The sequence below is a fragment of the Streptomyces sp. NPDC002306 genome, assembly GCF_053593435.1.
The window spans coordinates 227,984-285,654 of record NZ_JBSFCK010000005.1 but is presented as its reverse complement, the minus strand read 5'-3'; the positions used below and the strand labels follow the sequence as shown (position 1 = coordinate 285,654).

49 protein-coding genes and 1 pseudogene (1 of these 50 cut by a window edge) are annotated in these 57,671 nt (G+C 70.8%); 23 read left to right on the top strand and 27 right to left on the bottom strand.

From position 1 onward, the window contains the following. The 3 genes from ACWCQK_RS13285 to ACWCQK_RS13275 form a co-directional block, all read right to left on the bottom strand. On the bottom strand, positions 1 to 301 hold the 5' portion of the coding sequence (locus ACWCQK_RS13285; RefSeq protein ID WP_451155107.1) for an amidohydrolase family protein. It extends 806 nt beyond the left edge of the window; only the first 301 of its 1,107 coding nucleotides appear in the window; its start codon is at positions 299 to 301; the stop codon falls past the left edge of the window. A gap of 123 nt (positions 302 to 424) precedes the next feature. Then, entirely contained in the window at positions 425 to 781 is a 357-nt protein-coding gene (locus tag ACWCQK_RS13280) for a hypothetical protein (RefSeq protein ID WP_451155105.1), read from the bottom strand. Positions 782 to 876: 95 nt separating this feature from the next. Further along, a complete protein-coding gene (locus ACWCQK_RS13275) occupies positions 877 to 1,863 on the bottom strand; it encodes a heme o synthase (RefSeq protein WP_451155353.1) in 987 nt (328 codons plus the stop codon). A 412-nt stretch (positions 1,864 to 2,275) separates the two neighbouring features. Here ACWCQK_RS13275 and tkt point away from each other — a divergent pair, with 412 nt between their 5' ends. The 5 genes from tkt to pgl are packed head-to-tail and all read left to right on the top strand — an operon-like array spanning position 2,276 to position 8,886. Beyond that, positions 2,276 to 4,363 carry a transketolase gene (gene tkt, locus ACWCQK_RS13270; protein WP_451155103.1) on the top strand — a complete coding sequence of 696 codons (2,088 nt, stop codon included), beginning with the start codon at positions 2,276 to 2,278 and terminating at the stop codon, positions 4,361 to 4,363. 33 nt (positions 4,364 to 4,396) lie between these two features. After that, the gene (tal, locus tag ACWCQK_RS13265; RefSeq protein ID WP_451155101.1) at positions 4,397 to 5,515 is read left to right on the top strand and encodes a transaldolase; all 1,119 of its coding nucleotides are present in this window, start codon (positions 4,397 to 4,399) and stop codon (positions 5,513 to 5,515) included. A 13-nt stretch (positions 5,516 to 5,528) separates the two neighbouring features. Continuing rightward, positions 5,529 to 7,058, top strand: coding sequence for a glucose-6-phosphate dehydrogenase (gene zwf / locus ACWCQK_RS13260; protein WP_451155099.1), 1,530 nt, complete (start codon positions 5,529 to 5,531; stop codon positions 7,056 to 7,058). Then, the gene (opcA, locus tag ACWCQK_RS13255) at positions 7,055 to 8,107 is read left to right on the top strand and encodes a glucose-6-phosphate dehydrogenase assembly protein OpcA (RefSeq protein WP_451155097.1); all 1,053 of its coding nucleotides are present in this window, start codon (positions 7,055 to 7,057) and stop codon (positions 8,105 to 8,107) included. Before zwf ends, opcA begins: the two co-directional genes overlap by 4 nt. Further along, positions 8,104 to 8,886: a 6-phosphogluconolactonase gene (pgl, locus tag ACWCQK_RS13250; RefSeq protein WP_451155095.1), complete on the top strand. Its 783-nt coding sequence runs from the start codon at positions 8,104 to 8,106 to the stop codon at positions 8,884 to 8,886. Before opcA ends, pgl begins: the two co-directional genes overlap by 4 nt. 209 nt (positions 8,887 to 9,095) lie before the next feature. Here the strand turns inward: pgl and pgi are convergent, their stop codons facing one another. The 12 genes and pseudogenes from pgi to ACWCQK_RS13190 form a co-directional block, all read right to left on the bottom strand. Next, positions 9,096 to 10,751, bottom strand: a complete 1,656-nt coding sequence (pgi, locus tag ACWCQK_RS13245) for a glucose-6-phosphate isomerase (protein WP_451155093.1) — start codon at positions 10,749 to 10,751, stop codon at positions 9,096 to 9,098. 214 nt (positions 10,752 to 10,965) lie between these two features. After that, entirely contained in the window at positions 10,966 to 11,253 is a 288-nt protein-coding gene (locus ACWCQK_RS13240; protein ID WP_004002138.1) for an RNA polymerase-binding protein RbpA, read from the bottom strand. 268 nt (positions 11,254 to 11,521) lie between these two features. Further along, positions 11,522 to 11,758 (bottom strand): preprotein translocase subunit SecG, encoded by a 237-nt coding sequence (gene secG, locus ACWCQK_RS13235; protein ID WP_385783625.1) that lies wholly within the window; start codon positions 11,756 to 11,758, stop codon positions 11,522 to 11,524. A gap of 135 nt (positions 11,759 to 11,893) precedes the next feature. Next, entirely contained in the window at positions 11,894 to 12,670 is a 777-nt protein-coding gene (tpiA, locus tag ACWCQK_RS13230) for a triose-phosphate isomerase (protein WP_451155090.1), read from the bottom strand. A 6-nt stretch (positions 12,671 to 12,676) separates the two neighbouring features. Further along, positions 12,677 to 13,888 carry a phosphoglycerate kinase gene (locus ACWCQK_RS13225; protein WP_451155088.1) on the bottom strand — a complete coding sequence of 404 codons (1,212 nt, stop codon included), beginning with the start codon at positions 13,886 to 13,888 and terminating at the stop codon, positions 12,677 to 12,679. Between the two features lie 124 nt (positions 13,889 to 14,012). Continuing rightward, on the bottom strand, positions 14,013 to 15,023 hold the full coding sequence (gene gap / locus ACWCQK_RS13220; protein WP_451155086.1) for a type I glyceraldehyde-3-phosphate dehydrogenase: 1,011 nt from the start codon (positions 15,021 to 15,023) through the stop codon (positions 14,013 to 14,015). A gap of 190 nt (positions 15,024 to 15,213) precedes the next feature. Then, a complete protein-coding gene (locus ACWCQK_RS13215; RefSeq protein ID WP_451155084.1) occupies positions 15,214 to 18,171 on the bottom strand; it encodes a M14 family zinc carboxypeptidase in 2,958 nt (985 codons plus the stop codon). A 149-nt stretch (positions 18,172 to 18,320) separates the two neighbouring features. Further along, positions 18,321 to 19,310: a DNA-binding protein WhiA gene (gene whiA, locus ACWCQK_RS13210; RefSeq protein ID WP_351142255.1), complete on the bottom strand. Its 990-nt coding sequence runs from the start codon at positions 19,308 to 19,310 to the stop codon at positions 18,321 to 18,323. After that, complete coding sequence (locus tag ACWCQK_RS13205) at positions 19,301 to 20,368, bottom strand: gluconeogenesis factor YvcK family protein (RefSeq protein WP_451155081.1); 1,068 nt, start codon at positions 20,366 to 20,368, stop codon at positions 19,301 to 19,303. Before ACWCQK_RS13205 ends, whiA begins: the two co-directional genes overlap by 10 nt. Further along, positions 20,365 to 21,474, bottom strand: a complete 1,110-nt coding sequence (gene rapZ, locus ACWCQK_RS13200; RefSeq protein ID WP_451155079.1) for an RNase adapter RapZ — start codon at positions 21,472 to 21,474, stop codon at positions 20,365 to 20,367. Before rapZ ends, ACWCQK_RS13205 begins: the two co-directional genes overlap by 4 nt. Continuing rightward, positions 21,471 to 23,684, bottom strand: a complete 2,214-nt coding sequence (gene uvrC, locus ACWCQK_RS13195; protein ID WP_451155078.1) for an excinuclease ABC subunit UvrC — start codon at positions 23,682 to 23,684, stop codon at positions 21,471 to 21,473. Before uvrC ends, rapZ begins: the two co-directional genes overlap by 4 nt. Before the next feature lie 69 nt (positions 23,685 to 23,753). Further along, positions 23,754 to 24,134, bottom strand: a pseudogene (locus tag ACWCQK_RS13190) (LuxR C-terminal-related transcriptional regulator); the annotation flags it as partial. A gap of 382 nt (positions 24,135 to 24,516) precedes the next feature. On the opposite strand from ACWCQK_RS13190, the gene ACWCQK_RS13185 reads away from it, so the two are divergent. Next, a complete protein-coding gene (locus ACWCQK_RS13185; RefSeq protein WP_451155076.1) occupies positions 24,517 to 25,476 on the top strand; it encodes a hypothetical protein in 960 nt (319 codons plus the stop codon). Positions 25,477 to 25,506: 30 nt separating this feature from the next. Here ACWCQK_RS13185 and ACWCQK_RS13180 read toward each other — a convergent pair whose 3' ends face one another. Then, positions 25,507 to 25,926, bottom strand: a complete 420-nt coding sequence (locus ACWCQK_RS13180; protein ID WP_451155074.1) for a Rieske (2Fe-2S) protein — start codon at positions 25,924 to 25,926, stop codon at positions 25,507 to 25,509. A 316-nt stretch (positions 25,927 to 26,242) separates the two neighbouring features. On the opposite strand from ACWCQK_RS13180, the gene ACWCQK_RS13175 reads away from it, so the two are divergent. Further along, entirely contained in the window at positions 26,243 to 27,382 is a 1,140-nt protein-coding gene (locus tag ACWCQK_RS13175) for a LacI family DNA-binding transcriptional regulator (protein WP_451155072.1), read from the top strand. Then, on the top strand, positions 27,379 to 28,290 hold the full coding sequence (locus ACWCQK_RS13170) for a carbohydrate kinase family protein (protein ID WP_451155070.1): 912 nt from the start codon (positions 27,379 to 27,381) through the stop codon (positions 28,288 to 28,290). Before ACWCQK_RS13175 ends, ACWCQK_RS13170 begins: the two co-directional genes overlap by 4 nt. Positions 28,291 to 28,374: 84 nt before the next feature. On the opposite strand, the gene uvrA is transcribed toward ACWCQK_RS13170, so the two are convergent. Continuing rightward, positions 28,375 to 31,413: an excinuclease ABC subunit UvrA gene (uvrA, locus tag ACWCQK_RS13165; RefSeq protein ID WP_451155068.1), complete on the bottom strand. Its 3,039-nt coding sequence runs from the start codon at positions 31,411 to 31,413 to the stop codon at positions 28,375 to 28,377. A 222-nt stretch (positions 31,414 to 31,635) separates the two neighbouring features. Between uvrA and ACWCQK_RS13160 the strand changes: the two genes are divergently transcribed. The 6 genes from ACWCQK_RS13160 to ACWCQK_RS13135 all read left to right on the top strand — a co-directional run bounded on the left by ACWCQK_RS13160 (position 31,636) and on the right by ACWCQK_RS13135 (position 36,333). Beyond that, positions 31,636 to 32,322 (top strand): maleylpyruvate isomerase family mycothiol-dependent enzyme, encoded by a 687-nt coding sequence (locus tag ACWCQK_RS13160; RefSeq protein ID WP_451155066.1) that lies wholly within the window; start codon positions 31,636 to 31,638, stop codon positions 32,320 to 32,322. 100 nt (positions 32,323 to 32,422) lie between these two features. Continuing rightward, the gene (locus ACWCQK_RS13155; protein WP_451155064.1) at positions 32,423 to 33,076 is read left to right on the top strand and encodes an MBL fold metallo-hydrolase; all 654 of its coding nucleotides are present in this window, start codon (positions 32,423 to 32,425) and stop codon (positions 33,074 to 33,076) included. Positions 33,077 to 33,166: 90 nt separating this feature from the next. After that, positions 33,167 to 33,325, top strand: coding sequence for a hypothetical protein (locus ACWCQK_RS13150; RefSeq protein ID WP_451155062.1), 159 nt, complete (start codon positions 33,167 to 33,169; stop codon positions 33,323 to 33,325). 445 nt (positions 33,326 to 33,770) lie between these two features. Then, entirely contained in the window at positions 33,771 to 34,655 is an 885-nt protein-coding gene (locus ACWCQK_RS13145) for an ABC transporter substrate-binding protein (protein WP_451155060.1), read from the top strand. Further along, positions 34,652 to 35,584, top strand: a complete 933-nt coding sequence (locus tag ACWCQK_RS13140) for an amino acid ABC transporter permease (RefSeq protein ID WP_451155058.1) — start codon at positions 34,652 to 34,654, stop codon at positions 35,582 to 35,584. Before ACWCQK_RS13145 ends, ACWCQK_RS13140 begins: the two co-directional genes overlap by 4 nt. A 20-nt stretch (positions 35,585 to 35,604) precedes the next feature. Continuing rightward, on the top strand, positions 35,605 to 36,333 hold the full coding sequence (locus ACWCQK_RS13135) for an amino acid ABC transporter ATP-binding protein (RefSeq protein ID WP_451155352.1): 729 nt from the start codon (positions 35,605 to 35,607) through the stop codon (positions 36,331 to 36,333). A gap of 7 nt (positions 36,334 to 36,340) precedes the next feature. On the opposite strand, the gene aroQ is transcribed toward ACWCQK_RS13135, so the two are convergent. Then, entirely contained in the window at positions 36,341 to 36,814 is a 474-nt protein-coding gene (gene aroQ, locus ACWCQK_RS13130; RefSeq protein ID WP_451155056.1) for a type II 3-dehydroquinate dehydratase, read from the bottom strand. A 147-nt stretch (positions 36,815 to 36,961) separates the two neighbouring features. Between aroQ and ACWCQK_RS13125 the strand changes: the two genes are divergently transcribed. Beyond that, the gene (locus ACWCQK_RS13125) at positions 36,962 to 38,260 is read left to right on the top strand and encodes an MFS transporter (protein WP_451155054.1); all 1,299 of its coding nucleotides are present in this window, start codon (positions 36,962 to 36,964) and stop codon (positions 38,258 to 38,260) included. A gap of 99 nt (positions 38,261 to 38,359) precedes the next feature. Here ACWCQK_RS13125 and ACWCQK_RS13120 read toward each other — a convergent pair whose 3' ends face one another. The 7 genes from ACWCQK_RS13120 to ACWCQK_RS13090 form a co-directional block, all read right to left on the bottom strand. Continuing rightward, a complete protein-coding gene (locus ACWCQK_RS13120; RefSeq protein WP_451155052.1) occupies positions 38,360 to 39,460 on the bottom strand; it encodes a calcium:proton antiporter in 1,101 nt (366 codons plus the stop codon). An 80-nt stretch (positions 39,461 to 39,540) separates the two neighbouring features. After that, on the bottom strand, positions 39,541 to 39,840 hold the full coding sequence (locus ACWCQK_RS13115) for a hypothetical protein (protein WP_451155050.1): 300 nt from the start codon (positions 39,838 to 39,840) through the stop codon (positions 39,541 to 39,543). A 128-nt stretch (positions 39,841 to 39,968) separates the two neighbouring features. Beyond that, positions 39,969 to 40,970 (bottom strand): TerC family protein, encoded by a 1,002-nt coding sequence (locus tag ACWCQK_RS13110; RefSeq protein ID WP_451155048.1) that lies wholly within the window; start codon positions 40,968 to 40,970, stop codon positions 39,969 to 39,971. A 287-nt stretch (positions 40,971 to 41,257) separates the two neighbouring features. Beyond that, on the bottom strand, positions 41,258 to 43,315 hold the full coding sequence (locus ACWCQK_RS13105; RefSeq protein ID WP_451155046.1) for a TerD family protein: 2,058 nt from the start codon (positions 43,313 to 43,315) through the stop codon (positions 41,258 to 41,260). Positions 43,316 to 43,371: 56 nt separating this feature from the next. Beyond that, entirely contained in the window at positions 43,372 to 43,950 is a 579-nt protein-coding gene (locus ACWCQK_RS13100; protein ID WP_385783563.1) for a TerD family protein, read from the bottom strand. A 156-nt stretch (positions 43,951 to 44,106) separates the two neighbouring features. After that, a complete protein-coding gene (uvrB, locus tag ACWCQK_RS13095; protein WP_451155044.1) occupies positions 44,107 to 46,257 on the bottom strand; it encodes an excinuclease ABC subunit UvrB in 2,151 nt (716 codons plus the stop codon). Positions 46,258 to 46,297: 40 nt separating this feature from the next. Then, positions 46,298 to 47,164 (bottom strand): MHYT domain-containing protein, encoded by an 867-nt coding sequence (locus tag ACWCQK_RS13090; RefSeq protein ID WP_451155042.1) that lies wholly within the window; start codon positions 47,162 to 47,164, stop codon positions 46,298 to 46,300. 281 nt (positions 47,165 to 47,445) lie between these two features. Here ACWCQK_RS13090 and ACWCQK_RS13085 point away from each other — a divergent pair, with 281 nt between their 5' ends. From ACWCQK_RS13085 to ACWCQK_RS13070, 4 genes are all read left to right on the top strand, one after another. Then, on the top strand, positions 47,446 to 48,318 hold the full coding sequence (locus ACWCQK_RS13085; RefSeq protein ID WP_451155040.1) for a glycerophosphodiester phosphodiesterase: 873 nt from the start codon (positions 47,446 to 47,448) through the stop codon (positions 48,316 to 48,318). Between the two features lie 94 nt (positions 48,319 to 48,412). Further along, positions 48,413 to 48,967 (top strand): methylated-DNA--[protein]-cysteine S-methyltransferase, encoded by a 555-nt coding sequence (locus ACWCQK_RS13080; RefSeq protein WP_451155038.1) that lies wholly within the window; start codon positions 48,413 to 48,415, stop codon positions 48,965 to 48,967. Positions 48,968 to 49,120: 153 nt separating this feature from the next. Then, positions 49,121 to 50,029, top strand: a complete 909-nt coding sequence (locus ACWCQK_RS13075) for a pseudouridine-5'-phosphate glycosidase (protein ID WP_451155036.1) — start codon at positions 49,121 to 49,123, stop codon at positions 50,027 to 50,029. Then, positions 50,014 to 50,940, top strand: a complete 927-nt coding sequence (locus tag ACWCQK_RS13070) for a carbohydrate kinase family protein (protein ID WP_451155034.1) — start codon at positions 50,014 to 50,016, stop codon at positions 50,938 to 50,940. The genes ACWCQK_RS13075 and ACWCQK_RS13070 overlap by 16 nt, the downstream gene beginning before the upstream one ends. Before the next feature lie 247 nt (positions 50,941 to 51,187). Here ACWCQK_RS13070 and ACWCQK_RS13065 read toward each other — a convergent pair whose 3' ends face one another. Beyond that, positions 51,188 to 51,982, bottom strand: coding sequence for a methyltransferase domain-containing protein (locus tag ACWCQK_RS13065; RefSeq protein ID WP_451155032.1), 795 nt, complete (start codon positions 51,980 to 51,982; stop codon positions 51,188 to 51,190). A 338-nt stretch (positions 51,983 to 52,320) separates the two neighbouring features. Here ACWCQK_RS13065 and ACWCQK_RS13060 point away from each other — a divergent pair, with 338 nt between their 5' ends. Further along, a complete protein-coding gene (locus ACWCQK_RS13060) occupies positions 52,321 to 53,448 on the top strand; it encodes a magnesium and cobalt transport protein CorA (RefSeq protein WP_451155030.1) in 1,128 nt (375 codons plus the stop codon). A 127-nt stretch (positions 53,449 to 53,575) separates the two neighbouring features. On the opposite strand, the gene ACWCQK_RS13055 is transcribed toward ACWCQK_RS13060, so the two are convergent. Beyond that, the gene (locus ACWCQK_RS13055; RefSeq protein WP_451155028.1) at positions 53,576 to 54,223 is read right to left on the bottom strand and encodes a uridine kinase; all 648 of its coding nucleotides are present in this window, start codon (positions 54,221 to 54,223) and stop codon (positions 53,576 to 53,578) included. A gap of 133 nt (positions 54,224 to 54,356) precedes the next feature. Here ACWCQK_RS13055 and ACWCQK_RS13050 point away from each other — a divergent pair, with 133 nt between their 5' ends. The 3 genes from ACWCQK_RS13050 (at position 54,357) to ACWCQK_RS13040 (ending at position 57,581) form a co-directional block, all read left to right on the top strand. Next, a complete protein-coding gene (locus ACWCQK_RS13050; RefSeq protein WP_451155026.1) occupies positions 54,357 to 55,055 on the top strand; it encodes a DUF2293 domain-containing protein in 699 nt (232 codons plus the stop codon). A gap of 280 nt (positions 55,056 to 55,335) precedes the next feature. After that, positions 55,336 to 55,815 carry an anthrone oxygenase family protein gene (locus tag ACWCQK_RS13045; RefSeq protein WP_451155024.1) on the top strand — a complete coding sequence of 160 codons (480 nt, stop codon included), beginning with the start codon at positions 55,336 to 55,338 and terminating at the stop codon, positions 55,813 to 55,815. A gap of 278 nt (positions 55,816 to 56,093) precedes the next feature. Beyond that, positions 56,094 to 57,581 carry a glutamate synthase subunit beta gene (locus tag ACWCQK_RS13040; protein ID WP_451155022.1) on the top strand — a complete coding sequence of 496 codons (1,488 nt, stop codon included), beginning with the start codon at positions 56,094 to 56,096 and terminating at the stop codon, positions 57,579 to 57,581. Positions 57,582 to 57,671 lie beyond the last annotated feature (90 nt).

Below are 57,671 nucleotides of genomic sequence, written 5' to 3'. Positions count from 1 at the left end.
GCCCGGTGTCGACCAGGTAGGTCGTGATGCCGCTGCCGCGCAGCAGCCGGCGGCCGGCCTCCAGCACGCCGAGTTCACGGCGCCGGGCCAGATAGCGGGCGGGCGGGCAGTGCGGTTCCAGTCCGAGCAGCGGGGGGCACCAGCGGCGTACGGCGAACCCGGTCTGGGTGTCGAAGAGGGTGGTGCCCGGCGCGGGCGGGCCCTCGGTGCGGGCCAGCTGGGCCTCGAAGGTGCCGAGGCCCAGCTCCGTTCTCAGTACGCCGTGGCAGTACTGGTCCACGAGGGACGGCGTTTCGATCATCCGGACTCCCCGCGACTGGACCGTGTCCCGGGACCGTGTCCGCCACGGCCCCTACGGTCCTAACGGGTGAACCGGGCATCAGGTGTTGCTCCGGCACACCCCGTGCGAAACGCCCGCCGGCCGTCAGCCGTTGCTCGGGCCGCCGATCTGGATCCCGGCCATCCGGGTCCACTCGTACGGTCCGGTCCTCACCTTGGCCGCGAACTCGCCGTCGAACGCCTCGTGGACGGTGATCCCGGACTTCTCCACGGCCTGCTCGGCCACCGCGTAGGAGGGCGCCACCAGGTCGCCCCAGCCGCCGTCCTCGCCGACGAGCACGATCCGGGCGCCCCGCTCACCGATGTACGCGACCTGGCCCTCGGCCCCGCCGTGCTCCTTGGCGAAGGCGCTGATCCGCTGGGCGAGCTTGGCCGCGGTGCGCTCGGCCTTCGCCGCCGCCTTGGCGTCGGTGCCCTCGTCAACCTGCTTGGTTTCTGCCATGGCCAGGATGCTACCGACGAGTAGATCAATCGGCGACGGGCGGGGTGCGTGGCCTTGACCACGCACCCCGCCCGTGCGGGAAACCAGCGACGCGTCTAGCGCAGGAAGGGGTCCACCGCGACCGCGACGAAGAGGATCGACACATAGGTGATCGACCAGTGGAACAGCCGCATCTCCTTGAGCTTGCCGCCCGTCACCTCGGCCTTCGCCCGGTTCTGGAGCCCGTGCGCCTCCCAGAGCCAGAAGCCGCCGGCCACCAGCGCGACCGCCGTGTAGAACCAGCCCGTGTAGCCCAGAGGAGTGAGCAGCAGCGAGACGACGACCATCACCCAGCTGTAGATGACGATCTGCCGCGCGACCACCTTGTTGGAGGCGATGACCGGGAGCATCGGCACGCCCACGCGCGCGTAGTCCTCCTTGACCTTCATGGACAGCGGCCAGTAGTGCGGCGGCGTCCAGAAGAACATGACGAGGAAGAGGATGACCGGCGCCCACGACAGGGAGTTCGTGACGGACGACCAGCCGATGAGGACCGGCAGGCATCCGGCGATGCCGCCCCACACGATGTTCTGCGACGTGCGCCGCTTGAGGATCATCGTGTAGACGATCACGTAGAAGAGGAGCGCTCCGAGCGACAGCCAGGCCGACAGCCAGTTGACGGTGAGGCCGAACAGCGCAGTGGAGACCACCGCGAGGGTGATGCCGAAGGCCAGGCACTCGGCCGGACTGACCATGCCGGTGACCAGTGGACGCTGCGAGGTGCGGTCCATCAGGGCGTCGATGTCGCGGTCGATGTACATGTTGAGCGCGTTGGCGCCGCCCGCGGACAGGAAGCCGCCGAGGCACGTCAGCAGCACCAGCTTGAGGTCGGGTACACCCTGCTGCGCCAGGAACATCACCGGAACGGTGGTGATCAGCAGCAGCTCGATGATCCGAGGCTTGGTCAACGCCACGAACGCCTTGACACGGGCCCCGAACGGCCGGTGGCTCGGGTTCTGGCTCGTCCCGGGCTCCCCCATCGCCCGAATGGCATGGGCGGTGCCCCCACCCGCTGGACGGGATTCGACGGCCGTCACGCACACCCCTGACAGAGACATCCCAGCAGGCCTCTCCCGTGTGAAGTCCGGGTAAAGGCCCGCGCGTACCACGCCACTCTAGACGTTGCCCAGACCCGGACATTCGCGGGGGTGGGGTCGTGTTGGCGCACATGCTCCGACGTGCGTACAAGGGTCCGATCGAGCGCTCGTCCGACGTGCGTACCGAAGCTCGATTGAGCAGTCAGATGAGCAGCTCCGTATTCAGTTGCCGAATGCGATTCGGACCAGTCGGGAGGCGGATCTCCGGGAGTCCCGGCAGTCTGGAATGACTCGAAAAAATGCACGTTCTTACGGGGGTAGGCTCGACAACGCCGGTGGGCGCCCAGTGCACCGGCAGCCGGTGGGCGCGCGCCCAGAACACCGGTATTCGACATGTGGAGAGGAGCCCTGACCCAGGGTGAGCACCAAGCCGACCACCACAGACCTCGAGTGGACCGAGTTGGACCAGCGGGCCGTCGACACCGCCCGCGTCCTGGCCGCCGATGCCGTACAGAAGGTCGGAAACGGCCATCCGGGTACGGCGATGAGCCTGGCTCCTGCCGCGTACACCCTCTTCCAGAAGGTGATGCGGCACGACCCCGCCGACCCCGAGTGGGTCGGGCGCGACCGCTTCGTGCTGTCCGCCGGCCACTCGTCCCTGACCCTCTACACGCAGCTCTACCTGGCCGGGTTCGGCCTGGAGCTGGACGACCTGAAGTCCTTCCGCACCTGGGGCTCCAAGACCCCGGGTCACCCCGAGTACGGGCACACCAGGGGTGTGGAGACGACGACCGGCCCGCTGGGCCAGGGTGTCGCCAACGCGGTGGGCATGGCGATGGCCGCCCGCTACGAGCGCGGTCTGTTCGACCCGGACGCCCCCCAGGGCGAGTCCCCCTTCGACCACTTCATCTACGCCATCGCCGGTGACGGCTGCCTCCAGGAGGGCATCTCCGCGGAGGCGTCCTCGATGGCCGGCCACCAGCGGCTCGGCAACCTGGTCCTGCTGTGGGACGACAACCACATCTCGATCGAGGGCGACACCGAGACGGCCGTCTCCGAGGACACCGTCAAGCGGTACGAGGCCTACGGCTGGCATGTGCAGCGGATCGCCCCGAAGCCGGACGGCGACCTCGACCCGCACGCCATCTACAACGCGATCGAGGCGGCCAAGAAGGTCACCGACCGGCCGTCGTTCATCGCGATGCGCTCGATCATCGCCTGGCCGGCCCCGAACGCGCAGAACACCGAGGCCGCCCACGGCTCGGCGCTCGGCGACGACGAGGTCGCGGCCACCAAGCGGGTCCTCGGCTTCGACCCCGAGAAGTCCTTCGAGGTCTCCGACGAGGTCCTCGACCACACCCGCGAGGCGCTGGAGCGCGGCCGCCAGGCCAAGGCGGAGTGGGAGAAGTCCTTCCAGGAGTGGCGCAACGGCGACGCGGCGCGCGTGGCCGAGTTCGACCGCATCAGCCAGGGGCAGCTGCCCACCGGCTGGGAAGAGAAGATCCCGGTCTTCGAGGCGGGCAAGGGCATCGCCACCCGCGCCGCGTCCGGCAAGGTCCTCCAGGCGCTCGGCGCCGTCATCCCCGAGCTGTGGGGCGGCTCCGCCGACCTGGCCGGCTCGAACAACACCACGATCGACAAGGACAGTTCGTTCCTGCCGGCGGACAATCCGCTGCCGGAGGCCGACCCGTACGGCCGTACGATCCACTTCGGTATCCGCGAGCACTCCATGGCCGCGGAGATGAACGGCATCACGCTGCACGGCAACACCCGTGTCTACGGCGGCACCTTCCTGGTGTTCTCCGACTACATGCGCAACTCCGTGCGTCTGTCGGCCCTGATGCACCTGCCGGTGACGTACGTGTGGACGCACGACTCCATCGGCCTCGGCGAGGACGGCCCCACGCACCAGCCGGTCGAGCACCTGGCCGCGCTGCGCGCCATCCCCGGCCTGAACGTGGTCCGTCCGGGTGACGCCAACGAGACCGCCATCGCCTGGCGCGAGATCCAGAAGCGCTGGACGAAGGAGTTCGGCAAGGGCGCCCCGCACGGTCTGGCGCTGACCCGCCAGGGTGTGCCGACGTACGAGCCGAACGAGAACGCGGCCAAGGGCGGCTACGTGCTGTTCGAGGCCGAGGGCGGCGAGCCCCAGGTCGTCCTGATCGCCACCGGTTCCGAGGTGCACGTCGCCGTCGAGGCGCGCGAGCGGCTCCAGGCCGACGGGGTGCCGACCCGGGTCGTCTCCATGCCGTGCGTGGAATGGTTCGAGGAGCAGGACCAGGGGTACCGGCACAGCGTCCTGCCGCCGTCCGTGAAGGCGCGGGTCGCGGTGGAGGCCGGTGTCGGTCTCACCTGGCACAAGTACGTGGGCGACGCCGGTCGCATCGTGTCGCTGGAGCACTTCGGTGCGTCCGCCGACGCCAAGGTCCTCTTCCGCGAGTTCGGCTTCACCGCCGAGAACGTGGCCGCGAAGGCGCGGGAATCCCTCGCCGACGCCCAGCGCTGACGCTCAATTCGACACGTAGGAGATGCATTTTCCATGACAGACGCACTGAAGCGCCTCTCCGATGAGGGCGTCGCGATCTGGCTGGACGACCTGTCGCGCAAGCGGATCACGTCCGGCAACCTCGCCGAGCTGATCGACCAGCAGCACGTCGTCGGCGTCACCACCAACCCGTCGATCTTCCAGAAGGCGATCAGCAGCGGCGACGGTTACGAGCAGCAGCTCGCCGACCTCGCCGCCCGCAAGGTCACCGTCGAAGAGGCCATCCGGATGATCACGACGGCGGACGTCCGCGACGCCGCCGACATCCTGCGCCCGGTCTTCGACGCCACCGCGGGCCAGGACGGCCGGGTCTCGATCGAGGTCGACCCGCGCCTGGCGCACAACACCGCGGCGACCATCGCCGAGGCCAAGCAGCTGGCCTGGCTCGTGGACCGTCCCAACACGCTCATCAAGATCCCGGCCACCAAGGCGGGCCTCCCGGCGATCACCGAGGTCATCGGCCTCGGTATCAGCGTCAACGTCACGCTGATCTTCTCGCTGGAGCGCTACCGCGAGGTCATGGACGCGTACCTGTCCGGCCTGGAGAAGGCCAAGGACCGCGGCCTGGACCTGTCGAAGATCCAGTCGGTGGCGTCCTTCTTCGTGTCCCGCGTGGACACGGAGATCGACAAGCAGCTCGACGCCCTGGGCACCGACGCGGCCAAGGCCGCCCGCGGCAAGGCGGGCGTCGCCAACGCCCGGCTCGCCTACCAGGCGTACGAGGAGGTCTTCTCCTCGGCCCGCTGGCTGGCCCTCGACAAGGCGCGGGCGAACAAGCAGCGCCCGCTGTGGGCCTCGACGGGTGTCAAGGACCCGGCGTACAAGGACACCCTGTACGTCGTGGAGCTGGTGGCGCCGAACACGGTGAACACCATGCCGGAGGCCACGCTGGAGGCCACCGAGGACCACGGCGAGGTCCGTGGCGACACGGTCGCCGGTACGTACGAGCAGGCCCGCGCCGAGCTCGACGCCGTCGAGAAGCTGGGCATCTCGTACGACGACGTGGTCCAGCTGCTGGAGGACGAGGGCGTCGACAAGTTCGAGACGTCCTGGAACGACCTGCTCAAGTCGACCGAGGCGGAGCTCACGCGCCTCGCCCCTTCGGAGGGCTGACACGTTGGCCCCCGTGTCCGGTTCCGGAGCGAACCCGCTGCGTGACCCCGCCGACCGACGGCTCCCGCGTATCGCGGGGCCGTCGGGCCTGGTCATCTTCGGCGTCACCGGCGACCTGTCGCGCAAGAAGCTGATGCCCGCCGTCTACGACCTCGCCAACCGCGGGCTGCTGCCGCCGGGCTTCTCGCTCGTCGGCTTCGCGCGCCGCGAGTGGCAGCACGAGGACTTCGCCGCCGAGGTCCACGACGCCGTCAAGGAGCACGCCCGGACGCCGTTCCGTGAGGAGGTCTGGCAGCAGCTCATCCAGGGGATGCGCTTCGTCCAGGGCACCTTCGACGACGACGACGCCTTCGAGCGGCTGCGCGGCACGATCGAGGAGCTCGACAAGGCGCAGGGGACGGGCGGCAACTTCGCCTTCTACCTCTCCGTGCCGCCGCGCTCCTTCCCGGTGGTCATCCAGCAGCTGAAGAAGCACGGCCTCGCCGACCAGACGGGCGGCTCCTGGCGGCGCGCGGTCATCGAGAAGCCGTTCGGCCACGACCTGAAGTCGGCCGAGGACCTCAACAAGGTCGTGCACGAGGTCTTCGGCTCGGACCAGGTCTTCCGCATCGACCACTACCTGGGCAAGGAGACCGTCCAGAACATCCTGGCGCTGCGGTTCGCCAACACGATGTTCGAGCCGATCTGGAACCGGTCCTTCGTGGACCACGTGCAGATCACCATGGCCGAGGACATCGGCATCGGCGGCCGGGCCGGCTACTACGACGGCATCGGCGCCGCCCGTGACGTCATCCAGAACCACCTTCTCCAGCTCCTGGCCCTGACGGCCATGGAGGAGCCCGCCTCCTTCGACGCGGACGCGCTGGCCGCGGAGAAGACCAAGGTCCTCGGCGCGGTGAGGCTGCCCAGGGACCTGGGCAAGGACACCGTGCGCGGCCAGTACGCGGCCGGCTGGCAGGGCGGCGAGAAGGTCATCGGCTACCTCCAGGAAGACGGTATCGACGCCCAGTCGAAGACCGACACCTATGCCGCGATCAAGGTGGGCATCGACAACCGCCGCTGGGCGGGCGTGCCCTTCTACCTGCGGACCGGCAAGCGCCTGGGCCGCCGCGTCACGGAGATCGCGGTCGTCTTCCAGCGGGCGCCGCACTCCCCCTTCGACACGACGGCCACCGAGGAACTGGGCCAGAACGCGATCGTGATCCGCGTCCAGCCCGACGAGGGCGTCACCGTGCGCTTCGGTTCCAAGGTGCCGGGCACGTCGATGGAGATCCGGGACGTGTCCATGGACTTCGCCTACGGCGAGTCGTTCACGGAGTCCAGCCCGGAGGCGTACGAGCGGCTCATCCTGGACGTCCTGCTCGGCGACTCCAACCTCTTCCCGCGCACCGAGGAGGTCGAGCTCTCCTGGGAGATCCTCGACCCGATCGAGCGGTACTGGGACAAGCACGGCAAGCCGGCCCAGTACCCGGCCGGCACGTGGGGTCCCGTCGAGGCGGACCAGATGCTCGAGCGAGACGGACGGAGCTGGCGCCGGCCATGAAAATAGACCTGACGGACTCCACCGCCAGCAAGATCAACAAGGCGCTGGTCAAGGGCCGCCGCGCCATCGGCACCCCCGCCGTCGGCATGGTGCTCACCCTCGTCATCGTCACCGACGAGGAGAACGCCTACGACGCCCTGAAGGCCGCCAACGACGCGTCGCGCGAGCACCCCTCGCGCACGCTCGTGGTCATCAGGCGGGTCTCCCGCTCGCCCCGCGACCGTACGAAGTCCCGCCTCGACGCCGAGGTGCGGGTGGGCGCGGACGCGGGCACCGGCGAGACGGTCGTCCTGCGTCTGTACGGCGAGGTCGCCGACCACGCCCAGTCGGTGGTGCTGCCGCTGCTGCTGCCGGACGCCCCCGTGGTGGTCTGGTGGCCGGTGAACGCGCCCCTGGACCCGGCGAACGACCCGCTGGGCGCCCTCGCCCAGCGCCGGGTCACCGACACCTACGCCGCCGAGCAGCCGGTGCGGGAGCTGTCGGCCCGCGCCGACACCTACGCGCCCGGCGACACGGACCTGTCGTGGACCCGCATCACGCCCTGGCGTTCGATGCTGGCCGCGGCCCTGGACCAGGTCGTCTGCGAGGTCAAGGCGGTCGAAGTGGAGGGCGAGGAGTTCAACCCGAGCTGCGAGCTGCTCGCCATGTGGCTCGCGGACCGGCTGGACGTCCCGGTCAAGCGCTCGCTGTCGTCGGGCCCCGGCCTGACGGCGGTCCGTATGGACACCGACCACGGCACGATCGCCCTCGACCGCGCGGACGGCTCTCTCGCCACGCTGTCGATCGGCGGCCAGCCGGACCGCGCGGTGGCGCTCAAGCGGCGGGAGACCGCCGAGCTGATCGCGGAGGAGCTGCGCCGGCTCGACCCGGACGACACGTACGCCTCGGCGCTGCGGTTCGGCGTGGACCGGCTGAACGAGTCGTCGCAGGCCACGCCGGAAGCGGCACCGCAAGCGGCGGCGGAGAAGCCCGTAGCCGCTCCCGCCCCCAAGGCGGCCACCCCCGGTAGGGCCCCGGTTCCGGCCCCGCCGAAGAAGGCGGCGAAGTGAACACTCCCCAGCTGGTCGTGCACCACGACAAGGAACTGATGGCACAGGCCGCCGCGGCCCGTCTCATCACGAAGATCGTGGACGCGCAGGCCTCCCGGGGTTCGGCGTCCGTGGTCCTCACGGGCGGCCGCAACGGCAACGGGCTGCTGGCCGCGCTGGCGGCCCAGCCGGCCCGGGACGCCATCGACTGGGGCCATCTCGACCTGTGGTGGGGCGACGAGCGGTTCCTGCCCGAGGGCGACCCCGAGCGCAATGTCACGCAGGCCCGTGAGGCGCTGCTGGACTCCGTGCCGCTGGACCCGAAGCGCGTGCACGCCATGCCCGCGTCGGACGGTCCGCACGGCTCGGACGTGGAAGCGGCGGCGGCCGCCTACGCGGAGGAGCTGGCCCGCGCGGCCGGCCCCGAGAACCACGGCGCGGTGCCGACCTTCGACGTCCTGATGCTGGGCGTCGGCCCGGACACCCATGTGGCGTCGCTCTTCCCGGAGCTGCCCGCCGTACGGGAGACCGAGCGCACGGTGGTCGGCGTGCACGGCGCGCCCAAGCCCCCGCCGACCCGGGTCACCCTCACCCTCCCGGCGATCCGGGCGGCCCGTGAGGTGTGGCTGCTGGCGGCCGGCGAGGACAAGGCGAACGCCGCGGCGATCGCCCTGTCGGGCGCGGGCGAGATCCAGGCCCCGGCGGCCGGCGCGTACGGCCGGCAGCGCACCCTGTGGCTGCTGGACTCGGCGGCGGCCTCCCAGCTGCCGCGCTCCTTGTACCCGCCGGCGTCACCCTGACGGCGGATTCGGTGCCTGGGGACCCGTACGGTCGACGACCGTACGGGTCCCGTCCGTTGTAGGGGTTCCGGTCGTTGTACGAGGTCCGGCCGCTGTAAGGGTTCCGCGCGGACGGGGCGCCGGGCACGGGTTTCATGGCTTCATGGACCGGCCGGGAGCGCACGGGAAGCGGACGGCCCGGGGCCGCCCGCTTCCCGTCACCGCACTGCTCAGTTCCGGCCGCGGAGCTCCCGGTACGTGGCGACCAGGGACTGGGTGGACGCGTCCAGGCCGGGCACGTCCGCGCCCTCGGTCAGGGCCGGTTCGATCCGCTTGGCCAGGACCTTGCCCAGCTCCACGCCCCACTGGTCGAAGGAGTCGATGTTCCACACGGCGCCCTGGACGAACACCTTGTGCTCGTAGAGCGCGATCAGCTGGCCGAGGACCGACGGAGTCAGTTCGCGCGCCAGGATCGTGGTGGTGGGGTGGTCGCCCCGGAACGTCTTGTGCGCGACCAGTTCCTCGGGCACGCCCTCCGCCCGTACCTCTTCGGGCGTCTTGCCGAAGGCCAACGCCTGCGTCTGGGCGAAGAAGTTGGCCATCAGCAGGTCGTGCTGCGCCTTGAGTCCGTCGCTCAGCTCGGCGACCGGCTCGGCGAAGCCGATGAAGTCCGCCGGGATGAGCTTCGTGCCCTGGTGGATCAACTGGTAGTACGCGTGCTGCCCGTTGGTGCCGGGCGTGCCCCACACCACCGGCCCGGTCTGCCACTCGACCTTTCGTCCCTCACGGTCGACGGACTTGCCGTTGGACTCCATGTCCAGCTGCTGGAGGTACGCCGTGAACTTGGAGAGGTAATGCGAGTAGGGCAGCACCGCGTGCGACTGGGCGTCGTGGAAGTTGCCGTACCAGATGCCCAGCAGGCCGAGCAGCAGCGGTGCGTTGGCCTCGGCGGGCGCGGTGCGGAAGTGCTCGTCGACGAGGTGGAAGCCGTCTAGCATCTCGCGGAACCGGTCCGGGCCGATGGCGATCATCAGCGACAGGCCGATCGCCGAGTCGTACGAGTAGCGGCCGCCGACCCAGTCCCAGAACTCGAACATGTTGGCCGTGTCGATGCCGAAGCCGGACACCTTCTCGGCGTTGGTCGACAGCGCCACGAAGTGCTTGGCGACGGCCTCCGGACCGGCGTCCAGGCCGCTCAGCAGCCAGTCGCGGGCCGAGGTGGCGTTGCTGATGGTCTCGATGGTGGTGAACGTCTTCGACGCGATGACGAACAGCGTCTCCGCCGGGTCGAGGTCACGGGTGGCCTCGTGCAGGTCGGCGCCGTCCACGTTGGAGACGAAGCGGACGGTCAGCTCGCGGTCGGTGCAGGCGCGCAGCACCTCGTACGCCATCGCCGGGCCGAGGTCGGAGCCGCCGATGCCGACGTTCACGACGTTCTTGATGCGCTTGCCGGTGTGGCCGGTCCACTCGCCCGAGCGGACCCGGTCCGCGAAGGCGCTCATCTTGTCGAGGACCGCGTGCACGGCGGGCACCACGTTCTCGCCGTCGACCTCGACGACCGCGCCGCGCGGGGCGCGCAGCGCGGTGTGCAGCACCGCCCGGTCCTCGGTCGTGTTGATCTTCTCGCCGCGGAACATGGCGTCCCGCAGTCCGGACACGTCGGTGGCGGCGGCCAGCTCACGCAGCAGCCGCAGCGTCTCGTCGTTGACGAGGTGCTTGGAGTAGTCGATGTACAGGTCGCCGACCTGGAGCGTGTATCCGCTGCCCCGGCCGGGATCGGCGGCGAACAGATCCCGCAGACCCGTGTCGGCGAGCTCCTCGCGGTGCTTGGCCAGAGCGGTCCACTCGGGCGTCTGGTTGAGCCTGGTACGGCCGTCTGCGTTCATATCCGACTTCAGCCTTCTTTCCTGCCTGTCCCTGCTGCGTACCTTGCCCCGCTGCCGCTCCCAACCTAATTGATCAATCGAGCGGCGGCGCAACTACAGGTACGTCCGGCTGACGCGTTGGTGTCAGCCAGGTGATGGAACAGGACGGAGAAGGCATCAGGTCCGGGCGGACACCTCGCGATGTCCGGCCGGAGCCCGGGTCCTTGGACCAGTCCTAGATCTCGCCGCGCAGCTTGGCGAGCGCCTCGGCGAGGATCGCCTCGCCGTCCGCGTCGCTGCGGCGCTCGCGCACGTAGGCGAGGTGCGTCTTGTAGGGCTCGGTGCGCGGGGGGTCCGGGGGGTTGTCCCGGTCCTGGCCGGCCGGGAAGCCGCAGCGCGGGCAGTCCCAGGTATCGGGCACCTGTGCGTCGCTGGCGAAGCTGGGCTGCGTCTCATGCCCGTTGGAGCACCAGAAGGAGATGCGCAGCCGCGGCGCTGACTCGCCGCGCTCGGCCTCGCCCATCGGCCCCGCCCCGACCCGGCTTCCTCGGATCGCGTTGCCACTTGCCACGGTGTAACTCCCTGCGTGATGGTGCCGCGAAGCGAGTCGGCGTTTCGCTTCGCTGCGAGCGCCTCAGTCTACGTAAGGCCCAACGCGCGTCCAGTGCTTGGAGTTACAGCCCCCGTACCTAGACGCAAGCCCCATGATAGGCCGCGCTCAGCTGCGCGTACCGAACATGGGGCCTTACGCGCGAAATGTGCTCGCGCGCGCTTCGTCGGTCAGCTGTCGATCAGCTGTTGCCCTTCATCAGGATGCCGAGCACGATGATCGACGCGAACCACAGCACACCCAGGACCACGGTGATGCGGTCGAGGTTGCGCTCGGCGACCGAGGAGCCGCCGACGGACGACTGCATGCCGCCACCGAACATGTCGGAGAGGCCGCCGCCCTTCCCCTTGTGCATCAGCACGAGCAGCATCAGCAGCAGGCTGAAGACGATCAGGGCGATCGAGAACCCCAAAACCACGGCTGGACCAACTTCCTCGGAACTGGACGGACGAGTGGGGCCGGACTCGGAAGGAGTCCGGCCCCAGCAAGGGTACGACGGATCGCCGCTACCGCATACTCACTGATCGACCCGCTGGTCGACCGGCCGGTCGGCTCACTGGTCGCGGAAGCGGACGATCTTGACGAACTCGTCCACGTCCAGCGAGGCACCGCCGACCAGGGCGCCGTCGATGTCCGCCTTCGCCATGATCTCGGCCACGTTGCCCGACTTCACGGAGCCGCCGTACTGGATGCGGACCTTGTCGGCCAGCTCCTGCGTGTACAGCTCGGCGATCTTGCCTCGGATCGCCGCGCAGACCTCCTGGGCGTCGTCGGCGCCGCAGACCTTGCCGGTGCCGATGGCCCAGACGGGCTCGTAGGCGATCACGACGGACTCGGCCTGCTCGGCCGTGAGGTCCTTCAGACCGCCCTCGACCTGCGCGAGGGTGTGGGAGACGTGGTCGCCCGCCTCGCGGACGTCCAGCTCCTCCCCGACACACAGGATCGGGGTCAGGCCGTGCTTGAAGGCCGTCTTGGCCTTGGCGTTCACGACCTCGTCGGTCTCGTTGTGGTACTGGCGGCGCTCGGAGTGGCCGATGACCACGTACGTGCACTTCAGCTTGGCCAGCATCGCGCCCGAGATCTCGCCGGTGTAGGCACCGGAGTCGTGCGCCGAGAGGTCCTGGGCGCCGTAGTTGATCCTCAGCTTGTCGCCGTCGACCAGCGTCTGCACGGAGCGCAGGTCGGTGAAGGGCGGCAGGACGGTGACCTCGACGGCGTCGTAGTCCTTGTCGGCCAGGGCGAAGGCGAGCTTCTGGACGTGGGCGATGGCCTCGAGGTGGTTGAGGTTCATCTTCCAGTTGCCCGCCATCAGCGGCGTGCGAGTGGTCATACGGGGTCAGTCCTCCAGTGCGGCGAGGCCGGGGAGCGTCTTGCCCTCGAGGTATTCGAGGGAGGCGCCGCCACCGGTCGAGATGTGGCCGAATGCCGACTCGTCGAAACCCAGGATGCGGACGGCCGCGGCGGAGTCGCCACCGCCGACGACCGTGAAGGCCGGGGAGTCGATGAGGGCCTGGGCGACCGCCTTGGTGCCCTCGGCGTAGTCGGGGTGCTCGAAGACGCCCATGGGGCCGTTCCAGAAGACGGTGGCCGCGTCGGCGAGCTTCGAGGCGTACAGCTTGCGGGTCTGCGGACCGATGTCCAGACCCTCCTGGTCGGCCGGGATGGCGTCCGCGGCGACGGTGGTGGGGTGGGCCGGGGCCTTCGTCTTCAGGTCCGGGAACTCCGAGGAGACGAGGACGTCGACCGGCAGCACGAGCTCGACGCCGTTCTTCTCCGCGCGCTCGATGTACTCCTTGACGGCCGGGACCTGGTCCTCCTGGAGGAGGGAGATGCCGACCTCGTGGCCCTGCGCCTTGAGGAAGGTGTAGGCCATGCCACCACCGATGAGCAGCCGGTCGGCCTTGTCGAGCAACTGGTCGATGACGGCGAGCTTGTCGGAGACCTTGGCGCCGCCGAGGGCGACGACGTACGGGCGCTCGACGTCGTCGGTGAGCTTCTGGAGGACGGCGACCTCGTCGGCGATGAGGTAGCCGGCGTAGTGCGGCAGGCGCGCCGGGAGGTCGTACACGGAGGCGTGCTTGCGGTGCACCGCGCCGAAGCCGTCGCCGACGTAGACGTCGGCCAGGGCGGCGAGCCGGTCGGCGAACTCGCCGCGCTCGGTGTCGTCCTTGGCGGTCTCGCCGGGGTTGAAGCGGAGGTTCTCGATGACCGCGACCTGGCCGGGCTGGAGGCCGTCGACCGCGTCGTGGGCGGCGGGGCCGACCGTGTCCTGGGCGAACGCGACCGGCGCGCCCAGGAGTTCGGCGAGCCGCTCGGCGACGGCGAGCAGCGAGAAGGCCGGGTCCGGGGCACCCTTGGGGCGGCCCAGGTGCGAGGCGACGACCACCTTGGCGCCCGCGTCGGCGAGGGCCTTGACGGTGGGCAGGACGGCCCGGATACGGCCGTCGTCGGTGATGAGGCCGTCGGCCATCGGCACGTTGAGGTCGGCGCGGACGAAGACCCGCTTGCCGTCCACTCCGGCGGCGAGGAGTTCGTCGATCGTCTTCATGAAGGGGACTCCCGGGAGGGCTCGTGATCGAAAGTGGGCTGATCTGCACGCGAGTCAGGGCTCGGACAGCGCGTCCTTGCGCTGCCCGAGCCCTGTGCTCACACCGAGGTGCCTGTTTCGGCGATCAGAGCTGGTCGCCGACGAAGACCGTCAGGTCGACGAGGCGGTTGGAGTAGCCCCACTCGTTGTCGTACCAGCCGAGGATCTTCACCGAGTTGCCCTCCTGGACCATGGTCAGGGAGGAGTCGAAGGTGCAGGAGGCCGGGTCGCCGACGATGTCCGAGGAGACGATCGGGTCCTCGGTGTACGCCAGGTAGCCCTTGAGGTCGCCGTCCTCGGAGGCCTTCTTGAACGCGGCGTTGACCTCGTCCTTGGTGACCTCGCGCTGGAGCGTCACGACCAGGTCGGTGGCCGAGCCGGTCGGGACCGGGACGCGCATCGCGATGCCGTCCAGCTTGCCCTTGAGCTGCGGGAGGACCAGAGCGGTGGCCTTCGCGGCACCCGTCGTGGTCGGGATGATGTTCTCGGCGGCGGCGCGGGCGCGGCGCAGGTCCGAGTGCGGGAAGTCCAGGATGCGCTGGTCGTTGGTGTACGCGTGGACCGTCGTCATCAGGCCCTTGACGATGCCGAAGTTCTCGTCGAGAACCTTGGCCATCGGCGCCACACAGTTGGTGGTGCAGGAGGCGTTGGAGATGACGTGGTGCTTGGCCGCGTCGTACTTGTCCTGGTTGACGCCCATCACGATGGTGATGTCCTCGTCCTTGGCCGGAGCCGAGATGAGGACCTTCTTGGCGCCGCCGGCGATGTGCTTCTCGGCGTCGGCCTTCTTCGTGAAGATGCCCGTCGACTCGATGACGATGTCGACGCCCAGCTCGCCCCACGGGATGTCCGCGGGGTTGCGCTCGGACAGGACCTTGATGGTGTGGCCGTCGACCGTGATGGTGTCGGCGGTGTGCGTCACCTCGGCCTTGAGACGGCCCAGAATGGTGTCGTACTTCAGCAGGTGAGCAGTGGTCGCGGTGTCACCCAGGTCGTTGACAGCCACGATCTCGATGTCAGCACCCTGCTCCAGCAGCGCGCGGAAGTAGTTACGACCGATGCGGCCAAAGCCGTTGATGCCTACGCGGATCGTCACGAACCGATCTCCTCGTTGGTACGCCGGTTTCGACACCGGCGATCTGTATGGGATGTCCCCGACCGCCTACGACCCTACCCCCCTGAGGCCCCCGGAGTGACATTGAGATGCCCCATACACGGCGAGGCGGTCCGTACCCACCAGTAGGGGTACGGACCACCCGCTCCGATCATGCAATCGTCACCCGGTGTTACCCGGCGAGTGCCCTGAGCGCCTTGCCGATCAGGGCCGTGCGGTCGGCCGCCGCGGTGACGTGTTCCAGGCCGAAGCCCAGCAGCACCGTGTCGTCCGTGGTGACCGCTCCATAGGTACGGAACAACACACCGGTGCGCGCCCAGTCCTTGAGGACGGCCGGGCTGCCCGCGGGCGGTCCGCCGACCCGCCAGACACCCAGGGACGTCTCGAAGCCCTCGGTCCCGGTGGCCGTACCGCCGACGACGAGAGAGGCCTCGTCGGCGAGGACGCCGTGGCCGCCGCTGCCCGGGTCGGTGACGTAACTGATCGACACCTCGACGGACTTGCCGGCGTACGCGCTCAGGTCGAAGTTCACCTGCTGCCAGCCGTCGGAGGAGCCGGTGAGGGCGTTCCAGGAGCCGCTGGTGCCGGTCGCGGTGCAGTCGCCCGCCGCCAGCGTCAGGTAGTGCCGCAGCCAGGGGTGCTCACCGATGTAGAAGCCGGCTCCGCACTCCGCCGGTACCCCGGTGGAGGTGGCGCCGCCCGCCTCGGGGAGCGTCGTCCAGTCCTCGGCGCCCACGGTGTGCGCCTCGATCAGGGCGTTGTCGTAGCCCGGTTCGGTGTCCCACAGCAGCCGGCTGCTCAGGGTGGGCCGGTCGGCCGCGGTGACCCCGGTGAGGTCGATGGTCCGCGTGAGCCGCTTGTAGGCGTCGTCGGTGTGCACCGCGGCGGCCATGGAGGAGCCCGCGTACGGCCCGTACGGGTTGACGGTGCCGACGAACTGGCCCGCGCCCGCGCTCGCGAACTGCGGGTAGGTCGCGGGGGACAACTCGTCCGAGGTGACGCCGTAGGTGCCCGCCCGGTCCAGCGGGTTGCCGGTCGCGGGGCCGAGCGCGCCGCCGGCGCCGGTCAGGTCGCCGGAGCCGGTGAAGCCGGTGGCGCCGGGGGTCGACGTGCGCGAGTAGGCGCCCAGGTAGTACTGGCTGAAGTCGTTCGACGGGGTCCCGTCGCCGAGGTCGACGCTGCCGCCGGCCAGTTCGCCCGCCTCGATCAGCTTGCCGCCCTCGTTGAGGTAGGCACGCAGCTGGAGCTGGGTGGGGTTGCCCGGGGTCTTCGCGCCCGTGTAGTGCACGACCGTCCGGAAGTGGTCCAGCACGCCGAGCGCGTCGGGCGCGCCCTGGGTGGCGACGTCCCAGACGAGCGCCTTGCGGCCGTTGGCCTTCAGCGCGTCCACGTACGTCTGCGCCTGCGTGGCGGCCGCGCCCTCCTCGGCGACGACGAGCGTGTCGGCCTTGGCCCGCTCGGCCACGGTGTACGTGAAGTGCCCGCTGGAGACCTTCTTGCCGCTCTTCGTCTCGCCGGTGAACCACACCTCGACCCGGTCGCCCGGTGCGCCGTCCCGGACCTTGGCCCGGTACTCGTCGAAGTGGAGGTTGTCCTCACCGCCGTAGGTCTCGCCGCCCCTCCAGGGCCTGAGCGCCTGGTCGCGCGTACGGCCGCCGTTGACGCGGTACTTGAGCTCCTTGTCGCGGATCGCCTTGCGGACGACGACGGAGACCTCCTGGTCGGCCCCTCGCGAGTACGACGTCGGGAACGCGGCCGGGGTGAAGTCGGCGGCGTTCAGGCCGACCGAGGACGACGGCTGGTCGGGGTGCGCGGCGCTCTCGGCGACGGAGAGCGCGAACGGGACGTTCTTGGCGAACTCCTGCTGGATCAGCTTCTCGTCGTCCGGGAAGTTGAAGCCCGACTGGCAGTCGGAGGCGTTCCACGCGTCGGCCGGGTCGAGGTTCGACACGGTCTGGCAGGTCGACATCTCGGGGGTGAACATCGACGTGCCGTTGACGTTGCCGGCGTGACCGTCCGCCTCGCCGTTGGTGGTGTACAGCTCCGAGGCGACCTGCGGGTGGTAGCCGGGGATCGCGGAGTTGTCGGGGGTGCCGGCGAGCGCCTTGTAGAGGACGTCGTCCGGGGTCGGCGTGGCCACCTGCCAGCCGACGCCGTAGAGGATGAGTTCGGCGGCGGAGTGGTAGTTGATGCCGTACGTGAAGTCGATGCGCTTCTCGAACGCGTCCAGTGCCCTGGTCTCGGGCTCGGAGGCCGGGGCCGCGCCGCGGTAGGTCTCGCTGGTCGGGTTGGGGGACGAACCCTCGTCGTCGTAGCCCCACTTGTAGGCGAAGTTGCGGTTGAGGTCGACGCCGTCGCCGGTGCTGATGACGCCGTCGCCGTTGACGTCCCGCAGGTTCTTGCGCCACAGGCGGTTGTCGGTGCTCCGGAAGGTGTAGTCGTAGCCGTCGGGGTTGGCCGACAGGACGAACCACAGCTCGGTGGAGTCGACGATCTTCTTGACCCGCCGGTCGGTCTTGTAGTTGTCCACGTAGTAGTGGAGCAGCCGCCTGGTCATCTCCGGCGTGATCCACTCGCGCGCGTGCTGGTTGGACATGTACAGCACGGAGGGCTTGGAGCCGTCCTTGGACTTCTTGGCGTCCTTGGTCAGCTTGACCGCGAGGATGTCCTGACCCCCGACCGTCTTGCCGATGGAGACGACCTTGGTGAGACCGGGGTTCTCCTGACCGGTCCTGACGATCTCCTCCTTCAGGCCGCCGCTGCCGCTGTACGGGCGGAACACGCCCTCGGCCGCGGCCTCGACGCGGTTCTCGGCCTTGGCCGAGAGGGTGTGCTCGGTGAGGTCGACGCCCTGCTTCTCCAGCTTCTTCGCCTGGTCACCGGTGAGATAGACCTCGACGTCGGTCGTGCCCGTGTCGGGTGCCTGCTCGCCGAGTTCGTGACCGTCCTGTCCGGCGGCCAGCAACAGCGGTATCTGTTGCTTGGTCACTTCGGCGCGGTAGACCTTGACTTCGTCCGGGCCGGACTTCGCCGCCGGACCCGCGGTCCGTGCCTGGGCGATGGGTGCGATGCTCGCTCCGCTGATCAGGAGCGCGCCGACAGCGAGGATCGATCTCGCTCTGTGTCTCATGAACCCCCCTAGCAGTGGTCCGCCACTACGGCGAACACATGCCAGGCTCATGACAGTTCATGATCGAGTCAAGGGTGCGCCAAAGAAGGATAAACGCTGACGCCTACACCCAAGTGGGGGTAGGCGTCAGCGCGTTGGGCGTTCGCGGGTCAGCCGACGAGGTTGTCGGCCAGCTCCTCGGAGATGTTGGCCTCGGTGCCCGGGATGCCGAGGTCGGAGGCCCGCTTGTCGGCCATCGCGAGCAGCCGGCGGATCCGTCCGGCGACCGCGTCCTTGGTCAGCGGCGGGTCGGCGAGCGCGCCGAGCTCCTCCAGCGAGGCCTGCTTGTGCTCCATCCGCAGCCGGCCGGCGGCCGCGAGGTGCTCGGGCACCTCGTCGGCGAGGATCTCCAGCGCGCGCTGCACGCGGGCGCCGGCGGCGACGGCCGCGCGGGCCGAGCGGCGCAGGTTGGCGTCGTCGAAGTTGGCGAGCCGGTTCGCCGTGGCACGCACCTCGCGGCGCATCCGGCGCTCCTCCCAGGCCAGCACGGACTCGTGCGCGCCGAGGCGGGTGAGCAGCGCGCCGATCGCGTCGCCGTCCCGGACGACGACCCGGTCCACCCCGCGGACCTCGCGGGCCTTCGCCGCGATGGACAGCCGGCGGGCCGCGCCGACCAGCGCGAGCGCGGCCTCGGGGCCCGGGCAGGTCACCTCCAGGGAGGAGGAGCGGCCGGGCTCGGTCAGCGAGCCGTGCGCCAGGAACGCGCCGCGCCAGGCCGCCTCCGCGTCACAGGTCGCGCCGGACACCACCTGCGGGGGCAGGCCCCGGATGGGGCGGCCCCGGCCGTCCACGAGACCGGTCTGGCGGGCCAGCTGATCGCCGCCCGCGACCACGCGCACCACATAGCGCGAGCCGCGGCGCAGACCGCCCGGGGCCATCACGATCAGTTCGGAGCTGTGGCCGAAGATCTCCAGGATGTCCCGCTTGAGCCGGCGGGCCGCCATCGCGGTGTCCAGCTCCGCCTCGATCACGATGCGCCCGCTCACCAGGTGGAGGCCGCCGGCGAACCGCAGGATGGCGGAGACCTCCGCCTTTCTGCAGCAGGTCCGGGTGACGGGAAGCCGGGAGATCTCATCCTTCACCGCTGCCGTCATCGCCATGGGCCGATCCTTCCATGCATCCGAAAAATACGGTCGTACGCGGCGGCGAGGAGCTCCGGGTCGTGCCGCGAAGTCCCATCGGCCCGGGCCACCGGCGCCAGCTCGACCGCGGCCCCGAACCGTTTGGCGGCGTCGGTCAGCGAGTCGCGGTCGGGCACGGCGGCCTCGTCGGCCAGCACCACGTCCAGGGCGAGTTTAGGGGCGTGTCGTCCCAAAACCTCCAAATGACGCTGCGGGGAGAAGCCCTCGGTTTCTCCGGGCTGCGGCGCGAGGTTCAGGGAGAGTACCCGGCGGGCCTTGGTCTGCGTGAGCGCGTCCAGGAGTTCCGGCACCAGCAGGTGCGGGATCACCGAGGAGAACCAGGAGCCGGGGCCGAGCACCACCCAGTCCGCGTCCCGGACCGCGGCGACCGCCTCGGGGACGGCCGGCGGGTCGTTCGGCACGAGGTGCACGGACTGCACCTCGCCGGGCGTGAGGGCCACCGTGGCCTGGCCGCGGACGGTGTCGACCTCGTCGGGGCGGTCCGGGTCGTGCCCCTTGACCAGGGCCTGGAGCTCCAGGGGCACGGCGGACATGGGCAGCACGCGCCCGTGCGCGCCGAGCAGCTTGCCGACCAGGTCCAGCGCCTGCACATGGTCGCCGAGCTGTTCCCACAGGGCGACGATCAACAGGTTGCCGACCGCGTGTTCGTGCAGGTCGCCCCGGGACTGGAAGCGGTGCTGGATGACGCGGGCCCAGGTCTGGCCCCAGTCGTCGTCGCCGCACAGCGCGGCCAGCGCCTTGCGCAGGTCGCCGGGCGGCAGGACGCCCAGTTCGTCGCGCAGGCGGCCGCTGGAGCCGCCGTCGTCGGCCACGGTGACGACGGCGGTGAGGTCGCCGGTGATCCGGCGCAGTGCGGCGAGCGAGGCGGACAGGCCCATGCCGCCGCCCAGGGCGACGACCTTGGGCTGGGTGCCCCGGCGGCGTGGCTTGCCGCCTCGGGCCTCGACCGGCCGGCTGACGCGCCCCTCGGGTACCGCCCGGCGCAGTCGGCTCAGTCGCGGAGTGCGTCCCGTCATTCCCGTCCCATGTCCCGGTGCACGACCACCGTCTCCACACTCTCGGCCGCGAGGCGCGCGGCGAGCTTCTCCGACATCGCGACCGAACGGTGCTTGCCGCCCGTACAGCCGACCGCGATGGTCACGTAGCGCTTGCCCTCACGGCGGTAGCCCGCGGCGATCAGCTGGAGGAGCTCCGCGTAGCGGTCGAGGAACTCCTTGGCGCCGGGCTGGTTGAAGACGTACGCCGCGACCTCCTCGTTGAGGCCGGTGAAGGGGCGCAGCTCCGGGACCCAGTGCGGGTTGGGCAGGAAGCGCATGTCCACGACCAGGTCGGCGTCGACCGGGAGGCCGTACTTGAAGCCGAAGGACATGACGGTGGCCCGCAGCTCGGGCTCCTCCTCGCCGGCGAACTGGGCGTCCATCTTGGCGCGCAGCTCGTGCACGTTCAGGCTGGAGGTGTCGATCACCAGGTCGGCGTCGCCGCGCAGTTCGCGCAGCAGTTCCCGCTCGGCGGCGATGCCGTCGACGATCCGGCCGTCGCCCTGGAGGGGGTGCGGGCGGCGCACCGACTCGAAGCGGCGCACCAGGGCGTCGTCGGAGGACTCCAGGAAGACGACCCGGCGTGTGACGCCCCGGGTGTCGAGGTCCGCGAGGGAGTCGCGGAGGTTGTCGAAGAACCGGCGGCCGCGCACGTCGACGACGACCGCGATCCGCGCCACGTTGCCCTGCGAGCGGGCACCGAGCTCCACCATGGTGGGGATCAGGGCCGGCGGAAGGTTGTCGACGACGAACCAGCCGAGGTCCTCCAGACACTTGGCGGCCGTCGAGCGGCCGGCCCCCGACATACCGGAGATGATCACCAGCTCCGGGATGGCCGCGTCGGGGATCCCTGGCGGCGCGCTGTCCGTACTCACCTGTGCTCCGTCTTCCTGGCGTGCGTCCTGCTGGGACGCTTCCTCTGGGGACGCGTCCTGTGGAGGTACGTCCTGCTGGGACGCGTCCTGCTGAGGTGCGTCCTGCTGAGGTGCGTCCTGCTGAGGTGCGTCCTGCCGGGCGGGATTCCCGCCCGCTTCCCTGGGCATGCGATCTCGCTCCGCTGTGGGCTGTGTCTCGTGCTCGGTCACGGTTCCTGCCCCCGTCGTTCGTCCGAGGCGCCCGCGGTCACGGGCTCCCCCGGGGCGCCCGTGGTCGTCTCGGGCGTCCCGACTTCGTCGTCTTCCATGATCTCTCCAGTGGCCGTGTTCACGGCGGGCGCGGCCGGGGCCGCCTGGGCGAGGGTCACGGCGATGGTCTCGGCCGTCTTGCGGCCTATGCCCGGAACCTCGCAGATCTGGTCGATTGTCGCGGATCGCAGCTTCTTCACCGAACCGAAGTGCTTGATCAGTGCCTGCTTGCGTGTCTCTCCGAGGCCCGGTACGTCGTCCAGGGGGCCGGCCCTGAAACGCTTGGCGCGCTTGGTGCGCTGGTAGGTGATCGCGAAGCGGTGGGCCTCGTCGCGGACACGCTGGAGCAGGTACAGGCCCTCGCTCGTGCGGGGCAGGACGACGGGGTCGTCCTGGTCCGGCAACCAGACCTCCTCCAGGCGCTTGGCCAGACCGCAGACGGCGATGTCGTCGATGCCGAGCTCGTCCAGAGCCCGCTTGGCCGCCGCGACCTGCGGCTGACCACCGTCGACGACGACCAGCTGAGGCGGATAGGCGAACCGCTTGGGGCGCCCGTCCTCCTCGGTGAAGCCGTTCACACCCATCGTCCCACCGGTGACCCCGCCGGTCGTACCGCCGCCGGCCTCTTCGGGCGTCCCGGCGGCGACCTCTCCGGTCGTCCCGCCGCCGGCCCCTTCGGGCGTCCCGGTGCCGGTCTCTCCGACGATCCGGCCGAGGGAGTCGCCGTCGGGGCCGCTGCCGGTCTCGCCGTCGGTCCACTCCCCCGTCCGCTCCTTCTCCGCGAGGTAGCGCCGGAACCGGCGGGTGATGACCTCGTGCATGGAGCGGACGTCGTCCTGGCCCTCGAAGCCCTTGATCTGGAAACGGCGGTACTCGCTCTTGCGCTGCAATCCGTCTTCGAAGACGACCATGGAGGCCACCACGTCGTCGCCCTGGAGGTGCGAGATGTCGTAGCACTCGATCCTGAGCGGGGCGCTGTCGAGCTCCAGGGCGTCCGCGATCTCCTCCAGGGCCCGGGAGCGCGTGGTCAGGTCGGAGGCCCGCCTGGTCTTGTGCAGGACGAGCGCCTGCTGAGCGTTGCGCTCCACGGTCTCCATCAGGGCCCGTTTGTCGCCACGCTGCGGGATGCGCAGGGACACGTACGAGCCGCGGCGGCCGGTCAGCCACTCCTGCACGGGCTCCACCGGCTCGGGCAGGGCCGGGACGAGGACCTCCTTGGGGACGGCGTCCCCGGTCTCCTCGCCGTAGAGCTGCTGGAGCGCGTGTTCGACGAGGGCACCGGTGGTGACGTCCTCCACCTTGTCCGTCACCCAGCCGCGCTGGCCGCGCACGCGTCCGCCGCGCACGTGGAAGATCTGGACGGCCGCCTCCAGCTCGTCCTCCGCGACCGCGATCAGGTCGGCGTCGGTCGCGTCGGCGAGCACGACCGCGTTCTTCTCCATGGCCTTCTTCAGGGCCTCGATGTCGTCGCGCAGGCGGGCGGCCCGCTCGTACTCCATCTCCTCGGCCGCCTCCATCATCCGGCTCTCCAGACGGCGGAGGTACGTGCCCGTACGCCCGGTCATGAAGTCGCAGAAGTCCTCGGCGAGTTCGCGGTGCTCCTCGGCCTGGACCCGTCCGACGCAGGGCGCCGAGCACTTGCCGATGTAGCCGAGCAAGCAGGGGCGGCCGGTGCGGGCGGCGTTCTTGAACACACCGGCCGAGCAGGTGCGCACCGGAAAGACCCGCAGCAGCAGGTCGACGGTGTCCCGGATGGCCCACGCGTGCCCGTACGGCCCGAAGTAGCGCACGCCCTTCTTCTTGTGACCGCGCATCACCTGCACGCGCGGGAACTCCTCGTTCATCGTCACCGCGAGATACGGGTAGCTCTTGTCGTCGCGGTACTTGACGTTGAACCGGGGGTCGTACTCCTTGATCCAGGAGTACTCCAGCTGGAGCGCCTCGACCTCCGTGGACACGACTGTCCACTCCACGGACGCGGCGGTCGTCACCATCGTCCGGGTGCGCGGGTGCAGGCCCGCGAGATCCTGGAAGTAGTTCGCCAGGCGCTGGCGCAGGCTCTTCGCCTTCCCGACGTAGATCACCCGGCGGTGCTCGTCACGGAACCTGTACACCCCGGGAGAGTCCGGGATCTGTCCCGGCTTGGGGCGGTAGCTGGAGGGGTCGGCCATGTCTCACACCCTACTGGCGAGGGGTGACACTCCGACGAGCCTGTGGACAACGCCGGCGCTCCCGCCCTGCCGCGTCTCCAGGAAGGTCGGCACCGCCAGGACCCCGCGGTGGTCGTCGGTGTCCTCCTGGAGCCGGAGTTTGCGGAGGATGCCGCGGACGTGCTTCTCGACGTCACCCTCCGTGACCCACAGGCGGCGGCCGATGCCCGCGTCGGACCGGCCCTCGGCCATCAGGGCGAGAACCTCGCGCTCGCGGGCGCTGAGGTGGGCCGGCGGGTCGTCACGGCGCCGGGTCGAGAACAGTGCCCGGACCAGGGAGGGGTCCACGACACAGCCACCCCTGCCGATCCGGTCCCGCGCCTCGACGAACTCGTCGACGACCGTGATCCTGCTCTTGAGCAGGTGACCGACCCGCTGCCCGCTCGCCGGCAGCTCCGAGGCGTCCTCGACCCGCGCGGGCCGCTGCGATGCGTCCATGGTCCCGGCTCCCCCTGCCCGGCCGGCGATGCGAGGCGTTGCGACGCGACGCGCTTCCTCCACAAGTCGGCGCTGTCGGTGCGCGCGATCAAGGACGTACCGGGCGGCGGGACGACCGGGGCACCGGCGCGGCGGGCGACGTGAACCGTGCGGTGCGGACTCGGCCAGGAGTACGCCGCGGTTGGGCAACAGGTGTTGTCGGGACTTGGTCAACACGCTTCAATGCGGGGGAACTCGGGGCCGTGCACGACGGCGTACGGACGTGAGGATCCCCCCGGCGCCGACGGGGTGGCCCCGAATCACCCCCCGCGAACGGTCTGACCAGCCGTTGTGCCATTCACAGAAAGGCCCCTGCATGCCGCACGCCACACAGCACGCGGACGTCGCCACCGACGTCGCCACCGCGGAACTGGACACGGCCCTGCGCGGCGGCCCCTTCCACGTCGCCCTGCGGGCCGCGATCGCGGCCCGCGGACTGCCGCTGCAACGCGTGCAGCACCATCTCTCTCGCTATGGAGTGAAGGTCGGCGTCACGAGCCTGAGCTACTGGCAGCAGGGCGCCCGCCGCCCGCAGCGCCCCGAGTCGCTGCGCGCCGTCCGTGCCCTGGAGGAGATACTGCAACTCCCGGACGAGTCGTTGATACGGCTGCTCGCCGAGAGCGAGGAAGGGACCTCCGGCGACCGGTCCTCGGCCCGCTCCTACCGCTCGCTCGTCGCGGCCTCCGGCGTCCTGGAACATCTGCTGGCCGAACTGGAATCCCCGCTCGACACCGGGCTGCACATTCTCGGACAGCACGAGCGGGTGCGGATCGGCGCGCGCCGCGAACTCCTCGGGCGCGAGTCGCACCACATCGTGCGCGCGCACCGCGACGGCGTCGACCGCTTCCTGGCCGTCCACCACGGCGACCAGGGGTGCGCACCGGAGCGCATGGCGGTGCACGCCCTGGAGAACTGCCGCACGGGGCGGGTCCGTTGGCACCACGACACCGGCGTGCTGGTCGCCGAGCTGCTCTTCGACACCCGGCTGCGCTCCGGCGAGACGTTCCTGTTCCGCTACGGCGTCGAGGACGGCACGGCCGGCGTCTCCCGCGAGTACGTCCGCGAGTTCGGCATGGCGGGAGGCCAGTACGCCCTGGAGGTCCACTTCGACGAACACGCCCTGCCGGTGGCCTGCCACCGGTTCACCCAGCACTCGGCGGCGGCCCCGCGCAGTGGCCGTCAGCAGCTCGCGCTCAGCCGACGCCACCGTTCGGCGCATCTCGTCGAGCCCCGGGTGCGCTCGGGGGTCGTGGGCATCGGGTGGGACTGGGAGTGAGCGGACGGGCGCGCGCGGCCCGCCCGTCGATCAGGCCTCCGGCCCGGCGACGATCTTGCCGTTCTTGACCGTGACCGGCAGCTCCTTCAGCGGAACGGTGGCCGGGGCGTGCAGCACCGCGCCGGTCAGGGCGTCGAACCGGCTCCCGTGGCACGGGCACACGAGGGTCGTCCCCTCCAGCTTGTTGATGGGGCACAACGCGTGCGTGCAGATCGTGCTGTACGCCTTGAGGGTGCCGTCCTGGCGTCGGCCGACGACGACGTTGTGATCCCGGTAGAGCTTGGCGTTCCCTTTCGCGATCTCGCTCTCGGGGCCGACCTCGACGGGGGCGGTCGGACGGCCGGGCGAGGGCTCCCCGTTCGCACAGGCGGCGAGGCCGATCCCGGCGACGGGCGCGGCGGCCGCCCCTCGCAGAAGGGTGCGGCGGCTCGGGACGGGACGGCCGGACATGACGTTCTCCACGGGTCGGCGGGTGGTACCCGCCGACCCTAGCGGGGTCGGACATTCCGGGTCAGCTCGGGGGAGGTGGTGCGGATTCGTCGGACGTAAACGCTTGCGCAAGCGTTTACGCGGGGCTCCGGATGCGGTACGTTCCGGGGCGCGGGGAGGCCCCCGCCGTCCCGGCCCCGCGCGAACCGGACGGCCACAGACGGCTCGGAACGGCCGGACGGCCGCAGACGGTCCGGAACCGGCCGGACGGCCGGTGACGGCTCGGAACCGGTCAGACGGCCGGTGACGGCTCGGATGGGAAGGCTGGCGAGGCGGAATGCCGACCATGGCCGATGTCGCACGCCGCGCCGGTGTGTCCGTCGCCACCGTCTCGCACGTCCTGAACGACACCCGTCCGGTGCTGCCGCACACCCGCCGGGCCGTCCTGGACGCCGTCGACGAACTCGGCTACACGCCCAACACCCTGGCCCGCTCCCTGGTGACCTCCCGCACCCGGTCCATCGGACTCGCGGTGTCGGCGATCAGCAACCCGTACTTCACGGAGATCCTCCAGGGCGTCGAGGCCGCCGCCCTGGAGCACGGCTACGGCCTGCTCATCGCCGACCCGCACGACGACCCGGAGCACGAGCGCAAGGTCGTCCAGCTGCTGCACGAGCGGCGCGTGGACGGGGTGATCGTCGCGCCGTCCGCACAGCCCGATGAGCTCGTCGCCTACCTCGCCCGCCACCGCGTCCCGGCCGTCCTCCTCGACCGGGCGGTCGACGTCAGTGCGCACACCGCCCCCCGCTTCGACCAGGTGTGCGCGGAGAACGTCGAACCGGTCACCCGGCTGGTCACCCATCTCGCGGAGCTCGGCCACCGCCGGATCGCCCTGGTCGCGGGCCTGCCGGGGCTCAGCACCACCCGCGAGCGGATCGCCGGATACCGCCACGGCCTCGCCGCCGCCGGGCTCCCCCACGACGAACGGCTCGTCGCGTACGGCGACTCCGCGACCGAGGCCGCCGAGCGGGCCACCACGGCCCTGCTCGCCCTCGCCGCACCGCCCACCGCCCTGGTCACCGGCAACAACGCGATGACCATCGGGGCACTGCGCGCCCTGCGCGAGCTCGGCCTGTCCGTGCCCGGGGACATCGCGCTGTGCTGCTTCGACGACTTCGCCTGGACGGATCTGTTCTCGCCCCGGCTCACCGCGATCGCCCAGCCCGGCAAGGAGATGGGCGCCCTGGCGGTACGCGTGCTCCTGGAACGGCTCGCCGCGCCGGACCGTCCCGCCAGGACCGTCCGGCTCCCCTGCTCCTTCGTCCACCGCGCCTCCTGCGGCTGCGCCGACCAGCCGTCCCAGGCCGAGCGCGCCCGGCAGTCCGACTACGCCGAGCACGCCGAGCGGCCCCCGCACAGCGCGCACTCCCAGCAATCCGAGCAGTCCCAGCAATCCGCGAAAGGAATCGACTCGTGATCGTCGTCGCCGGTGAGGCCCTGATCGACCTGGTACCGCAGGGCCCCGGCGCCCTGGCGAACCTGAAGCCCGCGCTGGGCGGAGGCCCCTACAACACCGCCGTGGCCCTCGGCCGCCTCGGTTCCCCCACGGCCTTCTGCTCCCGCACCTCGTACGACGCCTTCGGCGAGGCCCTGCTCGACGGGCTGCGCCGGGCGGATGTGGACGTGTCGGCCGTGCAGCGCGGCACGGAGCCCACCACCCTGGCCGCCGCCACGGTGGATTCGAACGGTTCGGCCGCCTACTCCTTCTACGTCGAGGGCACCGCCGACCGGCTGTTCACGGCGCCGGACCGGCTGCCCGACGGAACCCGTGCGGTGTCCTTCGGCACCTGTTCCCTGGTCCTGGAACCCGGCGCGAGCGCCTACGAGGACCTGATGCGCGTCTCCTTCGCGCAAGGTCTGTTCACCACGCTCGACCCCAACATCCGGCCGGGGCTCATCCCCGACCCGGACGCCTACCGGGCCCGTTTCAGAAGCTGGCTGCCGTCCATCTCGCTCCTCAAGCTCTCCGAGGAGGACGCCGAGTGGCTGGGTGGCACCCCGGGCGAGTGGCTCACGGCCGGGCCGTCGGCCGTCGTGGTCACGCGGGGCGGCGACGGCCTCACCGTCTTCACCCGGGACGGCGGGGTGCACGCGGTGCCCGGTGAGAAGGTCGAGGTCGTCGACACGATCGGCGCGGGAGACACGGTGAACGCGGCCCTGCTGCACGGCCTGTCCGCCCGGGACGCGCTGTCGCCGGAGGCGCTCGCCGCCATGAGCGCCGACGACTGGACCCGCCTGCTACGGTTCGCGGCCCGTGCGGCCGCCCTCACCTGCTCCCGCGCGGGCGCGGAACCGCCGTACGCCTCCGAACTGGGCGGGATGTAGCGCGGCGCCCCACGGAACGTTCCCGTGGGGCGCCGCGTCCTGCCAGGTTCCCCCGGCCTGCCACCGCCGGGTGGCGCGAGCGGGTCAGGCCTTGCGCGCCCTCGCCGTCTTCTTCGCCGGGGCCGCCTTCTTCGTGGCGCCGGCCGCCTTCTTCGTCGTCGCGCTGTCGGCGGCCGTGGCCGTCTTGGCCGTGGCCGTCTTCTTCGCGGTCGACTTGGCCGCGACCGTCTTCCTGGCGGTCGTCCGCCGCGAGGCCTGCGCCGGGACGGCGTCGCTGATCCGGTCGGCGGAGAGGATCTCGCGCAGGAACTTGCCCGTGTGGCTGGTCGCCACCCCGGCGACCTGCTCGGGCGTGCCCTCGGCGATGACGAGACCACCGCCGGCGCCGCCCTCGGGTCCCATGTCGACGACCCAGTCCGCGGTCTTGATCACGTCGAGGTTGTGCTCGATGACGATGACCGTGTTGCCCTTGTCGACCAGGCCGGACAGGACCGTCAGCAGCTTGCTGATGTCCTCGAAGTGCAGACCGGTGGTCGGCTCGTCCAGGACGTACACCGTGCGCCCGGTGGAGCGGCGCTGGAGTTCGCTGGCGAGCTTCACGCGCTGTGCCTCGCCGCCGGACAGGGTGGTGGCGGACTGGCCGAGCCGGACATAGCCGAGGCCGACGTCGTTCAGCGTCCTGAGGTGGCGGGAGATCGACGGCACGGCCTCGAAGAAGTCCATCGCCTCCTCGATCGGCATGTTGAGCACGTCGGCGATGGACTTGCCCTTGTAGTGGACGTCCAGGGTCTCCCGGTTGTACCGGGCGCCGTGGCAGACCTCGCACGGGACGTAGACGTCCGGGAGGAAGTTCATCTCGATCTTGATGGTGCCGTCGCCCGCGCAGTTCTCGCAGCGGCCGCCCTTGACGTTGAAGGAGAAGCGGCCGGGCAGGTAACCGCGGACCTTCGCCTCGGTCGTCTCCGCGAACAGCTTGCGGACGTGGTCGAAGACACCGGTGTACGTCGCCGGGTTCGACCGCGGGGTGCGGCCGATGGGCGACTGGTCGACGTGGACGACCTTGTCGACCAGGTCGTCGCCCTCCACGCGCGTGTGCCGCCCCGGCACGTTTCTCGCGCCGTTGAGCTCGCGGGCGAGGTGCGTGTAGAGGATGTCGTTGACCAGCGTCGACTTGCCGGAGCCGGACACGCCGGTGACCGCGGTGAAGACGCCCAGCGGGAAGGACACGTCGATGTCCTGGAGGTTGTTCTCGCGGGCGCCGTGCACCGTGAGCTGCCGGGACGGGTCGAGCGGACGCCTGATGTCGGGCAGCGGGATGGACTTCTTCCCGGACAGGTACTGCCCGGTCTGCGACTCGGTGTTGGCGAGCAGCTCCTTAAGGGAGCCGCTGTGCACGACCTTGCCGCCGTGTTCGCCCGCGCCGGGGCCGATGTCGACGATCCAGTCGGCGACCTTGATGGTGTCCTCGTCGTGCTCGACGACGATGAGCGTGTTGCCCATGTCACGCAGCCGGACCAGGGTCTCGATCAGCCGGTGGTTGTCCCGCTGGTGCAGGCCGATGGACGGCTCGTCGAGCACGTACAGGACGCCGACGAGTCCGGAGCCGATCTGGGTGGCCAGCCGGATGCGCTGGGCCTCGCCGCCGGACAGGGTGCCGGCCGCGCGGTTCAGGGAGAGGTAGTCCAGGCCGACGTCGACCAGGAAGCGCAGTCGTTCGTTGACCTCCTTCAGCACGCGCTCGGCGATCTTCTTGTCGCGCGCGTTGAGCTTCATTTCACCGAGGAAGTCGGCGCAGTCGCTGATGGACATCGCCGCGACCTCGGCGATCGACTTCTCCATGATCGTGACCGCGAGGACGATCGGCTTCAGGCGCGTGCCCTGACAGGTGGGGCAGGGCACCTCGCGCATGTAGCCCTCGAAGCGCTCGCGGCTCGCGTCGCTCTCGGCCTCGCTGTGCCGGCGCTTCACGAAGGGGACGGCGCCCTCGAACGGGGTCGTGTACACGCGCTCGCGTCCGTACCGGTTGCGGTAGCGGACCTCGATCTGCGTCTTGTGGCCGTGCAGCAGGGCCTTCTTGGCGCGCTGCGGCAGGCCCGCGAACGGGATGTCCGTGCGGAAGCCGAGCGCGTCCGCGAGGGCCCCGATCAGACGGCTGAAGTAGTCCTTGGTGTGCCCGTGCGACCAGGGGTGGATCGCGCCCTCGTCGAGGGACTTGTCCTCGTCCGGGACGATCAGTTCGGGGTCGACCTCCATGCGCGTGCCGATGCCGGTGCACTCGGGGCAGGCGCCGAAGGGCGAGTTGAAGGAGAAGGAGCGGGGCTCCAGCTCCTCGAAGGACAGGTCGTCGTACGGGCAGTACAGGTGCTCCGAGTACATGCGCTCGCGCTCGGGGTCGTCCTCGGGGAGGTCGACGAAGTCGAGCACGACCATGCCGCCGGCCAGGCCGAGGGCGGTCTCCACCGAGTCGGTGAGGCGGCGCTTGGCGGACTCCTTCACCGTGAGGCGGTCGATGACCACCTCGATGGTGTGCTTCTCCTGCTTCTTCAGCGTCGGCGGCTCGGAGAGCTGGATGGTCTCGCCGTCCACGCGCGCGCGGCTGTAGCCCTTGGTCTGGAGATCGGCGAAGAGGTCGACGAACTCGCCCTTGCGCTCGCGCACCAGCGGCGACAGCACCTGGAAGCGGCTCCCCTCCGGCAGCTCCAGGACCCTGTCGACGATGGCCTGCGGCGACTGGCGCGAGATCGGCCGGCCGCACTGCGGGCAGTGCGGCTTGCCGATGCGCGCGAAGAGCAGCCGGAGGTAGTCGTAGACCTCGGTGATCGTGCCGACCGTCGAGCGCGGGTTGCGCGAGGTCGACTTCTGGTCGATGGAGACCGCCGGGGACAGACCTTCGATGAAGTCGACGTCCGGCTTGTCCATCTGGCCGAGGAACTGCCGGGCGTACGAGGACAACGACTCCACGTAACGGCGCTGGCCCTCGGCGAAGATCGTGTCGAAGGCCAGCGAGGACTTGCCCGACCCCGACAGGCCCGTGAAGACGATGAGCGAGTCACGTGGCAGGTCGAGCGAGACATTCTTCAGGTTGTGCTCGCGCGCGCCACGGACGATGAGACGGTCGGCCACGCCGGTCCGCACCTTTCTTGAGAGAAGTGACAGGGGCGGGGCCCCCGTCTTTCTCAGACTAGGGGGAGCCACTGACAACGCCGGTCGGATTCCCGGTCGCATAACAATCCCCGACCATCCAGCATGCCCGACGCCGCACCCGACCATATAGCACGTGCATTCGAATTACGGGTCCGGTCCGCCCGCTTCACCCGAAGGAGTGGCGAGGTTAGGGTCGGCGTCATGATGGATCACGCACGTGACCTGGTGTCTGTACGCGACGCGACCGACCGGCTGCTCGCCGCAGCCGCCGCACTGGACAACGCGGCCGTGGCCGAGTCGTCACGGCTGCCCGGCTGGAGTCGTGGCCATGTTCTCGCGCACCTCGCCCGTAACGCGGACGCGCTCGTGAACGTCCTCGAAGGCCGCCCCATGTACGCCTCGGCCGTCGCCCGGGACGCGGACATCGAGCGGGGCGCCCCCCGCGGCCTCGACGCCCAGCTCGCCGACCTGCGCGACAGCGAGGCCCGTTTCCAGGCGACGGGTGCCGCGCCCGCGGACTGGTCACGCACGGTGGAGCTGCGCAACGGTGTCACCGACGCGGCGGCCCGGGTGCCCTTCCGGCGATGGGCCGAGATCGAACTGCACCACGTGGACCTCGGGATCGGGTACGAGCTGGACGACCTGCCGGCGGAGTTCACCCAGCGGGAGATCGACTTCCTGGCCGCGCGCTTCGACGGGCACCCCGACGTGGCCTCCACCCGGCTCGGCGACGGCACGCGCGCGTGGAGCACCGGCCGGAGGTCCGCCGAGCCCGAGGTCACCGTCACCGGGTCGCCCGCCGACCTGCTCGGCTGGCTCGCGGGACGGGGGGCCGGGTCCCGGCTGACGGTGACGGGCGGCGCGCTGCCGAAGCTCCCCGCGCTGTAGGACGTCCCGGTGGCCCCTGGAGGACCGCCGCGGGGCGTGGGCGGTCCGCTGTCGGCCATCGGCGGCCCTCGGGCCGTTCCCCGGCGCTAGGCTGATCGTCATGACGTACAGCGGACAGGTGACGGTCGGCGGCCCGGCGGACGTGCACGAGCTCAAGGACCTGATGATCACCAAGATCGCGGTCGGCCCGATGGACAACAACGCCTATCTGCTGCGCTGTCGGGCCACCGACGAGCAGTTGCTGATCGACGCGGCCAACGACGCGGACACCCTGCTCGGCATGATCGGCGACGACGGCATCGCGTCCGTCGTCACCACCCATCAGCACGGCGACCACTGGCAGGCGCTCGCCGCGGTCGTCGCCGCCACCGGCGCCCGGACCCACGCCGGCCGGGAGGACGCCGAGGGCATCCCGGTACCGACCGACGTGCCGGTCGACGACGGCGACGTCATCCGGGTGGGACAGGTACGGCTGACCGCGCGCCATCTGGTCGGGCACACGCCGGGTTCGATCGCGCTCGTCTACGACGACCCGCACGGTCACCCGCACGTGTTCACCGGGGACTGTCTCTTCCCGGGCGGTCCTGGTCGGACGACACGTCCGGAGGAGTTCAACTCCCTGATGGGCGGCCTGGAGACCAAGCTGTTCGACGTCCTGCCCGACGAGACGTGGGTCTACCCCGGCCACGGCGACGACACCACCCTCGGCACAGAGCGACCCCACCTCGCGCAGTGGCGGGCACGAGGCTGGTGACCGTCCGACGACCCGTTCGCCACGCTGCCGGTCCGACTCCGCGACGACATCGGCGCGTCCACCGTGCCGGTACGGGTCACCGTGACGTCCGTGAAAAGCGGTGACAGGGTCGTCGAGGACAGCACCCGGGCCGAACTGACGGAGCAGCACCCCAACGGCACGACGTGCCCGCCCACCACGTGGACGGCGACGTTCCGCGCCCACCCCGACAAGGGCCTCACCTCACCCGTGGGCCTGGAACTCCAGTAGTGATCCCCCTACGCGAGCGGCCGCCCCCGCGCGCGTGCCACTCCGGCGGATGCGGCCGCTCGGCGCCGGTGGTGAACCCTCGGTACACGACAGGCGCGCGGCGCTGAACGCGCGCCCCGTGTGAAGCGCGTGCACGCACCGGCGTCCTGTGCGCGCTCCCGGCCGACACGCTCTGGGGGTCAACTGGAAGCAGCCCCGCCCAGGATGACGGCTCCTGCGCGGTACGGGCCGCCGGCCTCCTGTTCCCCGCCCTCGGCCGGCGGCCCTGGCACAGCCCGGACGCTCGCCCACGCACCCACACACCCACACACCCACACACCCACACACCCACACGATGGCGTGCCGGCGCGGCGCATGTTCACACGCGTGCAACACCCGTTCCCACCATGCGGACATCCGCGGTCGCGACATCGACAAACGCGGCTTCCGCTGCCAATCTCCCGCCATGCACCCTGCCGCTCGTGTTCTGCGCCGCGCCGTCGCCGGCGCCACCGTAGCCCTGCTCGCCACCGCCGTCGGCTGTGCGCCACAGCCGGAGGAGAACGCGGCCGCCAAGCCATCCGGTTCGCACGCGCGCGGCTGCGCGAAGGGCGGACTGGCCACCAAGACGCCGGGCAAGCTGACCATCGCCACCGACGAACCCGCGTACGAGCCATGGTTCAAGGACGACAAGCCCGCCGGCGGCGAGGGCTTCGAGTCGGCGGTCGCGTACGCCGTGGCCGAGCGGCTCGGCTACGACAGCGGCGCCGTCGTGTGGCAGAGCGTCCCCTTCAACAAGGCGTTCGCGCCCGGGGAGAAGACCTTCGACCTCGACATCAACCAGGTGTCCATCAGCGCCGAGCGCGCGAAGGCCGTGGACTTCTCCTCCGGCTACTACGACGTGCGTCAGGCCGTCATCGCGCTGAAGGGCTCCAAGGCCGCGAAGGCCACGAGCATCGCGGACCTGAAGGACGTGAAGCTGGGCGCCCAGGTCGGTACCACCAGCCTCGACTACATCGACGACGTGGTGAAGCCCACCCGGGCCGCCGCCGTGTACGCCAAGAACGACCAGGCCAAGTCGGCGCTGAAGAACGGTCAGGTCGACGCCGTCGTCACCGACCTGCCGACGGCCTTCTACATCACGGCGGCCGAGGTGACCGACGCGAGGATCGTCGGCCAGTTCGAGAACCGGACCGGCACGCCGGAGCAGTTCGGGCTCGTGCTCGACAAGGGCAGCGCGCTCACCTCCTGCGTGACGGGAGCCGTGGACGCCCTGCGCGAGGACGGCACGCTCGCGAAGCTGGAGCAGCGGTGGCTCTCGGACGCCGTCGACGCCCCGGTCCTCAAGTGACGCTCACGAAGGACGAGTCCGGCCAGGAGGACGCGGACGACGGGGCCGGCGCCGCCCCGGGGAGCGCGCCGGGGACGGGCGACGCGTACACCCCGTCTCCGCGACGCCTGGAACGCGAGCGCCACCACCGGGTCCGGGCGCGCCGCGCCACGGCGGTCGCGGCGCTCTCGACCCTGGTCACCGGTGCCGTCCTCTACCTGATCGTGGTCGGCGCGCCGGGCTGGCCGCGCACCAAGGAGACGTTCTTCGACGGGCGGTACGCGCGCGAGGCTCTCCCCAAGGTGCTCGACGGGCTGTGGCTGAACGTCCGGCTGCTGCTGGTCTGCGGCGCCGCCGTACTGGTCCTGGGGATGCTCATCGCCGTCGCCCGGACGCTGCGCGGCCCGGTGTTCTTCCCGCTGCGGGTCCTGGCGGCCGCGTACACCGACTTCTTCCGCGGACTCCCCCTCATCATCAATCTGATGATCGTGGTCCTGGGCGTGCCCGCGCTGCGGCTGCAAGGGGTGACGGTCGATCCGATCCTGCTGGGCGGCACGGCGCTCACGCTGACGTACTCCGCCTACGTCGCCGAGGTGTTCCGCGCCGGCATCGAGTCCGTGCACCCCTCGCAGCGCGCCGCGGCCCGCTCGCTCGGCCTGAGCAACCGTCAGGCGCTGCGGTACGTGATCCTGCCGCAGGCGGTACGCCGTCAGGTGCCGCCGCTGCTCAACGACCTGGTGTCGCTCCAGAAGGACACCGGCCTCGTGTCGATCGGCGGCGCGGTCGACGCCGTACGGGCCGCGGACATCATCGTGGGCCGCAGCCTCAACTACACGCCCTACGTCGTCGCGGGCCTGGTGTTCGTGGCGCTGACGATTCCGATGACCCGTCTCACGGACTGGGTGACGGCCAGGATGGACCGTCAGCGGGCCCAGGGAGGATCCTTGTGAGCGACGTTCCGGTGCTGCGGATGGAGTCCGTCCGCAAGACCTTCGGCGGCTCCGTCGTCCTGCGGGACGTCGACCTCGCGGTCGCCCCGCACACGGTGACCGCGCTGATCGGCGCCTCCGGCTCCGGCAAGTCCACCCTGCTGCGGTGCGCGAACCTCCTGGAGGACGTCGACGACGGCGCGATCTGGCTGGACGGCGAGGAGATCACCGATCCGCGCGTGGACCGGGACGCGGTACGCCGCCGTATCGGCGTGGTCTTCCAGGCGTACAACCTGTTCCCGCACATGACGGTGTCGCAGAACATCACGCTCGCCCCGCGCCGGGTGCACGGCGTCTCCCGCGCGCGGGCCGAGGAGCGGGCCGGGGAACTGCTGGAGCGGCTCGGGCTCGCGGACCGGGCCGGGGACTACCCCGACCGGCTGAGCGGCGGCCAGCAGCAGCGGGTGGCGATCGCGCGCGCCCTGGCCGTACGCCCCCGGCTGCTGCTCCTCGACGAGGTCACCGCCGCCCTGGATCCCGAACTCGTGGGCGAGGTCCTCGACGTCGTCCGCGATCTGAAGGACGACGGCATGACCATGGTGCTCGCCACCCACGAGATGGGCTTCGCCCGCGAGGTCGCGGACCAGGTCTGTTTCCTGGACGGAGGCGTGGTGCTGGAACGCGGCACCCCCGAGCGGCTCTTCGGCGACCCGCAGCAGGAGCGCACCAGACGCTTCCTGCGGCGGATCGTGGAGGCGGGCCGCCTGTAGCGGCGGGTTACGCGTCGGCCCGCACCGGCCCGGCCAGCGCGGCGACCCGCTCCACCGCGAACACGTACCCCTGCACCCCGCACCCCGCGATGACACCGTCGGCGCGCAGCGAGACGTAGGAGTGGTGCCGGAACGACTCGCGCCGGTGGATGTTGGAGATGTGGACCTCCAGCACCGGCAGGCCGTCGCAGGCGTTGAGCGCGTCGAGGATCGCGACGGAGGTGTGCGAGTAGGCGCCCGGGTTGATGACGATGCCGCAGTGGTTCAGGCGGGCCTCGTGGATCCAGTCGACCAGTTCGCCCTCGTGGTTGGACTGCCGGAAGTCCACCGTGCCGCCGTGCGCGGCAGCCGCCTTGACGCACAGGGCTTCGACGTCGGCGAGCGTGTCGGAGCCGTAGATCTCCGGCTGGCGCTGCCCCAGGAGGTTCAGGTTGGGTCCGTTGAGGATCATGATCGGGGCGTTGGCCAGGGTGCGGGGCACGGTTCCTCCGGTCCGTTCGAGCGGTGCGTCCACCAGGGCGGCCCCTCGGGAACGCCGTTCGCCCCCGGTCTATCACGATGCCCCTGTCCCCGGCCGCGCTCCCGCGCGCCCCCGTAACCCATGGTCACCGTGGGTAGTTGACGCGGCATGCGCGATGTACACACCGTAAGAAAGCCGGGCATGCTGCGGCTCGCGACCGCCTCGCTCGCCGGAACGGCCATCGAGTTCTACGACTTCTTCGTCTACGGGACCGCCGCGGCGCTGGTCCTGGGGCCCCTGTTCTTCCCCACGTTCTCTCCGTTGGCGGGGACGCTGGCCGCCTTCGGCACGTTCGGCGTGGGTTTTGTGGCGCGACCGCTGGGCTCGGTGCTGTTCGGGCACATCGGGGACCGGCGCGGACGGCGGCCGGTGCTCGTCGCGTCCCTGCTGCTGACCGGCGCCTCGACGGTCGCGGTCGGCTGCGTCCCGTCGTACGACACGATCGGCGTGGCCGCTCCCGTACTGCTCCTCGTCCTGCGGTTTCTGCAAGGGCTGGGGCTCGGCGGGGAGTGGGGCGGGGCGGTGCTGCTCACCGCGGAACACGCGCCGGCGGAACGGCGCGGGCTGTGGGCCGGCTTCCCGCAGATCGGGCCCGCGGTGGGTTTCGTGCTGGCCAACGGCGTGATGCTGGTCCTGTCGGCGACGCTGTCCGACGCGCAGTTCGCCCAGTGGGGGTGGCGGGTGCCGTTCTGGGCGGCCGGGCTGCTGGCCGTCGCGGGGCTGTGGCTTCGCTCGTCGCTCACCGAGAGTCCCCGTTTCCTGGAGATCGACGACCCCGCGCGGATGCCGCTCGCCGAGGTCACGCGCGACCACTGGCGGCTGGTGCTGCTCACGGCGGGCGCGCTCGCGGCCGGATACGCGATCTTCTACGCCGTGACGACCTGGTCCCTCGCCTTCGCGACGGAACGGCTCGGGGTGGACCGCACGGTCATGCTCGCCTGCATCATGGCGGCGGTGGTGGTGAAGGGCTCGCTGACGCCGCTGGCGGCGATGCTGGGCGACCGCTTCGGGCGGCGGCCGATGTGCCTGGCCGGGTGCGCGGGCTCGGTCCTGTGGATGTTCCCGATGGTGGCGCTCCTGTCCACCGGCGAGCCGCTGCTGATGTTCCTCGGCTTCCTGGGCGCGCTGATCGCGTTCATCACGATGTTCGCCGTGATCGCCGCCTATCTGCCGGAACTGTACGAGCCGCGGGTGCGCTGCACCGGCGCCGCGGTCGGCTACAACCTCGGCGGCGTCCTCGGCGGCGCGCTGACCCCGATCGTGGCGACGGCGCTCGCCGAACACGGCGGGCGCGTCCCGTGGGCCGTCGGCGCCTATCTGACGGCCGTCTCGCTGCTCAGCCTCGTCTGCTTCGCCCTGCTGCCGGAGACCCGTCCGGTACGGGTGCCCGCGCCGGCTCCGGTCTGACACCGACCGCCGGTCCCGGGGCAGGCACGGGGTCCGGCAGGGAACGGCTGTCGGCCGCGGGCGCCCCGGGAAGCCGGCGCCGGTCAGGGGTTGATCGCCTCAGGGGTTGATCGCCAGTTCCAGGTAGGCGGCGAACAGCACCAGGTGCACGCCGCCCTGGAGTGGTGTGGCCCGGCCCGGCACCACGGTCAGCGAGCTCACCACCACGGTCAGGGCGAGCAGCACCATATGGGTGGAGCCGAGGCCGAGGACGAGCGGTCCGGAGAGCCAGATGGACGCGAGGGCGACCGCGGGGATGGTCAGACCGATGCTGGCCATCGCGGAGCCGAGGGCGAGATTGAGGCTGGTCTGCACCCGGTCGCGGCGGGCGGACCGCAGCGCGGCGATGGTCTCGGGGAGCAGCACCAGCAGTGCGATGATCACGCCGACCACGGCCTGGTGCAGTCCGGCGGCCTGCACGCCCGACTCGATCGTCGGCGACACCCCCTTGGCGAGGCCCACGACCCCGATCAGGGCGAGGCCCAGCAGTCCGAGGCTGAGCTGCGCGTCGCGGCGGGACGGCGCCTCGGCGTGGTCGTCCGCGGTGATCACTCCGCCCTGCCGGGCGATCGGCAGGAAGTAGTCGCGGTGCCGCACGGTCTGGGTCGCCACGAACAGGCCGTACAGGATCAGTGAGGAGACCGCGGCAAAGGTGAGCTGTACGGAGGAGAACTCGGGGCCCGGCTTGCTGGTGGTGAACGTGGGCAGCACCAGGCTGAGCGTGGCCAGTGTCGCGACCGTCGCGAGGGCGGCGCCGGTTCCCTCGGGGTTGAAGATCGCCGTGCCGTGGCGCAGCGAGGCGACGAGGAGGCTCAGTCCGACGATGCCGTTGCAGGTGATCATCACGGCCGCGAAGACCGTGTCCCTGGCGAGCGACGCGCTCTTGTCCCCGCCGTCGGCCATGAGGGTGACGATCAGGGCGACCTCGATGATCGTGACGGCGACGGCGAGCACCAGGGAGCCGAAGGGTTCGCCCACCCGGTGCGCGACCATCTCGGCGTGGTGCACGGCGGCCAGTACGGCGCCGGCCAGGACCACGGTGACCAGGGCGACCATCACGCCGGGCAGGTCGCGCCCCCAGGTGAGGACGAGCAGGACGATCGCGATCACCGGCACGAGCGACGTCCACTGCGTGGTGAGCGACCTGAGCCGAGCGATCATGGAGCGATCGTCGCAGAGGCGTTCGTCGTCCGCATTTTGCGGCTCCTGGATCAGGATCGCCGCCACCGGAACTCGTTCGTCTAGAAATCCGTGCTCTCCACCACGTCACAGTCGGTGAAGGACGGTGGCCGGGTGCACAGGCCCGCCAGCTGCTCGGCGAACTTGCCCGTCTCGGGGTCGTCGCTGTTGCTCATGGCCTCCTCGTGCGAGTCGAACTCGATCACCACGAGATAGCGGTTCGGCTGGTTCCTGTCCTGGAGGACGAGACGATGTGTGGGGCCGCCGTCGCGGTCGGCGAGGCGCTGGTCCGCGTCCTCGGCCAGCGCGCGCATCTCGTCGATGCGGTCGGTCTCGAAGTCGACGATCTGTACGAACTTCATGAGTGCCTCCACCCGGCGGGGTGCCCCCGGCCGGGGGCACGCTCAGCACCCAACGAAGCACCGGGAGCGGGTGGCGGCAATCAGCCGCGCACCCCTCCCCGTGGTGGTTGTTCCTACGCCTGACGTGGTCAGACGTCGATGCTGTCCTTCGGAGCGCCTTCGCCACCGCTGCGCGCCGTCTCGGCCGCCGTCTGCTTCCGTGAGGCGCGCAGACTGGTGATCGTGGTGACGATCAGGACGGAGCAGATCACGCCGAGCGAGACCGGGATGCTGATCTCCGGGACGTGCACCCCGGACTCGTGCAGCGCGTGCAGCACCAGCTTGACGCCGATGAAGCCCAGGATGATCGACAGGCCGTAGGAGAGGTGGACCAGCTTCCTCAGCAGGCCGCCGATGAGGAAGTACAGCTGCCTGAGGCCCATGAGCGCGAACGCGTTGGCCGTGAAGACGATGTAGGGGTCCTGGGTCAGGCCGAAGATCGCCGGGATGGAGTCGAGGGCGAACAGCACGTCCGTCGTACCGATCGCGAGCATCACGACCAGCATCGGGGTCATGACCCGCTTGCCGTTCTGCTGGATCCACAGCTTGGTGCCGTGGTAGCGGTCGGCCACGCCGAAGCGACGTTCGGCCGCCTTGAGCAGCTTGTTCTCCTCGAACTCCTCGTCGTCGTGGTCGGCGCGGGCCTCCTTGATCAGCTTCCAGGCGGTCCAGATCAGGAAGGCACCGAAGATGTAGAACACCCAGGTGAAGTTGGCGAGGATCGCGGCGCCCGCGGCGATGAAGACGGCCCGCAGGACCAGGGCTATGAGCACGCCGACGAGGAGTACCCGCTGCTGGTACTGCGTGGGTACCGCGAACTTCGCCATGATCAGGACGAAGACGAAGAGGTTGTCGACGCTCAGCGACTTCTCGGTGATGAAGCCCGCGAAGAACTCTCCGGCGGGCTGGCCGCCACCGAAGAGGAAGAGACCGAGGCCGAAGAGCCCGGCGAGGGCGATCCAGACGATCGTCCAGATGCCCGCCTCCTTGATGGACACGTCGTGCGGTTTGCGGCCGATGAAGAAGTCGACCGCGATCAGGGCGGCAAGGCCCGCGATGGTCAGGACCCACAGGGTCAGGGAAACATCCACTGCGCCTCCGGCAGTACGTAACGGCAAGTAGTCAGCGTCGTCGCGCTGCCGGAGGTCTCTTCCACCCCGGACCCGGCGCTCGGAGCGCCTGTGCAGCCACACGGGCCGACGCCCCGGGATCTGGCCAGATCCGTATTGACGGGTACGCCGCAGCAGATAGGGAGTACTCCCCTCCGTACGGAAAACAGTACCCCAATCACCAAGGAAAGGTAAAGCGCTAGGCAAAAGAAGGCTCAAATATGCAGGTCAGAGCACTTTACATACGCTTGACGTAAGCGCGGAAGCGGCTATCCGTGCCGCCCGTGACGGGCCGCCGCCACCTGTGTGAGCACGCTCTGGAGGACCTGGCTGCCGGACGGTACGAGCGAGGGCTCGTACGTCCAGGCATGCCCGACCCACGGGTCGGCGAGGTGGTCGTCCGGCAACGGGGTCAGCCGCAGCAGCGAGCGCCACAGCGGGTCCAGCAACGGACCGTAACCGGCGGCGTCCTCGCGGTCGGCCACCATCATCAGGTGGACGCCGACGGCCGGGCCCTCGTCGGCGAGATAGCGCAGCTGGGTCACGGCGCGGTCGTCGAAACCGTGCGGGAAGTCGTTCACGACGAGCAGTTGCTGCGAGGGGTCGAAGCCCGGCGGCAGCGAGTCGGCGGCGCCGGCGCGCACCGCCATCTGTACCAGGTCCACACGCTGGGTGAGCCGGCCCAGGACGTCCGCCACACCCGCGGCGCCGACGGCGGGCGGGGTGGCGAGCACACCGCTGCGCACCAGCGGCGCGAGCGGGCGGGCCGCCGAACCCGCCGCGTCGATCACGTGGACGGTGAACTCGCCCGCCGGGTGCACGGCGAGCAGCCGGGCGGCGTGCGCCACCGCTGTCTCCATCGCGAGGTGCCGCAGGTCGTGAGCGTCGGCGAACGAACCGTCGGACGATCCGGCCTGTCCGCTGTCGATCCACAGACCGCGCTCCAACGGCAGCCTGACCAGCATCGGGATGCGCAGCTGAGACGCCTCGGGGAGGTGGAGGTCGCCGATGCGGACCGCCATGGGCATCTCCATCGGCACCCGGTAGCCGTGCCAGACGGGGCTGCCCCAGCCCGCGTACGCGGGTGGCAGCGCGGGCTCGACGACCTCGGCCTCGGCGCTGAGCTGGGCGAGATCCCGGTCCAGGGCCTGCGTGGCCTGGTCGACGAGCAGGCTGTACTTGGCGTGGGCCGCCTCCCGCGCGGCGTCGCCCTGTCCGCCGATCCGGCTGCGCGGGTCGGACAGCACCTGGTCGAGCTCCTTGTCCCGGCGGGAGTCGGCGAAGTCGACGGCACTGCGATAGGCGGCCGTGGTGCGGGCGAGGTCCTCGAACATGCCCCACACCTGGTTGTAGAGCCGCTCGTCCATGGACCAGCCGGTGGCGTCGCCCGCGACCGGCCGCGCTGGCTGCCCGGGCGCGGCCGGGGGCGCGGAGGGCGGGGGCGTCGGAGCGGAGTTCTGCCGACGGGGATGGCTGTAGTCGATCGGACCGGTCGCGCCGGTGGGCGCGGAGGGCGCCGTGACGGCGGAGGGATCGGCCGCGGCGGCGGAGGGCGTGAGGGCGTCGGCCGACGTGGGGCCGCCCGGATAGGCGGGCTGTCCCGGTACGCCGGGCGGATGCAGGGCGTACGGGTCCTGGGGCACCGGCGTGGGCTGCGACGGTACGGGACCGGTGGCGCCCTGGGTCGCCGTGCCGCCGTGTTCCGGGCCACGGGCGGCGGGCTGCCGGGAGCGGTCGCCGTCCACCGCGCGCGGCGAGGGCGCCTGGACCGAGCGGGCCAGTCCCTCGGCCACCGCCTCCTGGACACCGGCCGCGAGAGGCCGGGCCTCGGGCAGGCCTTGGTCGGTGAGGAGTTCGGCGAGGCCGCCCGCGTATCCCTGGCCGACGGCGCGCACCTTCCAGGCGCCCTGTCTGCGGTAGAGCTCCAGGGCGACGACGGCTGTCTCGGCGTCCAGGCCGGTGATGGTGTAACTGGCGACCTCGGTGCCGTCCAGTCCCGTGACGGCGACGAACGGCGCCGCGACCACGCCGAAGCGGGCCGGGCCGATGCCGTCGGGCAGGGCGAGCAGCACGCTGAGGCGGTGCACGGTCTCCGGCATGGCGGCCAGGTCCACCGCGAGGCGGTGGTCGGCGGCCGCCTGACGGGAGACCTCCAGACCGGGCAGGGCGGGGGCGCCCGGGTGGGCGACCCACTCGGCGCCGTGGATCCTGCCCTGCTCGTCGCCGAGCGTGGCGGCGGCCACGACGGGCGTGCCCGCCGACACTCGGATCTCCAGACGGACCTGGGAGAGCGGGTGGTTCTGCCCCCGCACCAGCTCGGCCGTCATCGCCTTCGCCCCCTGCTGTCGCCGTGTCGTGTCCTGTGCCGCCAGCGCCGGTCGTCCTACAGCAGCGGCAGGATCGCCGGCATCAGGTCCTGGAAGGTGCGGCCGTTGGCCGGGGTACCGAGGGCCGTCATCGACCAGCCGGAGCCGGACCGGTGCACCTTGGCCATGACCTGGGCGGTGTAGGAGCCGCCGCCGGCCAGCGTGTAGCGGGCGAGTTCCTGGCCGTTGGTCTCGTCGACCAGACGGCAGAACGCGTTCTGCACTTCCTGGAAGGTCTGGCCCGTGAAGGAGTTCACGGTGAAGACGATCTGGTCGATGTGGACCGGGACGCGCTGAAGGTCGACGAGCACGGCCTCGTCGTCGCCACCCTGGCCGACACCGCCGACGAGGTTGTCGCCGGTGTGGCGCACCGAGCCGTCGTCGCTGACCAGGTGGCGGAAGAACACGACGTCGACGGGCTGCTTGTCCGCGAACAGGACGGCGGAGGCGTCGAGGTCGATCTCCCGGGTGCGCGAACCGAACAGGCCGCGCCGGGGTGCCGCCTGCCAGCCGAGACCCATACGGACCGCGGTCAGGCTGCCCCCGTCGTTCTTCTGCAGACTGATGGCCTGACCCTTGGTCATGTTGACGGTCACGGCTTCTTCCCCTCTCGAACTGTCCCCTGTTGCCGCGGATTCCGCGGGTAGTCCAGAACCCTACGCAGAGGCACCTACCGCACCGAACCCCGGTCCGCACTTTGTGTCGGTCTTGCAACACAGCGCGCTACACCGGGGTCCGACGGAGCAGTGAAATCAGGCCAGGCCCGCTTCCCGCATCTGCCTCAGTTCCTTCTTCATCTCCGACACCTCGTCGCGCAGCCGGGCGGCGATCTCGAACTGAAGGTCCGCTGCGGCGGCGCGCATGCGCTGCGTCAGCTCCTCGATCTGCTCGGCGAGGTCGGCCGCCGGACGGTCGGTCGGCACCGTCTCCTTGTCCTTGCCCTTGGCGGCCTTGCCGGCTTTCGCTCCCTTGGCCGCCTTGCCGCCGAGGGAGGGCACCGGGGCCTTGGTGCCGTGCCCGTCCTTCTTCGCCCGGCGGTAGCCGGAGCCGAGCAGCTGCTCGGTGTCGACGTCCTCGCGCGCGATCTGCGCCACGATGTCGTTGATCTTCTTGCGCAGCGGTTGCGGGTCGATGCCGTTCGCCGTGTTGTAGGCGACCTGCTTCTCGCGCCGCCGGTTGGTCTCGTCGATGGCCCGCTCCATCGCCGGAGTGATCTTGTCGGCGTACATGTGGACCTCGCCGGACACGTTGCGCGCGGCGCGGCCGATGGTCTGGATCAGGGAGGTCCCGGAGCGCAGGAAGCCCTCCTTGTCGGCGTCGAGGATCGCCACCAGGGAGACCTCGGGCAGGTCGAGCCCCTCACGCAGCAGGTTGATGCCCACGAGGACGTCGAACTCGCCGGAGCGCAGTTCGCGCAGCAGCTCGACGCGGCGCAGGGTGTCGACGTCGCTGTGCAGATAGCGCACCTGGATGCCGAGTTCCAGGAAGTAGGCGGTGAGGTCCTCGGCCATCTTCTTGGTGAGCGTGGTGACCAGGACGCGCTCGTCCTTCTCGACCCGCGCCCGGATCTCGTGGACCAGGTCGTCGATCTGCCCCTCGGTGGGCTTGACGACGACCTCCGGGTCGATGAGCCCGGTGGGCCGGATGATCTGTTCGACGACGCCGTCCCCGCGCGAGAGCTCGTACTTGCCGGGAGTCGCCGACAGATAGACCGTCTGTCCGACGCGCTCCTGGAACTCCTCCCACTTCAGCGGGCGGTTGTCGAGGGCCGAGGGCAGCCGGAAGCCGTGGTCGACGAGGGTGCGCTTGCGAGAGGCGTCACCCTCGTACATGGCGCCGATCTGCGGCACGGTGACGTGCGACTCGTCGATGACGAGCAGGAAGTCGTCGGGGAAGTAGTCGAGCAGGGTGTTCGGCGGGGAACCTGGCTCGCGGCCGTCGAAGTGCATCGAGTAGTTCTCGACGCCGGAGCAGCTGCCGATCTGGCGGAGCATCTCGATGTCGTACGTGGTCCGCATCCTCAGGCGCTGCGCCTCCAGGAGTTTGCCCTGCTTCTCCAGCTCGGCCAGACGCTCCCCGAGCTCCTTCTCGATGTCGTTGACGGCCCGCTCCATGCGCTCGGGGCCGGCGACGTAGTGGGTGGCGGGGAAGACGTACAGCTGCTCGTCGTCACTGATGATCTCGCCGGTGAGCGGGTGCAGGGTGGACAGCGCCTCGATCTCGTCGCCGAACATCTCGATGCGGACCGCGAGCTCCTCGTAGACCGGGAAGATCTCGATGGTGTCGCCACGGACCCGGAAGGTTCCGCGGGTGAACGCCATGTCGTTGCGGGTGTACTGGATGTCCACGAAACGCCGCAGCAGCTGGTCGCGGTCGATCTCGTCGCCGACCTTGAGCTGGACCATCCGGTCCACGTACTCCTGCGGGGTGCCGAGGCCGTAGATGCAGGAGACCGAGGCGACCACGATCACGTCGCGGCGGGTGAGCAGCGAGTTGGTCGAGGAGTGGCGCAGCCGCTCGACCTCCTCGTTGATCGAGGAGTCCTTCTCGATGTAGGTGTCCGACTGCGGGACGTAGGCCTCTGGTTGGTAGTAGTCGTAGTACGAGACGAAGTACTCGACCGCGTTGTTCGGCAGCAGTTCGCGGAACTCGTTCGCCAGCTGGGCGGCCAGGGTCTTGTTCGGCGCCATCACGAGGGTGGGGCGCTGGAGTTTCTCGATCATCCACGCGGTGGTGGCGGATTTGCCGGTGCCGGTCGCGCCCAGCAGGACGACGTCCTTCTCACCGGCCTCGATGCGCCGGGCCAGCTCGGCGATGGCCGCTGGCTGGTCACCGTTGGGCTGGTAGGGGCTGACGACCTCGAAGGGCGCCACCGTGCGTTCGATGTGGGAAACGGGCCGCATGGAGTCCACCGTACGACCCCCCACTGACAACGGGGTCGGATCAGCGGCCCTGCGCGGTCTTCGAGCGGCCCCGCGCCGGGTCCCGCCGCGGCCTGAGCGGGACGCGGCGGGCGGAGTGCCCCACCGCGGGATGGGCCGGGACGCCGGGCTTGTGCTCGGTTGCGGGCCCGGCGGGCTTTCCCGTGATCATCAGTGGATCGAACACCACGACGGCGCCGGCGAGGCAGAGGAAGGCGAGCGGGCCGATGAGCATCGGCGCCAGCAGTGACGCGGGCGAGTCCCCGGGGGTGGCGTAGGGCGTCGTGTGGAGGTGGACGCTGAGGGCGGCCATCCCCGTGTAGTGCATGCCGCTGACGGCGAGCCCCATCACGAGGCTCGCGCCGACGCTCCAGAGCAGGCCCCTGACCTGGCCGGCCGCCCACAGGGCGGCGGTGGCGGCGACCATCGCGACGACGACGGAGGCGGCGACGGTGAGGGTGTTGTACTCCAGCTTCCCGTTCAGCCGCATGCCGGCCATGCCCAGGTAGTGCATCGAGGCGATCCCGAGACCGGTGATCGTGCCCCCGGTGAAGAGGGCCGTTCCGCTGGCGCCCCGGTAGCCGACGATGAAGATCCCGACACCCACCATGACGATGGCGACGCCAAGACTGGCGTACGTCGTCGGTTTGTCGTAGTGGATCGGCGCCTCGTGGACCGAGAAGCCCATCATGGCGATGAAGTGCATGGTCCATATGCCGGAGCCGATCGCGGCCGAGCCGAGGGCCAGCCAGCCCAGGCGCCAGGAATGGGCGACGAGCAGGGCTCTGGTGGTGCACCGCAGGCCGAGGGCGCCACCGAGGCAGGCCATGAGATACGCCACCACCGGTGTGACGAGCCCGTAGCTGAATCCGTCGACCGTGCCTTGCATGCGCGGCAGCCCTTCCGCCCTGTTACGTCCTGGAATTCCCCGAAATAAGCCCCCCTCCCAGGACCGCACGAGCGGTCAGGGTTCAGGCAGAGAGTATGACCCCCACCGGAATGGTCGAACGATATTCCGGCAAAGAAACACGTCATTGCCTCACATGTGCGGTATCAGTGAGCGGACTTGGGCAACTCCATTCAATCCCCGGCCATCCCGTACACCCCTCGCCGTCGACTCTCTGCTGTCACAGTTGAGCTGTCCGTGATCGACCGACGCGAGGAGTCCGCATGTACGCGCGCGCAGTTGCCGCCCTGACGACCGCGCTCCTGGCCACCGTGACCCTGCTGACCCCCTCCTCCGACGCCCGGGCCCACACCGGCCCGCAGCCCACGGTCATCGCCCACCGGGGCGCTTCCGCCTACGCCCCCGAGAACACCCTGGCCGCCGTCGACCGGGCCGCCGCGCTGGGTGTCGGCTGGGTGGAGAACGACGTGCAGCGCACCAGGGACGGCCGGCTCGTGGTGATCCACGACGACAGCCTCACGCGCACGACCGATGTGAAGAAGGTCTTCCCCGGCCGCTCTCCCTGGAAGGTGAGGGACCTCACGGCCGCCGAGATCGCCCGCCTGGACGCGGGGAGCTGGTTCGCCCCCGGCTACGTCGGCACGCGCGTGCCGACGCTGGAGCAGTACCTGCGCCGCGTCGAGGGCAACCACCAGAACCTGCTCCTGGAGATCAAGAATCCGGAGCTCTACCCGGGCATCGAGGCACAGATCCTCGAGCTCCTCGGCGACACGGGCTGGCTCGACCGGGAGCACCTCGCCCACCGGCTGATCGTGCAGAGCTTCAGCGCGGACAGCCTGCGCACCGTCCACGGCCTCAGGCCCGACGTCCGGACCGGGTTCCTCGGCAGGCCGTCCGTGGCGGACCTGCGCACGTACGCGGCGTTCGCCGACGAGATCAACCCCTCGAACGCGTCCCTGTCCCGGGCCTATGTGTCCACGGTCCACGCGCTGACCGGGCCGCACGGCAGTCCGATGAAGGTCTCCGCCTGGACCGTCGACGACGCGGCGACCGCCCGGCGGGTCGCCCGCTACGGCGTCGACGGGGTCATCAGCAACAAGCCCGACGTGGTGCGGCAGGCCCTGTCCGGGTGCTGACCACCAGGGGTGCGTCGTCCTTGTGCGTTCGCGGGACTGTCGCCGTAGGCCCGTTCGCGGGGCGCTGTCAGTGGCGGGTCGTACGGTGGGACGCATGAACAGCCATGGGCGGTACGAGCAGCAGGTCGTGTGGACCGTCGTCGCCACCGACATCGGTCCGCTGCTGCTGGCCGCGACCGGGGAGGGCCTGGTCAACGTCGTGTTCCACGCCACGGACGAGGTACGCGACAAGGCGCTGGGCCGGCTCGCCGACCGACTGGGCACCGAGCCCGTCGAAGCCCCCGACTCCCCCTTGCTGGCGGAGGCCATACGCCAGGTCGAGGCGTACTTCGCGGGTGCGCGGCGCGATTTCGATCTGCCCCTGGACTGGTCGCTGATCTCAGGGTTCAACCGGCAGGTGCTGCGGGAGCTGGCCTCCGGTGTCCCGTTCGGCGCGGTCGTCGGCTACGGCGATCTGGCGGGCCGGGTCGGCCAGCCGGGCGCGGCCCAGGCGGTGGGTGTGGCGATGGGTTCCAACCCGCTCCCCGTGGTCGTGCCCTGCCACCGGGTCGTCGAGAGGGACGGCGGCATCGGTGGGTTCGGGGGCGGCCTGGAGACCAAGCGGAAGCTGCTCGCTCTGGAAGGGGTACTACCCGAGCCGCTCTTCTGAGCCCCGCTCCGCGCCGCGCCCCCGACCACCGTTCTGAGCGACGCCTCCGCCGTCCGGTGTCGCCCGCTACCGTCCCCTCGCCCGCCGCGAGGGTTTGACCTGGCGCGCCACCCGCCAGAGATGAGGGAGAACCGCACGACAGGAGGCAGGCGCGTGGTGCTGAAGGTGTCCGAAGAGGTACGGGAAGCGATCGACGCCCGTCGACCAGTGGTGGCGCTGGAGTCCACGATCATCGCGCATGGGCTGCCACGCCCGCGCAACCTTCAGGTGGCGCTGGAACTGGAGGCGGCCGTACGGCAGGAAGGCGCCATACCGGCGACGATCGCCGTGCTCGACGGGCTGCCCCACGTAGGGCTCGACAAGGACCAGTTGGAACGGGTCGCGAACGAGGACGGGATCCGCAAGCTCGGCCATCGTGACCTGTCGCTCGCGGTGGCCTCCGGGGCGAGCGGGGCGACGACCGTGTCGGCGACGGCACTGCTGGCCACGCTCGCGGGCGTACGGGTGTTCGCGACGGGTGGACTCGGCGGGGTGCACCGCGAGTGGACGGTGACGCAGGACGAGTCGGCGGACCTGGGCCTGCTGGCGCGCACCCGGATCACGGTGGTGTGCGCGGGCGTGAAGTCCATCCTTGACGTACCGGCGACACTCCAGCGGCTGGAGACGCTGGGAGTCGCGGTGGCCGGATACAGCACGGACCGCTTCCCCGGCTTCTATCTGTCCGACTCGGGCCATCCCGTGGACTGGCGACTGGACACCCCGGGACAGGTGGCGGAGGTGATGCGGGCGCAGGACGCGGTCGGCGGCCCGGAGTCGGCGCTGATCGTCGCCAACCCGGTCCCCGAGGACGAGCAGCTGGATCCCGGGCTGCACGCGCGGGTGCTCGCGGACGCGCTGCACGCGTGCGAGGAGGAGGGGGTCACCGGGCAGGCGGTCACACCGTTCCTGCTCGGCTACCTCGTGCGCCACACGGACGGTGCCTCGCTGAGCGCCAATCTGGCGGCCGTGCGCGGCAACGTACGGCTGGCGGGCCGGGTCGCCGTGGCGTGGGCGGCGGGGTGACAGTCCGACGGGACGGCGCGCTGCTGGTCGTGGGAGACGTGGTCACCGACATCGTCGCCCGGCATCGGGAACCGCTCGCCTCCGGCACCGACACGGCCGCCACGATCCTGACGCTGCCCGGTGGCGCGGGCGCCAACGTGGCGTGCTGGGCGGCCCACGGAGGCTGCCCCGACGTGCGGCTCCTCGGACGGGTGGGCACGGACGCGGCCGCGTGGCACGAGCGGGAACTGACCCGCCACGGGGTGCGGCCTCGGCTGGTCGTGGACCCCGAGGCGCCGACCGGGACGGTGGTCTGTCTGGTCGACACAGGAGCCGCGGCCGAGCGGACGTTCCTCACGGACAGCGGCGCGTCCCTGCGGCTCGACCCGGGCGACTGGTCGGATGCGCTGCTCGACGGGGTCGCGTGGCTCCACCTGTCGGGCTACCTGCTGTTCTCGGAACCCAGCCGGGGGCTGGTGGCCGCGGCCCTGGAGTCGGCACGCGCGCGTGGCGTGCCGGTGAGCCTGGATCCCGCGTCGGCCGGATTCCTCGTCGGTCTGGGTGTCGACCGCTTCCTGGACCTCGTCGAAGAGGTGGAGGTCCTGCTGCCGAGCCGGGATGAGGCGTGTCTGCTCACCGGACTGCCCGACGCGACGGACGCGGCGGCCAAGCTGAGCCGCCACGTCCCGCTGGTGGTCGCCAAACAGGGCGCCGACGGTGCGCTGGTGGCCCGGTCCGGCACTGTGCGGGCCCGCGTTCCCGCCGTGCCGGCGACACCCCGGGACAGCACGGGAGCGGGCGACGCCTTCACCGGCGCCTTCCTCGCCGCTCTGCTCGCCGGCGCCGCACCCGAGGAGGCGGCGGCGGACGGGTGCCGAGCGGGGGCGCGGGCGGTCGAACGGATAGGCGGGAGGCCACCCGGCTCCGGGTGAGGCCCGAACGGCTGAGCGGCTGAGCGGCTGAGCGGCTGAGCGTAGAGTCGAGCGTCTCCGGATGCCGACAGGGGCCCGGGGCGCGGGGCGCGGACACGGTACGAACTCGGGCACACGACGGTGGGGGCCCGAACTCGGTATGGGTATGGGACCGAACTCGTCATCGGTGCGGTCCCTAAATCCGAACCGGTACGGGCCCGAACTCGGCAGTGGTACGGGCCCGAAATCTGAGCTGGGGTCGGCCTGCCTACGCCTTGCGTCCCCACGCCGAGATCATCGGGGCTGTGGCCAGGTCCATGCTGCCCGAGGCCACGTTCGCCAGATGCCGGTCGATGTCCTCGTCCGTGGCGAGGCCGGCGGTGACGAGCCGGCCGCGGATCTGACGGACCGTGGCGGATTCCAAGGCCGCGCAGGCGGGTGAGGTGACCGGGAAGTACGCGTCGGCCTCGACCTGGTGCAGCCCGGCCTCGCGCAGCAGGCGCGGGAGCTTGCGCCCGTAGGAGAGGTCGGCACCGCGGTCGGCGAGAAGTTTGCGGAAGCCGTGCCGCAACCGGTTCGCCAATCGCTGCTCGGGGCCGTGCTCGTCGGGGCACAGGAGGGGCTGAAGCGCGGGGTCGGCGTCTTCGAGCAGGAGCCGTCCGCCGGAGCGCAGGGCCCTGATCATCGACTGCAACGCCCTCTCCCGGTCCGGTACATGGACGAGGACGAGCCGGGCGTGTACCAGGTCGAAGCCCTCCACCGGCGGCTCCTGCGTACCCACGTCGTGGACCCGTACCTCGACCGGTGGACGGGCCGTGTCGGCGAACCGCGAGGTGTCGATGTCGGTCGCGACGACCTTGCCGGTCGGTCCGACCTTCTTGGCCAGCCAGGACACCACGGAGGTACCGCCGGCGCCGACTTCCCAGCAGCGCCAGCCGGGCCCGACACCGAGTCTTTCCAGGTGCCGGAAGGTCGTGGGGTCGAACAGGTCAGCGAAGGCGTCGAATCGCTCCGCCGCCTCGGTCTGCTGGTTGTCGAGGAGATATCCGTCGGTTCGCGTCATGCTGTGATCATCCCAGTTGCCCCGCTTGTCCCAGGCGGTCGACGCTCCGACGCGACGAGCCACCCTGACGGCTGCCCGGTTTCCGGCACCTCAAGGCGCCGCCCCGTCCTGCGTCCCAGCCCGCGCCCGGCTTCGGGGCGGCTCCGGCTTCGGCTGCGCGGGGCCGACAGCGGCCAGGACGCGGTTCCTTCACAGGAGAGGACCGGTGCGTCCACAGCCGTGGAGCGGAGCGGAATACTCCATTCCCACAGGCTTTCCCAGCCTTCACCCAGGCCTGGCAAACTGACACGCCAGGGCGCGGAAACACGGCGCGAGGAGATCCACGCAAGGAGAGCCGGATGTCCATGGCAGGGAATCTGCGGAGGGTCACAGGCCTCGGCAGCGTCAGCGGCCTCCGCAGGGTCGCACGGCTGGCTCGGCGGCGCCCGCGCGTCGACCTGAGCCACCCCGTGCGGTCCCCACTGGGCTCCTCCGTGGTGAACTGCGTGACCTACCGGAACGGCGTGCGGGCCCCGGGCGGGCACGACCTGGTCGACGCAGTGCAGCGGGTACGCAAGAGCGGCGACGGCTTCGTCTGGCTCGGCCTCCACGAGCCCACGGACCAGGAGTTCGCGGGCATCGCCGAACTGTTCGACCTGCATCCGCTCGCCGTCGAGGACGCGGTCGAGGCCCACCAGCGCCCCAAGGTCGAGCGGTACGGCGAGACGCTGTTCGCGGTGTTCAAATCGGTCTGCTACGTCGAGCACGAGGAACTCACCGCGACCAGCGAGGTGGTGAACACCGGCGAGATCATGGTGTTCGTCGGCCATGACTTCGTGATCACGGTGCGGCACGGCCGGCACGGCTCACTGGGTCCGCTGCGCGAGGAGCTGGAGAGCGACCCCGCCCAGCTCGCGAAGGGTCCGTCCGCGGTGCTGCACGCGGTCGCGGACCATGTGGTCGACGACTACCTCCGTGTCATCGACTCCGTGCACCAGGACATCGACTGTGTGGAGACGGACGTCTTCGCGGCGGACGGCGGACGGGCCGACCCGGGGCGCATATATCAGCTCAAGCGGGAACTCCTGGAGCTGAAGCGGGCGGTGGTCCCGCTCTCCCGGCCGCTCCAGGATCTCTCCGACCGGCCGATGCGGGTGGTCGACACGGAGATACAGGCCTACTTCCGCGATGTCTCCGACCACCTGCTGCGGGCCACGGAGCAGATCGCCGCGTTCGACGAACTGCTCAACTCCATTCTTCAGGCGCACCTCGCGCAGGTCACGGTCGCGCAGAACGAGGACATGCGGAAGATCACCGCGTGGGCGGCGGTGATCGCCGTACCGACGATGGTCTGCGGGCTGTACGGGATGAACTTCGACCATATGCCCGAGCTGCACTGGCGGTTCGGCTACCCCTTGGTCATAGGTGTGATCGTGACGGCCTGCCTGGTGCTGTACCGCGGCTTCCGGCGCAACGGCTGGCTCTGACCGGCGGTCTCGGCCCGGGCGGCGTCCAGGCCGAGCGGCCCACGGCCGATATGTGTGGATCGGCGAGGCAGGGACCGACGGGCTGATACGGGGATCGCCGCGGAGGTCGCGCGGCTTCCGGACCGGATCAACCGCCCCACGCGGGGTGGCGTGGATCGTCGGCGCGCACCAGGACGTCGGCCGTGCCGACGGGGTCGGTCTCCTGCTCGTACTGCTCGAAGGCGGGCAGCGTCCAGTGGTCGGCCTCGGGGGTACGGCGGCGCAGGGCGGGCGGGGAGAGGAGGACGTGGACGGTCAGGTCGAACGGGAACCAGTGGCGCAGCAGGAGGGGGCCGTGCAGCAACAGGAATCCGCCGGGCGGGAGTTGGACGTAGGGACTGCGGGTGGCGCGGTCGGTGGCGGGATCCCAGAGGTCGGGCAGGATCCGGCCGTCACCGCCCGGTTCGAGGGGACCGAACACCTCGCGCCAGAGGGCGCCGGTGTCGAACCAGCCGTTGTAATAAGCCTCCACGTCGTGGTGGCCGTACTCCAGCCGCAGCGAGGCAGGGCGCAGGAAGTCCTCCGTGGCCACGACACGCGACGGCCGACCGCGCACACGCAGGGCTTCGCCGACCCGCTCGGCGAGATCTCCGGGGCGGGCCGCCGGGGCGCCGTCGAAGGCGATCCGCGGCCAGGCACCGCCGTCGCCCGACTTCAGGTCGAGCAGCCGCTCGGCGAGGAGGTCGCCGAGCCGTTCCCAGGTGATCGCTTCGAGTCGCACACGGCCATGATGCATCGGCGGCCCTGCGTCCGGCGGCGGCCGACCGCAGCCGATGTCCGTACGCCGGAGCCGATGTCCGCCGACGGGGCGGCGCCCGACGGTCCGGGTGGGGCGTGGGAACGGGCCCACCGGCGGGAATGAAGGCGGTATGGCGCTCCTCCCAAGTCGTACGACCGGTGACGGACTCCTCGTCTTCCAGCCGCAGCGGCGAAAGCAGTGTGCCGGATGCTGTCGTGGGCCGCTGCCGATGCTCGTCCTCGAAGGCGGGGTGCCCCGCTGCCTCGACTGCGCCGATCTGGGGCATCTGGTGTTCCTGCCGCGCGGCGACACGGCTCTGACCCGCAGGTCCCGGGAGGAGAGCGCGCTGTCGGCGGTGGTCGTGCGGTTCAACCGGCGCAAGGCGCGGTACGAGCGTCAGGGTGTCCTGGTCGAGGAGGCCGCGCTGGCCCGGGCGGAGGAGCGCTGCCTGGCGGACGCGGAGGCGCGGCGACGGCGCCGGGTACGGGACGCCCGGCGACGGGCGGCCGAGGACGCGCGGTTCACGGATGCGTTCGCGGCGGAGATACGACGCCTGTTTCCTGGCTGTCCGGCCGGACGGGCGCGGGCCGTCGCGGCGCACGCGTCGGCGCGGGGCAGTGGCCGGGTCGGCCGCAGCGCGGCCGGGCGGGCGCTCTCCGAGGGGGCCGTGGTCTCGGCGGTCGTGGCCTCCGTACGGCATCTGGACACGCCGTACGACCACCTGCTGATGGACGGTGTGCCGCGGCACGAGGCGCGGCGGCGGATCGCGGCGGACGTGTGGTCGGCACTGGACGGATGGCGGCAGGGCGAACCCGGCTCCACCGAGTGAGCGACGGACGAGCGGGAGGAGCGAGGCGGGCGGGGCGGGCGGGCATGCGGGGCGCACGCGCGGGATGACAGGACGGGCGGGAGCGGGGATGGGGGCGGGGGCGGGGGGCAAGAGGGAGGCGGGCGGCGCGGGCGGGCCGGGCGGGACGGGCGGGACGGACGGTCGCTCCGATGCCCCCGCGTTTCTCGACCATGACCAGTGTTCACATATGCGATTTCACTTGTGGTGGCGGAGGGGGCCGGGCAAGATCTCGGCTCGACGGGCGGGAGCTGACGTAGAAATGATCGACGGACCGTACTTGGTACTGGCGACACTGGGTGTCCTCGGCTCGGCGGTGATGGCCGGGGTGTTCTTCGCCTTCTCGGTGCTGGTGATGCGGGGGCTGGCGGCGCTTCCGCCGGCCCAGGGGGTCGCGGCGATGAAGGCGGTCAACTCCTCCGCCATGACAGCCGCGTTCATGATCGTGTTTCTTGGGGTGGCCGCGCTGTGCGTGGTGATCGCCGTGGTGACGTTCGTCCTGTGGCCCGACGACGGGACCGTCGAGCTGCTGCTGGGCAGCGCGCTGTACCTGGTCGGTTCGTTCGGGGTGACGGTGGCCGCGAACGTGCCCCGCAACGATCAGCTGGCGAAGCTGGAGGCGGGCACTCCGGAAGCGGGCACGTACTGGCCGGTGTACGTGCGCGAGTGGACGCGATGGAACCACGTGCGGGCGCTGGCCTCGGCCGCGGCCGCGGTCGTGTACCTGCTGGCGCTGGTCTGAGCGGGAACCGGTCCCGAGCGGGAACCGGCCGGATCGGGCGCCGGTCCCGAGCGGGCACCGGCCGGAGCCGCCGGTGCGCCGGTCCCGGGCGGGAGCCGGCCGGAGCCCGCGCCGGTGTGCCGGCGTCCCGGTCCCGAGCGGGTACCGGTCCGCTCGGGCGCCCGTGGCGGAAGGCGCTCTCGGCCACTCTGCGGGGGTGGGCGAGCGGACGTATCGTTGCCGCAGGGGTGCCGCCCGATTTGTACGGCCCGCCGCACGCGCAGGCAAGGAAGACGGCCATGGCCGATCCCAAGGGTTTCATGACCACGCCCCGCCAGGAATGGCCCCGCCGGCCGGTCGAGGAACGGGTCCGGGACTGGGACGAGGTCTACGTGCCGGGGGCGCTGCTGCCCATCATCAGCAAGCAGGCCGACCGCTGCATGGACTGCGGCATTCCGTTCTGTCACGACGCCTGCCCGCTGGGCAACCTGATCCCCGAGTGGAACGACCTGGTCTCCCGGGAGGACTGGCGGGCGGCGAGCGAGCGGCTGCACGCCACGAACAACTTCCCGGAGTTCACCGGACGGTTGTGTCCGGCGCCCTGCGAGGCGGGGTGCGTGCTCGCGATCAACCAGCCGGCCGTCACCATCAAGAACGTGGAGTGCGCGATCGCCGACCGCTCCTGGGCGGAGGGTTTCCTCTCCCCCCGGCCACCGGACCGGCTCTCCGGGCGGACGGTGGCGGTGATCGGCTCGGGCCCCACCGGGCTCGCCGCGGCCCAGCAGCTGACGCGGGCCGGACACACCGTCGCCTTGTACGAGAAGGACGACCGGCTCGGCGGCCTGATGCGGTACGGCATCCCGGAGTTCAAGATGGAGAAGGTCCATCTGGAGCGGCGGCTGGAGCAGATGCGGGGCGAGGGAACCAAGTTCCGCACGTCGACGGCGGTCGGCCGGGATGTCGGAGCCGCCGAACTGCGGTCGCGCTACGACGCCGTGGTGATCGCCACGGGAGCCACGGCGTGGCGGGAACTCACCGTCCCTGGGCGGGAGTTGACCGGCATCCATCAGGCGATGGAGTATCTGCCGCTGGCCAACCGGGTGTGCGAGGGGGACCTCCAGGCGTCCCCGATGTCGGCCGCGGGGAAGCACGTAGTGATCGTCGGCGGCGGTGACACCGGCGCGGACTGTCTGGGCACGGCGGTGCGTGACGGGGCGGCGTCCGTCACGCAGTTGGACATCTACGCGCTGCCGGGCGCCGACCGCGACGAGGACATCGAGCCCTGGCCGACGTACCCGAAGGTCTACCGGTTGTCGGCCGCGCACGAGGAGGCGCGCGACCTGGAGACGGCGCCGGCGGCGGACGCGGACGCGCGGCTGTTCGCGGCGTCCACGCTCCGCTTCACCGGCGACGGGGACGGGCATGTGCGCTCGCTGCACCTGGTCGAGGTGGACGCGCGGCGGCAACCGCTGACCGGCTCCGTACGGACGCTCCCCGCCGACTTCGTGCTGCTGGCCCTCGGCTTCTCCGGACCCGTCCGCGAGGACGGGCTCATCGACCAGCTGGGGCTGGGGCTCGAACCGCGGGGCACGATCAGCCGGGACGGCGGCTTCGCGACGAACGTGCCCGGGGTGTTCGCCGCCGGGGACGCGGCCCGCGGGCAGTCGCTCATCGTGTGGGCGATCGCGGAGGGGCGGGCGGTGGCCGCAGCCGTCGACCGCTATCTGAACGGGAGTTCATGCCTGCCGGCACCGATCGGACCGCACGACCGGCCCATGGCCGTCTGAACAATCCATGGCCGCCTGAACGGTCCATGACCGCCTGAACGATCCGCGGCGGTGGGGCCGTGGCCAGGGCCTGCCGCCCGGCCCGCCGGT

Coding starts and splice junctions, on each gene's coding strand:
- ACWCQK_RS13060 (WP_451155030.1), top strand. CDS start 52,321: ATGTCCATGGCAGGGAATCTGCGGAGGGTCACAGGCCTCGGCAGCGTC.
- whiA (WP_351142255.1), bottom strand. CDS start 19,310: ATGGCGATGACGGCAGCGGTGAAGGATGAGATCTCCCGGCTTCCCGTC.
- ACWCQK_RS13125 (WP_451155054.1), top strand. CDS start 36,962: ATGCGCGATGTACACACCGTAAGAAAGCCGGGCATGCTGCGGCTCGCG.
- uvrB (WP_451155044.1), bottom strand. CDS start 46,257: ATGCGGCCCGTTTCCCACATCGAACGCACGGTGGCGCCCTTCGAGGTC.
- ACWCQK_RS13105 (WP_451155046.1), bottom strand. CDS start 43,315: ATGACGGCCGAGCTGGTGCGGGGGCAGAACCACCCGCTCTCCCAGGTC.
- ACWCQK_RS13240 (WP_004002138.1), bottom strand. CDS start 11,253: ATGGGCGAGGCCGAGCGCGGCGAGTCAGCGCCGCGGCTGCGCATCTCC.
- ACWCQK_RS13085 (WP_451155040.1), top strand. CDS start 47,446: ATGTACGCGCGCGCAGTTGCCGCCCTGACGACCGCGCTCCTGGCCACC.
- ACWCQK_RS13175 (WP_451155072.1), top strand. CDS start 26,243: ATGCCGACCATGGCCGATGTCGCACGCCGCGCCGGTGTGTCCGTCGCC.
- ACWCQK_RS13040 (WP_451155022.1), top strand. CDS start 56,094: ATGGCCGATCCCAAGGGTTTCATGACCACGCCCCGCCAGGAATGGCCC.
- tal (WP_451155101.1), top strand. CDS start 4,397: ATGACAGACGCACTGAAGCGCCTCTCCGATGAGGGCGTCGCGATCTGG.
- uvrC (WP_451155078.1), bottom strand. CDS start 23,684: ATGGCCGACCCCTCCAGCTACCGCCCCAAGCCGGGACAGATCCCGGAC.
- ACWCQK_RS13115 (WP_451155050.1), bottom strand. CDS start 39,840: ATGAAGTTCGTACAGATCGTCGACTTCGAGACCGACCGCATCGACGAG.
- ACWCQK_RS13135 (WP_451155352.1), top strand. CDS start 35,605: ATGGAGTCCGTCCGCAAGACCTTCGGCGGCTCCGTCGTCCTGCGGGAC.
- ACWCQK_RS13225 (WP_451155088.1), bottom strand. CDS start 13,888: ATGAAGACGATCGACGAACTCCTCGCCGCCGGAGTGGACGGCAAGCGG.
- ACWCQK_RS13280 (WP_451155105.1), bottom strand. CDS start 781: ATGGCAGAAACCAAGCAGGTTGACGAGGGCACCGACGCCAAGGCGGCG.
- ACWCQK_RS13145 (WP_451155060.1), top strand. CDS start 33,771: ATGCACCCTGCCGCTCGTGTTCTGCGCCGCGCCGTCGCCGGCGCCACC.
- ACWCQK_RS13050 (WP_451155026.1), top strand. CDS start 54,357: ATGGCGCTCCTCCCAAGTCGTACGACCGGTGACGGACTCCTCGTCTTC.
- tpiA (WP_451155090.1), bottom strand. CDS start 12,670: ATGACCACTCGCACGCCGCTGATGGCGGGCAACTGGAAGATGAACCTC.
- ACWCQK_RS13215 (WP_451155084.1), bottom strand. CDS start 18,171: ATGAGACACAGAGCGAGATCGATCCTCGCTGTCGGCGCGCTCCTGATC.
- ACWCQK_RS13045 (WP_451155024.1), top strand. CDS start 55,336: ATGATCGACGGACCGTACTTGGTACTGGCGACACTGGGTGTCCTCGGC.
- pgi (WP_451155093.1), bottom strand. CDS start 10,751: ATGAACGCAGACGGCCGTACCAGGCTCAACCAGACGCCCGAGTGGACC.
- ACWCQK_RS13120 (WP_451155052.1), bottom strand. CDS start 39,460: ATGATCGCTCGGCTCAGGTCGCTCACCACGCAGTGGACGTCGCTCGTG.
- ACWCQK_RS13155 (WP_451155064.1), top strand. CDS start 32,423: ATGACGTACAGCGGACAGGTGACGGTCGGCGGCCCGGCGGACGTGCAC.
- ACWCQK_RS13090 (WP_451155042.1), bottom strand. CDS start 47,164: ATGCAAGGCACGGTCGACGGATTCAGCTACGGGCTCGTCACACCGGTG.
- ACWCQK_RS13205 (WP_451155081.1), bottom strand. CDS start 20,368: ATGACGGGACGCACTCCGCGACTGAGCCGACTGCGCCGGGCGGTACCC.
- ACWCQK_RS13160 (WP_451155066.1), top strand. CDS start 31,636: ATGATGGATCACGCACGTGACCTGGTGTCTGTACGCGACGCGACCGAC.
- ACWCQK_RS13065 (WP_451155032.1), bottom strand. CDS start 51,982: ATGACGCGAACCGACGGATATCTCCTCGACAACCAGCAGACCGAGGCG.
- ACWCQK_RS13185 (WP_451155076.1), top strand. CDS start 24,517: ATGCCGCACGCCACACAGCACGCGGACGTCGCCACCGACGTCGCCACC.
- ACWCQK_RS13180 (WP_451155074.1), bottom strand. CDS start 25,926: ATGTCCGGCCGTCCCGTCCCGAGCCGCCGCACCCTTCTGCGAGGGGCG.
- opcA (WP_451155097.1), top strand. CDS start 7,055: ATGAAAATAGACCTGACGGACTCCACCGCCAGCAAGATCAACAAGGCG.
- ACWCQK_RS13080 (WP_451155038.1), top strand. CDS start 48,413: ATGAACAGCCATGGGCGGTACGAGCAGCAGGTCGTGTGGACCGTCGTC.
- ACWCQK_RS13055 (WP_451155028.1), bottom strand. CDS start 54,223: ATGCATCATGGCCGTGTGCGACTCGAAGCGATCACCTGGGAACGGCTC.